Annotated in this window: 52 protein-coding genes and 3 pseudogenes; 36 read left to right on the top strand and 19 right to left on the bottom strand. The window is 72.2% G+C overall.

Annotation, left to right across the window (positions count from 1 at the left end; all coding sequences use genetic code 11):
* Positions 1-303 precede the first annotated feature (303 nt).
* Together ACFWTE_RS08345 and ACFWTE_RS08340 are read left to right on the top strand one after the other, a co-directional pair.
* Positions 304-1,533: a sensor histidine kinase gene (locus ACFWTE_RS08345; protein ID WP_378778640.1), complete on the top strand. Its 1,230-nt coding sequence runs from the start codon at positions 304-306 to the stop codon at positions 1,531-1,533.
* Positions 1,521-2,165 (top strand): response regulator, encoded by a 645-nt coding sequence (locus ACFWTE_RS08340; protein WP_378778639.1) that lies wholly within the window; start codon positions 1,521-1,523, stop codon positions 2,163-2,165. The genes ACFWTE_RS08345 and ACFWTE_RS08340 overlap by 13 nt, the downstream gene beginning before the upstream one ends.
* Positions 2,166-2,248: 83 nt before the next feature.
* On the opposite strand, the gene ACFWTE_RS08335 is transcribed toward ACFWTE_RS08340, so the two are convergent.
* Positions 2,249-3,046, bottom strand: a complete 798-nt coding sequence (locus ACFWTE_RS08335) for a siderophore-interacting protein (protein ID WP_378778638.1) — start codon at positions 3,044-3,046, stop codon at positions 2,249-2,251.
* A gap of 1,627 nt (positions 3,047-4,673) precedes the next feature.
* Between ACFWTE_RS08335 and ACFWTE_RS08330 the strand changes: the two genes are divergently transcribed.
* From ACFWTE_RS08330 to ACFWTE_RS08320, 3 genes are all read left to right on the top strand, one after another.
* Positions 4,674-5,687: a phosphotransferase family protein gene (locus ACFWTE_RS08330; RefSeq protein ID WP_378778637.1), complete on the top strand. Its 1,014-nt coding sequence runs from the start codon at positions 4,674-4,676 to the stop codon at positions 5,685-5,687.
* The gene (locus ACFWTE_RS08325) at positions 5,684-6,124 is read left to right on the top strand and encodes a hypothetical protein (RefSeq protein ID WP_378778636.1); all 441 of its coding nucleotides are present in this window, start codon (positions 5,684-5,686) and stop codon (positions 6,122-6,124) included. Before ACFWTE_RS08330 ends, ACFWTE_RS08325 begins: the two co-directional genes overlap by 4 nt.
* 99 nt (positions 6,125-6,223) lie before the next feature.
* Positions 6,224-6,403: a hypothetical protein gene (locus ACFWTE_RS08320; protein ID WP_378778635.1), complete on the top strand. Its 180-nt coding sequence runs from the start codon at positions 6,224-6,226 to the stop codon at positions 6,401-6,403.
* 368 nt (positions 6,404-6,771) lie between these two features.
* On the opposite strand, the gene ACFWTE_RS08315 is transcribed toward ACFWTE_RS08320, so the two are convergent.
* From ACFWTE_RS08315 to ACFWTE_RS08290, 6 genes and pseudogenes are all read right to left on the bottom strand, one after another.
* The gene (locus ACFWTE_RS08315; protein ID WP_378778634.1) at positions 6,772-8,748 is read right to left on the bottom strand and encodes a hypothetical protein; all 1,977 of its coding nucleotides are present in this window, start codon (positions 8,746-8,748) and stop codon (positions 6,772-6,774) included.
* A 162-nt stretch (positions 8,749-8,910) separates the two neighbouring features.
* Complete coding sequence (locus tag ACFWTE_RS08310) at positions 8,911-9,576, bottom strand: hypothetical protein (RefSeq protein WP_378778633.1); 666 nt, start codon at positions 9,574-9,576, stop codon at positions 8,911-8,913.
* 9 nt (positions 9,577-9,585) lie between these two features.
* Positions 9,586-9,939, bottom strand: a pseudogene (locus ACFWTE_RS08305) (inositol monophosphatase family protein); the annotation flags it as partial.
* A gap of 15 nt (positions 9,940-9,954) precedes the next feature.
* A complete protein-coding gene (locus ACFWTE_RS08300) occupies positions 9,955-10,140 on the bottom strand; it encodes a hypothetical protein (RefSeq protein WP_378778632.1) in 186 nt (61 codons plus the stop codon).
* A complete protein-coding gene (locus ACFWTE_RS08295; RefSeq protein ID WP_378778631.1) occupies positions 10,137-10,298 on the bottom strand; it encodes a helix-turn-helix domain-containing protein in 162 nt (53 codons plus the stop codon). Before ACFWTE_RS08295 ends, ACFWTE_RS08300 begins: the two co-directional genes overlap by 4 nt.
* A gap of 195 nt (positions 10,299-10,493) precedes the next feature.
* On the bottom strand, positions 10,494-11,057 hold the full coding sequence (locus ACFWTE_RS08290) for a TetR/AcrR family transcriptional regulator (protein WP_378778630.1): 564 nt from the start codon (positions 11,055-11,057) through the stop codon (positions 10,494-10,496).
* 105 nt (positions 11,058-11,162) lie between these two features.
* On the opposite strand from ACFWTE_RS08290, the gene ACFWTE_RS08285 reads away from it, so the two are divergent.
* From ACFWTE_RS08285 to ACFWTE_RS08275, 3 genes are all read left to right on the top strand, one after another.
* Positions 11,163-12,086 (top strand): NmrA/HSCARG family protein, encoded by a 924-nt coding sequence (locus ACFWTE_RS08285; protein WP_378778629.1) that lies wholly within the window; start codon positions 11,163-11,165, stop codon positions 12,084-12,086.
* Positions 12,087-12,754: 668 nt separating this feature from the next.
* Positions 12,755-13,468, top strand: a complete 714-nt coding sequence (locus ACFWTE_RS08280) for a DUF6518 family protein (RefSeq protein WP_378778628.1) — start codon at positions 12,755-12,757, stop codon at positions 13,466-13,468.
* A gap of 312 nt (positions 13,469-13,780) precedes the next feature.
* Entirely contained in the window at positions 13,781-14,086 is a 306-nt protein-coding gene (locus ACFWTE_RS08275) for a hypothetical protein (protein WP_378778627.1), read from the top strand.
* Positions 14,087-14,144: 58 nt separating this feature from the next.
* On the opposite strand, the gene ACFWTE_RS08270 is transcribed toward ACFWTE_RS08275, so the two are convergent.
* Positions 14,145-14,504 (bottom strand): MerR family transcriptional regulator, encoded by a 360-nt coding sequence (locus tag ACFWTE_RS08270; protein WP_378778626.1) that lies wholly within the window; start codon positions 14,502-14,504, stop codon positions 14,145-14,147.
* A 177-nt stretch (positions 14,505-14,681) separates the two neighbouring features.
* On the opposite strand from ACFWTE_RS08270, the gene ACFWTE_RS08265 reads away from it, so the two are divergent.
* Positions 14,682-15,482: an NADPH-dependent F420 reductase gene (locus ACFWTE_RS08265; RefSeq protein WP_378778625.1), complete on the top strand. Its 801-nt coding sequence runs from the start codon at positions 14,682-14,684 to the stop codon at positions 15,480-15,482.
* A 222-nt stretch (positions 15,483-15,704) separates the two neighbouring features.
* Here the strand turns inward: ACFWTE_RS08265 and ACFWTE_RS08260 are convergent.
* Both ACFWTE_RS08260 and ACFWTE_RS08255 read right to left on the bottom strand, forming a co-directional pair.
* A pseudogene (locus tag ACFWTE_RS08260) lies at positions 15,705-16,451 on the bottom strand (NADPH-dependent F420 reductase); the annotation flags it as partial.
* 163 nt (positions 16,452-16,614) lie between these two features.
* A complete protein-coding gene (locus ACFWTE_RS08255; protein ID WP_378778624.1) occupies positions 16,615-17,064 on the bottom strand; it encodes a winged helix-turn-helix transcriptional regulator in 450 nt (149 codons plus the stop codon).
* A 121-nt stretch (positions 17,065-17,185) separates the two neighbouring features.
* Here ACFWTE_RS08255 and ACFWTE_RS08250 point away from each other — a divergent pair, with 121 nt between their 5' ends.
* The 4 genes and pseudogenes from ACFWTE_RS08250 to ACFWTE_RS08235 form a co-directional block, all read left to right on the top strand.
* Positions 17,186-18,103 (top strand): alcohol dehydrogenase catalytic domain-containing protein, encoded by a 918-nt coding sequence (locus ACFWTE_RS08250; RefSeq protein ID WP_378778623.1) that lies wholly within the window; start codon positions 17,186-17,188, stop codon positions 18,101-18,103.
* Positions 18,104-18,546: 443 nt separating this feature from the next.
* Positions 18,547-19,143, top strand: a complete 597-nt coding sequence (locus tag ACFWTE_RS08245; RefSeq protein ID WP_378778622.1) for a TetR/AcrR family transcriptional regulator — start codon at positions 18,547-18,549, stop codon at positions 19,141-19,143.
* 331 nt (positions 19,144-19,474) lie between these two features.
* Positions 19,475-20,209: an SDR family NAD(P)-dependent oxidoreductase gene (locus tag ACFWTE_RS08240; RefSeq protein WP_378778621.1), complete on the top strand. Its 735-nt coding sequence runs from the start codon at positions 19,475-19,477 to the stop codon at positions 20,207-20,209.
* A 215-nt stretch (positions 20,210-20,424) separates the two neighbouring features.
* Positions 20,425-20,559, top strand: a pseudogene (locus ACFWTE_RS08235) (hypothetical protein); the annotation flags it as partial.
* Position 20,560: 1 nt separating this feature from the next.
* Here the strand turns inward: ACFWTE_RS08235 and ACFWTE_RS08230 are convergent.
* The 4 genes from ACFWTE_RS08230 to ACFWTE_RS08215 form a co-directional block, all read right to left on the bottom strand.
* The gene (locus tag ACFWTE_RS08230; protein WP_378778620.1) at positions 20,561-22,153 is read right to left on the bottom strand and encodes a glycoside hydrolase family 10 protein; all 1,593 of its coding nucleotides are present in this window, start codon (positions 22,151-22,153) and stop codon (positions 20,561-20,563) included.
* 366 nt (positions 22,154-22,519) lie between these two features.
* Positions 22,520-22,993, bottom strand: coding sequence for a carboxymuconolactone decarboxylase family protein (locus tag ACFWTE_RS08225; RefSeq protein WP_378778619.1), 474 nt, complete (start codon positions 22,991-22,993; stop codon positions 22,520-22,522).
* A 132-nt stretch (positions 22,994-23,125) separates the two neighbouring features.
* Positions 23,126-23,797, bottom strand: a complete 672-nt coding sequence (locus tag ACFWTE_RS08220) for an SDR family oxidoreductase (protein WP_378778618.1) — start codon at positions 23,795-23,797, stop codon at positions 23,126-23,128.
* A 60-nt stretch (positions 23,798-23,857) separates the two neighbouring features.
* Positions 23,858-24,289, bottom strand: coding sequence for a VOC family protein (locus ACFWTE_RS08215; RefSeq protein ID WP_378778617.1), 432 nt, complete (start codon positions 24,287-24,289; stop codon positions 23,858-23,860).
* Between the two features lie 92 nt (positions 24,290-24,381).
* On the opposite strand from ACFWTE_RS08215, the gene ACFWTE_RS08210 reads away from it, so the two are divergent.
* From ACFWTE_RS08210 to ACFWTE_RS08160, 11 genes are all read left to right on the top strand, one after another.
* Entirely contained in the window at positions 24,382-25,083 is a 702-nt protein-coding gene (locus ACFWTE_RS08210) for a GntR family transcriptional regulator (RefSeq protein WP_378778616.1), read from the top strand.
* A gap of 629 nt (positions 25,084-25,712) precedes the next feature.
* Positions 25,713-27,035, top strand: coding sequence for an ABC transporter substrate-binding protein (locus ACFWTE_RS08205; protein WP_378778615.1), 1,323 nt, complete (start codon positions 25,713-25,715; stop codon positions 27,033-27,035).
* Positions 27,036-27,287: 252 nt separating this feature from the next.
* Positions 27,288-28,769, top strand: coding sequence for an ABC transporter substrate-binding protein (locus tag ACFWTE_RS08200; RefSeq protein ID WP_378778614.1), 1,482 nt, complete (start codon positions 27,288-27,290; stop codon positions 28,767-28,769).
* Complete coding sequence (locus ACFWTE_RS08195) at positions 28,769-30,616, top strand: ABC transporter permease subunit (RefSeq protein ID WP_378778613.1); 1,848 nt, start codon at positions 28,769-28,771, stop codon at positions 30,614-30,616. The genes ACFWTE_RS08200 and ACFWTE_RS08195 overlap by 1 nt, the downstream gene beginning before the upstream one ends.
* Positions 30,613-31,668, top strand: coding sequence for an ABC transporter ATP-binding protein (locus tag ACFWTE_RS08190; RefSeq protein ID WP_378778612.1), 1,056 nt, complete (start codon positions 30,613-30,615; stop codon positions 31,666-31,668). The genes ACFWTE_RS08195 and ACFWTE_RS08190 overlap by 4 nt, the downstream gene beginning before the upstream one ends.
* A gap of 64 nt (positions 31,669-31,732) precedes the next feature.
* Entirely contained in the window at positions 31,733-32,557 is an 825-nt protein-coding gene (locus ACFWTE_RS08185) for an ATP-binding cassette domain-containing protein (protein WP_378778611.1), read from the top strand.
* Positions 32,554-33,858 (top strand): MFS transporter, encoded by a 1,305-nt coding sequence (locus ACFWTE_RS08180; RefSeq protein ID WP_378778610.1) that lies wholly within the window; start codon positions 32,554-32,556, stop codon positions 33,856-33,858. The genes ACFWTE_RS08185 and ACFWTE_RS08180 overlap by 4 nt, the downstream gene beginning before the upstream one ends.
* Before the next feature lie 854 nt (positions 33,859-34,712).
* Positions 34,713-35,747, top strand: a complete 1,035-nt coding sequence (locus ACFWTE_RS08175) for an iron-siderophore ABC transporter substrate-binding protein (RefSeq protein WP_378778609.1) — start codon at positions 34,713-34,715, stop codon at positions 35,745-35,747.
* A 2-nt stretch (positions 35,748-35,749) separates the two neighbouring features.
* On the top strand, positions 35,750-36,787 hold the full coding sequence (locus ACFWTE_RS08170) for a FecCD family ABC transporter permease (RefSeq protein ID WP_378778608.1): 1,038 nt from the start codon (positions 35,750-35,752) through the stop codon (positions 36,785-36,787).
* Positions 36,784-37,836, top strand: coding sequence for a FecCD family ABC transporter permease (locus ACFWTE_RS08165; RefSeq protein ID WP_378778607.1), 1,053 nt, complete (start codon positions 36,784-36,786; stop codon positions 37,834-37,836). The genes ACFWTE_RS08170 and ACFWTE_RS08165 overlap by 4 nt, the downstream gene beginning before the upstream one ends.
* Positions 37,833-38,660 carry an ABC transporter ATP-binding protein gene (locus ACFWTE_RS08160; protein WP_378778606.1) on the top strand — a complete coding sequence of 276 codons (828 nt, stop codon included), beginning with the start codon at positions 37,833-37,835 and terminating at the stop codon, positions 38,658-38,660. The genes ACFWTE_RS08165 and ACFWTE_RS08160 overlap by 4 nt, the downstream gene beginning before the upstream one ends.
* 139 nt (positions 38,661-38,799) lie before the next feature.
* Here ACFWTE_RS08160 and ACFWTE_RS08155 read toward each other — a convergent pair whose 3' ends face one another.
* Positions 38,800-39,999 carry an AI-2E family transporter gene (locus ACFWTE_RS08155; RefSeq protein ID WP_378778665.1) on the bottom strand — a complete coding sequence of 400 codons (1,200 nt, stop codon included), beginning with the start codon at positions 39,997-39,999 and terminating at the stop codon, positions 38,800-38,802.
* Between the two features lie 271 nt (positions 40,000-40,270).
* Positions 40,271-41,023 carry a helix-turn-helix domain-containing protein gene (locus ACFWTE_RS08150; protein ID WP_378778605.1) on the bottom strand — a complete coding sequence of 251 codons (753 nt, stop codon included), beginning with the start codon at positions 41,021-41,023 and terminating at the stop codon, positions 40,271-40,273.
* A gap of 240 nt (positions 41,024-41,263) precedes the next feature.
* On the opposite strand from ACFWTE_RS08150, the gene ACFWTE_RS08145 reads away from it, so the two are divergent.
* Entirely contained in the window at positions 41,264-41,932 is a 669-nt protein-coding gene (locus tag ACFWTE_RS08145) for a DUF4097 family beta strand repeat-containing protein (protein ID WP_378778604.1), read from the top strand.
* A gap of 205 nt (positions 41,933-42,137) precedes the next feature.
* Here the strand turns inward: ACFWTE_RS08145 and ACFWTE_RS08140 are convergent, their stop codons facing one another.
* Positions 42,138-42,800 (bottom strand): pentapeptide repeat-containing protein, encoded by a 663-nt coding sequence (locus ACFWTE_RS08140; protein ID WP_378778603.1) that lies wholly within the window; start codon positions 42,798-42,800, stop codon positions 42,138-42,140.
* Between the two features lie 922 nt (positions 42,801-43,722).
* On the opposite strand from ACFWTE_RS08140, the gene ACFWTE_RS08135 reads away from it, so the two are divergent.
* From ACFWTE_RS08135 to ACFWTE_RS08115, 5 genes are all read left to right on the top strand, one after another.
* A complete protein-coding gene (locus ACFWTE_RS08135) occupies positions 43,723-44,973 on the top strand; it encodes an MFS transporter (RefSeq protein WP_378778602.1) in 1,251 nt (416 codons plus the stop codon).
* Positions 44,974-45,051: 78 nt separating this feature from the next.
* A complete protein-coding gene (locus ACFWTE_RS08130) occupies positions 45,052-46,116 on the top strand; it encodes an NAD-dependent epimerase/dehydratase family protein (protein WP_378778601.1) in 1,065 nt (354 codons plus the stop codon).
* Between the two features lie 70 nt (positions 46,117-46,186).
* Positions 46,187-46,963 (top strand): glycosyltransferase family 2 protein, encoded by a 777-nt coding sequence (locus ACFWTE_RS08125; RefSeq protein WP_378778600.1) that lies wholly within the window; start codon positions 46,187-46,189, stop codon positions 46,961-46,963.
* Positions 46,960-47,631, top strand: a complete 672-nt coding sequence (locus ACFWTE_RS08120; RefSeq protein WP_378778599.1) for a DUF2064 domain-containing protein — start codon at positions 46,960-46,962, stop codon at positions 47,629-47,631. Before ACFWTE_RS08125 ends, ACFWTE_RS08120 begins: the two co-directional genes overlap by 4 nt.
* Positions 47,628-48,299 carry a class I SAM-dependent methyltransferase gene (locus ACFWTE_RS08115; protein WP_378778598.1) on the top strand — a complete coding sequence of 224 codons (672 nt, stop codon included), beginning with the start codon at positions 47,628-47,630 and terminating at the stop codon, positions 48,297-48,299. Before ACFWTE_RS08120 ends, ACFWTE_RS08115 begins: the two co-directional genes overlap by 4 nt.
* Positions 48,300-48,340: 41 nt before the next feature.
* Here the strand turns inward: ACFWTE_RS08115 and ACFWTE_RS08110 are convergent, their stop codons facing one another.
* Together ACFWTE_RS08110 and ACFWTE_RS08105 are read right to left on the bottom strand one after the other, a co-directional pair.
* Positions 48,341-48,841, bottom strand: coding sequence for a hypothetical protein (locus tag ACFWTE_RS08110; RefSeq protein WP_378778597.1), 501 nt, complete (start codon positions 48,839-48,841; stop codon positions 48,341-48,343).
* Positions 48,838-50,178 (bottom strand): molybdopterin-dependent oxidoreductase, encoded by a 1,341-nt coding sequence (locus ACFWTE_RS08105; protein ID WP_378778596.1) that lies wholly within the window; start codon positions 50,176-50,178, stop codon positions 48,838-48,840. The genes ACFWTE_RS08110 and ACFWTE_RS08105 overlap by 4 nt, the downstream gene beginning before the upstream one ends.
* Before the next feature lie 187 nt (positions 50,179-50,365).
* Here ACFWTE_RS08105 and ACFWTE_RS08100 point away from each other — a divergent pair, with 187 nt between their 5' ends.
* The 6 genes from ACFWTE_RS08100 (at position 50,366) to ACFWTE_RS08075 (ending at position 55,908) form a co-directional block, all read left to right on the top strand.
* Positions 50,366-51,760, top strand: coding sequence for a hypothetical protein (locus ACFWTE_RS08100; protein WP_378778595.1), 1,395 nt, complete (start codon positions 50,366-50,368; stop codon positions 51,758-51,760).
* 50 nt (positions 51,761-51,810) lie between these two features.
* Positions 51,811-52,386 carry a hypothetical protein gene (locus ACFWTE_RS08095; RefSeq protein WP_378778594.1) on the top strand — a complete coding sequence of 192 codons (576 nt, stop codon included), beginning with the start codon at positions 51,811-51,813 and terminating at the stop codon, positions 52,384-52,386.
* Between the two features lie 257 nt (positions 52,387-52,643).
* Positions 52,644-53,252 carry an RNA polymerase sigma factor gene (locus ACFWTE_RS08090; protein WP_378778593.1) on the top strand — a complete coding sequence of 203 codons (609 nt, stop codon included), beginning with the start codon at positions 52,644-52,646 and terminating at the stop codon, positions 53,250-53,252.
* Between the two features lie 98 nt (positions 53,253-53,350).
* Positions 53,351-53,974, top strand: coding sequence for an SCO family protein (locus tag ACFWTE_RS08085; RefSeq protein WP_378778592.1), 624 nt, complete (start codon positions 53,351-53,353; stop codon positions 53,972-53,974).
* The gene (locus ACFWTE_RS08080; RefSeq protein WP_378778591.1) at positions 53,971-55,236 is read left to right on the top strand and encodes a Dyp-type peroxidase; all 1,266 of its coding nucleotides are present in this window, start codon (positions 53,971-53,973) and stop codon (positions 55,234-55,236) included. Before ACFWTE_RS08085 ends, ACFWTE_RS08080 begins: the two co-directional genes overlap by 4 nt.
* A gap of 51 nt (positions 55,237-55,287) precedes the next feature.
* Positions 55,288-55,908 carry a copper chaperone PCu(A)C gene (locus tag ACFWTE_RS08075; RefSeq protein ID WP_378778590.1) on the top strand — a complete coding sequence of 207 codons (621 nt, stop codon included), beginning with the start codon at positions 55,288-55,290 and terminating at the stop codon, positions 55,906-55,908.
* Positions 55,909-55,939: the final 31 nt, after the last annotated feature.

Here is a 55,939-nt window from a genome sequence, read left to right as displayed (position 1 = left end):
GCCGTCATGGCGGAAGGGGGGCGCGGCCGACGGCTGTGGCCGGGCGCGTACGGGTCGCAGAAGAACCCCGGGCACCGGCCGGCAGAACGCCGCCGACGCAGAACAACGCCAGGTTGACCGGTAGTTCACCACCGCTCCCGGGGTTCCCGACGCCCCGGATTCCGGGGGAGCGGAACCCGGCCCCCGGACGCCTCGTGGTGCGGGACGGGAGAGGTAGAGGAACCTCGACATCCAGGGTGGGGCGGGCACCCCTCTTCTCCACCGGACCCCCTCTTCCCGGAAGGGGGCGCATAGGATTTTCCGGTGCGAGAGAACGACGCTGAAACGGCTCTGTGGCCGGCACTCGTACGCCGCCCGGTCGCAGTCCTCCTCACCCCCTGGCCGTGGCGCGCGCTGCTCTACCTGGCGACGTCGGCCCCGGTCGCCGTGGCATGGTCCGTCCTGTGCTGGCCGCTGCTCACCCTGGCGGGCGTGCCTCTGGGGGCGGTCGAGCGGCGCAGGCTCGCCCTGGTGGGCGGCGCTCCCGCGCCCTCCCCGCACACGCCCCCGCCGCCGGGAACGGGACCCTCGGGGTGGGCCCGGTGGCGCTCCCGCGAGGCGGCCACCTGGCTGGAACTCGCCCACGGCCTGCTGCTGGTACTGCTGTGCGTGGTCGAACTGGTCCTGGTCGTGCTCCTGGCGGGAGTACCGGCGGCCCTGCTGGCCTCGCCGCTGCTGCGCGCCGCCCAGGGCGCCGACAATACGGTCACCGCCGTCCCCGACATACTCCTCGGCCTGGCAGTGCTGCCGCCGGCCGCCTACCTGACCATGGTCCTGGCGGCGGGCCGGGCCCGGCTGGCACGGGCGCTGCTGACCGCGCCACAGGGGGAGGAGCTGGCCGAACTCGGCGAGCGACTCGTCCTGGTGTCCCGCTCCCGGACGCGAATCGTGGACGGGTTCACCGCCGAGCGGCGGCGCATCGAGCGCGACCTGCACGACGGCGCCCAGCAGCGGCTCACCGCGCTGGTCATGCGCCTGGGCATGGCCGCCGACCGGTTCGACGAGGACCCCGACCAGGCCAGGGCCCTGGTCGGCCAGGCCCACGCCGACGCCCGTGCCGCCCTCGCCGAGCTGCGCGAGCTGGTGCACGGCATCCACCCGGCGGCCCTGACCGAGCGCGGGCTGGTCGCGGCGCTGGAAGAGCTCGCGGACACCCAGCAGGTGGAGGTCGCCGTCGCGGCGGGTGGCGTGGGGCGGCTGCCCGACGCGGTCGAGTCCACCGCGTACTTCTGCGCGGCGGAGGCCGTGGCCAACGCCGCCCGCCACTCCGGCGCCGAGACCGTCCGGGTGGGCCTGCGGGTGGGCGGGGCCGCCCGGCGGAGGGCCCTGCTGCTCACGGTCACCGACGACGGCCGCGGCGGTGCGGACCCGGGCCGGGGGAGCGGGCTGACCGGTCTCGCCGACCGGGCGGCGGCACTGGGCGGGCGGGTGTCCCTGACCAGCCCCGGGGGAGGGCCCACGACGGTGGAGGTGAGGATTCCGTGCGGGTCGTGATCGCCGAGGACTCGGTGCTGCTGCGCGCGGGCCTGGAACAGCTCGTCGCCATGGTCGGGCACGAGGTGGCGGCCTCGGTCGGCGACGCCACCGCGCTCCTGTCCGCGGTGGCCGTGCACCGGCCCGACGTCGTGATCACCGACGTGCGCATGCCGCCGGACCACAACGACGACGGCTTGCGCGCCGCGATCGCGCTCACCCGCACGCACCCCGGGACGGGCGTCCTCGTCCTTTCCCAGTACGTGTTGGGAGCGGCTGCCGCCGAACTCCTGGAGAGCCGCACCGAGGGGGTCGGCTACCTGCTCAAGGACCGGGTCGGGGACGTAAACGAGTTCCTGGGCACCCTGGAGCGGGTGGCCTCCGGGGGTACGGTCGTCGACCCGGAGGTGGTGCGGCGTCTGCTGGGCCGCCGCCGCAACCGGTCGGTCCTGGAGCGGCTGACCCCGCGCGAGCGCGAGGTGCTGGAGCTGATGGCACGGGGCCGCACCAACGCCGCCGCTGCGGAGGCGCTGGTGGTCACCGAGGCGGCGGTCGCCAAGCACGTGAGCGGGATCTTCGCCAAACTCGACCTGCCGGTGAGCCCGACCGACAACCGGCGGGTCCTGGCGGTCCTCGCCTACCTCGCGGGATGAGGGACGTGCCGGGCCCCAGCTCCTCCCGGAGCCTGCTCCGGGAGGAGGGTGAACGGCGCAGGACGTACCGGGGTTGTGCCCGGTCAGTCCATGGCCGAGGTGCCGTGGCGCCAGTAGCCGACGAACGCGATGTCGGACTTGGGCACGCCGCGCTCGCGGACCAGCACCCGCCGCAGGCCCGTGGGCAGGGCGTTCTCCCCGGCGACGAAGCAGAAGGGGCGGCCCTGGGGGAAGACGGCGGCGCGAACGGTCTCCAGGGCGAGCTTGCCTGGGAGGGCGTGCGGGTCGGTGCGGGGCAGCCAGTGCACGTCAACGCCGGGCAGGTCCGGCAGCGGCCGGACGTCGTCGTGGGAGGGCACCTCCAGGTAGACCTGGGCTCTCAGGTCGCCTGGGGCCTGCTCCAGGATCGAGACCAGGGCGGGCACGGCACTCTCGTCGCCCACGAGGAGCTGCCAGTCGGTCCCCTCGGAGGGCACGTAGTACACGCCGTCGGCGAGCAGGCCCGCCTCATCGCCGGGGGCCGCTGCGGTGGCCCAGGCGGAGGCCGGTCCGGCGTCGCCGTGGTCCACGAACTCCAGGTCGAGTTCGAGCGCCTCCGGGTCGAAGCGGCGGACGGAGTAGCTGCGCACGTGCGGTTTGCGTTCGTCCGACATGGCGTACAACTGCTCCACCCAGCGCTTGTCCGCGTCGGCGGGCATGTGCAGCCGTTCCTGCCCCTCCCGGGGGAGGAAGAGGCGCACGAACTGGTCGCGTCCGAGGAAGTCGAACCCCTCCAGTTCGGCGCCGCCGAGGGTCACCGTGACGAAGTGCTTGCTGACCCGCGTGGTGCGCACCACCCGGGTGCGGATCATCGCGCGGTGGCGAGGGTGTTCGATGCGCACGGTGTCTCTTCCTCCTCAGCGAGCGGTACATAAGGGCGAGAAACCCCGACGTTAGGTTAGCCTCACCAACTGCCCGGCGTCGAAGCGGTGCCCGGAAGGGCGGGCTTCCGTGGTCGGGGCGCTCCTGTCGCGGGAGCCGGCCGCGCCGTCCGCGGGGGGGTTGTTGCTCCCTCGTCTGCCGGGCTGACGTCATACCTGAGTGATCTACGTCGTAAAGGTGCGCGTCCGGTAGTTTTCCGCACCGCCAACGCCATGTACCAATGCTTCCTTGTCCGCCCCCTGGCGCAAAAACACGACGATCTCCTCTGAACTCCACCCGAGTTTCTCTCGTAGTGGTGCGACGGGACGGCCGTCGGCATCAGCAAGGGAGCCCGTACTCCTTTTCCATCCTCCTCCAGCAGGGTGAGCGCTTGAGAGGCCTGGATAGCTTCGATCCCCTCAGGGGTAAGCAGTACGAGCTGGCGCCTGGGCCATCTTGGTGTGACTGGCATGGGATTTTCAATGTCTTCAATTGGGTGATGCATGAGTGCTACAAATATGACTACCACCTTCCGGGAGGCAAAGGAAACGTGCTGGTTTCCGGGTGTCAAATTTCTGATTCTGCATTTTTAATGCAGTCGTGCATTTAAGAGCGCTGGAGGTTCTAACACCGCCCTGGTCTCTCCCACAAGTCTTTATTTATCCGCTGGTTGGCTGCGGGGGTTGGACGCCTCATCCAATACTCAAACGGGAGGGTGGTTGATCTGCTCATTTGCTGGTTACCGATCGACGCCGAGGTGGCCGGATGTGGTCAGGAGTCCCTGGCGCTACACAAAGTTCGCCACAGTAGTCAACAAAACGGGCATATCGCCCCGATGGCGTTTTCCGGTCTATGGCACACTCCGACGTGGTTCAACCACCCGAGCGAAGAAACTCTCTCCAGGTTTTGCTTCCCAGGCAATGAAGGAGCGCTGTGGGGTCGGAAGAGGCGGACGTCGGCGGGAATCGGGCCCAGGTGCGGCCGGGCGTGTCCACGAAGATGATCGTGGTCAACTCCGCGCAGTCGCCGGGGCTGCGCCGTCCACCGTCACGAGTTCGGGTGGGTGATTCGGAGACGACCCGCTGGAACAGCTTCCATGGTTCATTCGCCACCAGGCGGTCAAAATCGACACGTCAGGCCACCGAGAACCGGTCTGGCTCCGATGGCTCCTGCCCCTTCTCCAACACCCTCTGCCTGTTCGAGGAGACGGGCTTCGGTGGTGAACGCTTCAACGTCGCTCCTTCGACACCCGGGCAGGGGATCTGTGTCGACCTGGTGGAGCACGGGTGGGGCGGTCGCGCCCAGTCCTACCTGTCCGCCCTCGTCCAGCCCGGCGCGCTGTTCGCCGCGAACTCCCGACTGCAGAGTTCCGACAGCGTGTCCAAACTGGCCGGCCCCGCCGTGGCCGGAGCGGTCATCGACTTCGTCGGACGGGCGACGTCGGTGGCCGTCAACGCGGTTCCGTCACCAGTTCGACGCTGTGAGGGAACTCCTCATGACGGGCCACGACGTGGCCGGACGCGGACTCGCCGCCGCCGCGCGGCGGGTCGAGACGATGACGCAGATCCAGCGGGACGCCGTACGCGAGAGCGGGGCGAAGGAGGCCAGATGACATCGGAAGACCGGGTCGGTGTGGACCGCGAGGGGGTGCGGGCCGTGCTCGCCGCGGCCGGGATCGACCCCGGGCGACTGAATGCCTACGAAGAGCTGGCCGAGGGAACTTTCAACAGCGTCTACCGGGTACGCATGGCCGGTGGGACCGACCTGGTCCTGAAGGTCGCACCGGACCTGTCGACGCCGAGAATGACCTATGAATACGGGATCACGCGCACCGAGGAGCTGTTCTACCGCACCGTCCCCGACCGTCTGCCCGTCCCCGAGGTGGTGCATGCCGACTTCGGCCACGAGGTGGTCGGCAGCGACCTCCTACTCATGACCCGCCTTCCGGGCCAGACCCTGTACTCACGCCGCCGCCGCACCGGCAAGACCGAGTGGGACGGGCTGCGCGCCGAGCTGGGCGGCCTGGTCGCGGACCTGCACCAGATCACCGGAGACGCCTTCGGCTACCCCCAGGCGGGACTGGCCCCAAACTGGCGGACCGCCTTCCTGTCCATGGTCGACGCGGTACTGGCGGACGCCCGCCGTTTCGCCGCGCCCCTGCCGGCGCCCGTGGACCGCGTCAGCGACCTGGTACGCGCCCAGGCGCACCTCCTCGACGACGTCCACACCCCGGTCCTGGTCCACTTCGACTTGTGGGCGGGCAACATCCTCACCGACGACACCCGGCACGGGCCGGTGATCACCGGCCTGGTGGACGGTGAGCGCGCCTTCTGGGGGGACCCGTTGGCCGAGATGGTGTCGCTGGCCCTGTTCGGCGACATCGCCGACGACCCGGCCTTCCTGGAGGGCTACCGGGCAGCGGGCGGCGTGATGGACCTGGACACCCGGACCCGGCGGCGCCTGGCGCTCTACAGGTGCTACCTGTACCTGGTCATGTTGGTCGAGGCGGTGCCTCGCGGCGCGTCCGGCCCGGAGCACGAGTACGTGGCCGGCCTCGTGCGGCAGGAGCTGCTCGCGAGCCTGGGTGCCCTCGCCGGCGAGGCGGGCGGGGGCGCTCGATGATCGAGATCCTCACCTTCGGTGTCGCGCTCGGAGTGCACGTGCCCGGCCTACTGCTCGCCCGCCGTGTGCGGGAGCGGGGCGGCGACGTCCGTGTCACCGTGCTGGAACGGCTGCTCCCCGAGGACGAGCGCGCCACCACCGAGAAGATGAAGTGGGCCTTCCACCGGGACTTCCGTGTCGCGTTGGCGGGCCAGGGCATCGCGAGGGACCCGTCGGAGGCCGTTACGGAGGAGGCGGTTGAGGAGCTCTTCCGATCATGGCGCGGACGAGGGGTCGACACGTTCGTCGTCCTCTCCGGTTTCTGGCTCCCGATCGTGGCGCGGTACGCGGCACGATCGGGAGCCACCGCCCCGGGTGCACGTCTGCCACGTCGACTCGGTACCGTCACCGTCGCTCCGTCGATCGGACACCTCCGGCCTCGAAGCGACCCGCGGTAGGGAACCCGCCCTGGCCTGGGCCGAACGCGGACAGCGGCTCCTGGTCCACGGCGGCGGCTGGGGCATGCGCGCGACACCAGCAGCCCGATCAGCCACGTCGTGGCCCCTCACTCCCACAGCGCCGAGTGCTGGGGGCGCTACCAGGAGATCACCTATCTCGGCTACACCAGCAATGTGTGGGTCCGCCTGCGCCTGCACTCCGGAGGTATCGGCTGGGTCACCGCGATCGCCCTGGGCGGCGACTACAAGGCCAACCTGCCCGTGGGTGCGCGATGCTGAGCGTCTGAGAGCTGCTCGGGACGGCTCCGCGTCGCTCGCGGCGCGGGGTTATCCGTGCTCGGTCAGGTCGCCACACCCCACAGGTGCCGTTGAGGTAACACCGGATCCGGTTCCGCTGCTTCCTGAGCCCCCGGCGCCCGTCCGACGAGGGCGCAATCTTCCTAAACGTCACCTCTGATGGGTGAACCTTGCCGGCGGTCAGGCAACCGGGGTTGGCGACTGCGGGCACACGACAACCCCCGGACAACGGTGCGTTGCGCGGGGGCTGTCATGATCTCGCCGTGACTTTCAGGAGCGGGAAGCGCCAGATCCTGGAGCGGTTCTCCTCGACCCCGGTACTCCTTCCCGCCCCCAGGCGCCGCCAGCGGTCAGCCTTGGGCGTAGGCGAGGTAGAGGCCGTTCTTGTACTCGGCGACGGAGGGAGCCGTCAGAGCCACGCCGGCGGCAGGGACGGACAAGCTGTGCCAGGTGCTGCCGTCGAGGTAGTAGAGGTAGACCCTGTCGTCGGTGCCGGTGACCGCGCAGTGCAGCTTGCCGCCGGCGTAGCCCAGGCGGGGGGTGTCGCGGGTGCTGCCGGACAGCTGGGTGGGAGCGGGCCAGTTCTGCTCCTGGTTGTGGCGGGTGTGGAACAGCTGCCCGTTCAGGCCCGTATGGGCCACCTCCCGGTAGATGCCGGTCGCGGCCAGTGCCGGGGAGGACGGCGTCTGGTAACCGGACACGTACAGACGAGAGGACCACGTGGTGACGTCGGGGGAGGAGGAGACGAGGCAGATGCGCCCGGTGTCGGTTTCGGTGACCGCGTAGTTCAGGCGGGCCTGGTGCACGGCCAGGGCGGGCCCTCGGAAGGTGAGGGGCAGGTTCGGTACGGCCCGGGTGCCGCCCCAGTTGAGGCCGTTGGTGGAGCTGGTCAGATAGGACAGGCCGTCCTGTCCGGTGTGGGCCAGGTACAGGGTGCCTGCCATGGCAGCCAGGGCCGGGGCGCCGAGGGTTCGATGGCCCAGCACCCAGCTCCACGGGCTCCAGCTAATGCCGTCGAACCGGCTGATGTACACCCTGCCGTCCACCTCGCCGCGCGCCACGTACAGGTGGTCGCCGAAGGCCGCCAACGCGGGTGTGACGCCACTGGTCCCCTCGGGGAGAGGGATGGGCGTGCCCCAGGTGTTCCCGTGCCGGGAGATGACCTTGACCTGGCCGCCTGTCCGATGGACCTTGTGCCGCATGAAGAGGTCGAACGATCCCTCACTGGAACGGGAGTAGTTCCAACCAACCTCGTGCCCCGTTCCTCCGGGAAGGGCGGCGATGGCTTCCAGGGCGGCCCGGTCGACGGCAAGCGTGCGCTCTTGCACGAAGTCGTCCTCCAACCACCCCAGGATCATGCTGATGAGGTCGGCGACCGCGGCGGCCAACTCGACGAAGGCGGTCGCCACCTCCCACTTCTTGCCCAGCGGCAGCAGTTTCATCACACTGGCGGTCAGCTCCAGGGTCTGGCTGATGTCGTTGACGGTCTTCGCCAGTTCGGGGTCGACACCCTCGTCTTCTTCCCAGCACTGGATAGTGAAGATCAGACCCCGGTCGACCAGCCCCTCGAACACCACGGTGTCGGCATCGAGGTGATGGGTCTCGCCCCGGTCGACGTCCCCGTAGGCGCGGGTGATCCCCGAGCGCTTGACCCCCCTGTCGGAGCCGGCGCTCAACGCCCAGTAGACCTCGTCCGACCCGCTGATCTCGGTGGATTCCCGCCCGCAGTAGAACCGCGTCAGCTCCAGCCGGTCCTGCATCAGGCCGGCCCCGACCGGGGTGGACCTCTCCCCGAGGGCGGTCACCAGTGTCACCCCGTACCCGTGGTCCTGGGCCCCCTTGATGAACTCCTCGGAGTCCACGACGGCGCCACCCTGGGCTTGCTCCTCGGTGAGGGTGTCGAGGTCGATCACGGACACGTTCGGCTGGGCCAGGATCTCCTCGCGCAGCACCGGCAGGTCCGCGACGAGGTCCTCCATCGCATATCCCCGCTCCAGGGGACGCCCTGCCACGCTGTCCGGGAACACCTTCGCCGCGTGCGCCAGGGAGGCGTCCTCCTGGAACAGTCGGCCGAAGTCGTTGATCTCCTCCTTGGAGAGCACCCGCCCGATCGTCTCCACCAGGCGCGATTCCAGGTCGGTGAGCTCCAGTCCCGCCTCGCGGCGGGCCGCACCGTGCAGCAGCACCCCGAGGAAGATCCGCGCTCCCCGCGACGGGGCCTCCCTTTGCCGCACGCCCTTGGGTGCGGGGCCGCCCTGTAGCTGCGCGCGCAGCCGCTCCAGGCGTTCGGTGCGGGAGACCTTGAACTCGACCATCTGTGATCCCATCGAGGGAAGGAACGCGGCGCGATCGCGCGGCGCGACCAATCCTTCACGAAGTCACGGTGGGAGACGGTGCCTTTGCGGAGAGTACCTATCGGCTGGGGCTCCTTCTTGCGAACTGCTGACCAGTGCGGAAGCGGAACCGCGGCGCCCTCGGGTTCGGGCAGATCAGTACAGCTGGGCGGCGGAGGTGGTGCGGGCCTGCTGCCGGTCGGGGGTGGTGTAGGCGAGGTTGAGGACCGCTCGGCGCAGCCCGGGCCCGTTCAGGGGGGTGACCCGGTGGGCGGTGGTATCGGCTCGCAGGAGGTAGCCCTGGCCCGGCAGGTGGTGGGCGCGGCGTGCGGCGGCGGACTCCAGGCCGCTCAGGGCAGCGTGGTGGGGGGTGTACTCCAGTAGGCCGCCGTCGGCGGCCTGGGCGGGTGCTTCGACGAACAGGACGAGGGCGATGGGGTAGTCGTCGGTGTGCGCGCCGTGGGTGTCGCCCTGCTGGTGGAGGATGTTGATGACGTGCCTCTCCAGCAGGTCCTGGACCTCCACTGCTTCGATGCCCGCGACCGCGCCGATCCACGACAGGAGGTCCTCGCGGCGGTACAGGTCGCAGATGAGGCGGGAGTGCCGGGCGATGGCGTGGCCGCCGAGGGTGGTCATGTGGCGCGGGGAGGAGTCGGTGGAGGCCATGGCGAAGTCGCGCCGCACCGCCAGTTCCTCCAAGCGCCCCACCTCGTGTGCCAGCACGGGCAGCGCCCCGGTCGGGATCAGCGAGGGCAGGGGGAGGTATCCGTGGGCCGCGAACCGGTCTCGCAAAGCGGGGGTGTACTCGGGAAGGGACAGCACTCCCGTGTGCTACCCGGCGGGAACTGGACTATGTCCTGATCGCCGGGCCTTCGGAAGAAGCGGGCCGCCTTGCGCCCCCGTAGGGAGGCGGACAAGATAAGACCGAAAGGGGCACTGGGCCGCTTCCCGGCCTCCGCCAGAACCGCCCCCTGGTGGACCGATGGTCCAGGCCCCGTGACCCGAAATGGCCCACCAGCGCCGTTGTAGGGCCGGAGCGCAGACCAGGCCGAGACCGGCGCTGCCGTCGTGGGTGAGTCCGATCAACGTTCCCCACTCCGGTGTGCCGGCCAGGTAGCTGCGCGTACCGTCGATCGCGTCGACGAACCATCGCCGCGGACCGCCGCCCGAGGTACCGAACTCCTCGCCCGTGAACGCGTCCTACGGGCGCATCCGGTCGATGAGGGCGCGCAACTCCTGCTCGATGCGATGGTCGGCCGAGGTGACAGGGCTGCCGTCCTGCTTGTTCTGGGGACGGAGATCACCAAGGTTCAGATACCGCAGGGAGATCTCTGCGGCGGGGTCGGCCATGTGGTGCGCAAGGCGTAGATCTTCGTCGCTGTTCACGTGGTCCCCTGGAGTTGAGTGCGGCGGCCGCCGGACAGCTCCGGCACGTGCTTGTACAGGGTCGAGCGGGACACCCCGAGCAGGCGGGCGATGGAGGCCACCGAGTTGTCGGGGCGGCTCAGCAGGTCGCGGGCGTGGCGGACCTGCTCCGGCGTCATCGCCGGGGGCCGTCCCAAGCGTTTGCCCGCGGCGCGGGCGGCGTCGAGCCCTTCGTGGGTGCCCTCGACGATCGTTTGACGACAGGTGGTCCGCAGTCACAAGCCGGCCCCCGCTGTCGGACCCGGTCCGGGGACCAGCTTCGTGGGCAGGTTGACGCACTGAGCCAGGGCTGTGATGGTGCCGCGCACGAGTGCTCAGGTGCCGTTGGCCCCGAACCCTGCGACCGTGAGCCGGAAGGCGCGGTCCGCCTGCATCGCCGGGTCGGTGTAATTCTCGGTGGCCAAGGCGATTCCGACGATCACTGTGAGTAGATCGTCGATGGTGATGTCCGCCCGGACAGCCTGGTCGTCAATGGCCCTGCGTAGCAGCAAGGCGCCGGCCGCACCGATGGCTGCCGCACAGGAGTCCTGGGTGGCCTCGTCCTGGAGTGGCTGGTAGGAGAGGACGTCTGCCAGACCGCGTGCGGCGAGTGAGTAGGCGAGCAGCTCGCGCAGCCATTCCACCAGCGCGGAGCGGCTGTCGTGCTCGCCGCAGAGCGTATGAGCGCGATCGCACAGAGCATGGACGCGCTTCTTGAAGACGGCTTCGAGCAGGGCTTTGCGGGTGGGGAAGTGGCGCCGCACGGTGGCTGATCCGACGCCTGCGACGCGGGCGATCTGCTCCAGGGATGCCTGGGCTCCTTGGGCAGCCACCTCGGCCTCGGCCACGGCGAGGATGTGCGTGTAGTTGCGGCGGGCGTCCGAGCGCTGACCGGGCATGGTCTCTCCAATATTGCTAAGTGGCGGGCCCCGCCGTATTGTAGCGAACATGAAACGGCGTACCCCGCCGTTTGTGGTGTGCGTGACCACTGAGGAGATGTACACATGACCACTGCCGCAACACCGGTTCTCGTCGCCGGTGCCACTGGCCGCCAAGGCGGCGCCACCGCCCGCGCCCTGCTCGCGCAGGGAACACCGGTGCGCGCCCTGGTACGCGACCCGAGCACGCCGCGTGCACGGGCCGTCGAAGAACTCGGCGCCAGCCTGTTCGCGGGCGATCTCACCGAACCCGTGACCCTTGAGGCGGCCATGGACGGCGTGCGGGCGGTCTTCTCCGTGCAGATGCCCGCATACACCGAGCAGGGGTTTGACTTCGCCGGTGAGGTCAGCCAGGCGGAAAACCTCATGACGACTGCGCGGGCCGCCGGTGTGGAGCAGTTCGTCCAGTCCTCCACCAGCGGCGTGGGACAGCACGTCGAGGCTCCGGGCTGGGCCGAAGGACAGTGGGCGGTGATGGAAGCCCCGCTCGGCACGAAGGCTGCGATCCAGGACCGGCTGCGCGAACTCGACTTTCCCTACTGGACGTTGCTCAAGCCGTCGTTCTTCATGGAGAACTTCGAGCCCTCCATGCGGTTCTACTTCCCCCGCGGCGTCGAAGGGGGTCTGGTCACCGTCGTCAAACCGAGCACGCACCTGGCACTCGTAGCAGCCAAAGACGTGGGCCGAGCCGTGGTGGCTGCCCTGTCCGCCCCTGCCGAGTTCCACCAAGTGGAACTGGAGCTCGCCAGCGATTACCTGACCATGACCGAAATCGCCGAGACCCTCTCCCGCGCCCTGGGCGTCCCACTGACGGCCCCGGACATGACCGAGGAACAGGCGCGCGCCGCCGGCATGGGAGACATGGGTGCCACGCACGAGTTCATGGAGGTGGTGGGCCAGCCGGCCCGGCCGCAGTTCGCTCGTGCGCTGGGCATCGACCTGACCAGCTTCGAAGAGTGGGCGCACGAACACCTGCGGACCTCCGCCTGAGCAAGCAGGGAGGTATGACGTCAGCCTGTCGCCGCGATCCTGGCCCCAGTGCGCGGCTCGGAAACCGCTGTCGGCTTGGAGGGCGGCGAGTTCCCGGGCCCGCGGGCCGAGCCCGAGACTGTGCGGTTGTTCTACTCCGGGCTACGCGTGAGCGAGCCCGTCACCCTGGACGTCGAGGACGTGCCGCTGTCGGCCCGCAAGGGCAGGGTGATCGTGCGCGAGGGCAAGCACAGCGATCACCGCGAGGTTCCGCTCACCGACGCCTCGGCCAGACCGCCACCGGGCAAGGCCGGGCAAGCGCGGCGTGCGCCGCGCTCATCGAGAGCTCCGCCACCGTTCTGGGCGCCACGGACATGTTCGCCGGCGTCACCCATGGCAACCACTCCAGTGTCGCCCTGTTGTGCCGACTCGAATTCGCCCCGGTCGCGGAGTTTTCCAACGACACCCGGTTCCATTTGGCGCTGACACCCCGAGCCGACAGGGATCGCAAGTCCGATACCCCTGACAACGTGCCTCCACTCCGGCGATCGTGACGCACGGTGACTAAAACAGTAGGAGCCACGGAGAATACAGATCACTCGATCAACGGCTCCTGCCAGATTCGCCTCCTTCTCCAGGCCACAGGCCATCGTCGAACCGGTGCAGACTCCGGGGGCGTTGACACGGGTATGAACCACACCGCAACGTCCCCGGCTGCGACGGCATCCCCGCTCCCAGCCCTGGGGATCGCCCTCGCGGGCGCCCTCCTCATCGGTTTTTTGACCTCCTTCGCTCAAGGGTGGCTGCCCGCCCCCATCAGCTCGCTGGCCAACGCCAGCGGGTCCTGGAGCCTGGCGGCGTTCCTGCTGGCCCTGCTCGGCCGCCGCATGTGGGTCAGCGTGGGGATCGGCGTCCTGGCGCTGGTGGCCATGGTGCTCGGCTATGACCTGGCCTCCATACTGCGCGGATTCGGGGTCTCACCCTTCTACACCCTGTTCTGGGGTGCGGCCGCGGTCACGGTCGGCCCCCTGCTGGGGTGGAGCGCCCACACGCTGCGCCACCGGAACCGGTGGGCGCCGGTCGGCGTCGGCTTCATGGCCGGGATCCTGGTGGGGGACGGCGCCAACGGCCTGCTGACCGTGCTGGAGACCACCTCGCCCGTGTACTGGACCCTGTCGATCCTCGCTGGGCTGGCACTGCTGGTCTGGGCGTGCGCACGCCGCTTCCCCCGGGCACGACCGGTCCTGACGGCGGTGGCGACAACGGTCCTGATCGCGGGCCTGATCTGCGGGGTCTACGCGACGGCCCACCACCTCCTGAGCGGGGGCGAGCCACCGGCCCCAACCGAGAGCAGTACCGGACCGGTCACCGTCCCCGGCTTCCAGCACCACACCTTCGCCTGAGATCACGACAGCCCCCGCGCAGCGTCGCGTTGCGTGGGGGCTTCCTTGCGCCCGAAGTCGTCAGCCAGGATTGACTCACCGCCGATAAGGCCGCCGCCCTGGACGCGCTCACCACCGACCGGTGAGGGAGCGGCCACGGTGATGTTCCTCGTTCGCGGCCTGTGACACGTGCGTCAACGGCACCCCTGCATAGACGCACCGGTTCCGGATAGGCGGAAGGCGGGATCGGAAACATCGGAACGGAACTGGCGTTCCCTATCTCCGGCGTCCACGGATGGGGCACGATCGCCAGATCACCATCGAAAGGAAGTCATGACGGTCATCTACCTCGCCGGGAAGGTCGCCGCCAACGACTGGCGCCACGACACCGTGGAGGGCCTGCGTGGCGCTTGGCCCACCAACACCGTCAGCGGCCCCGACGTCATCACCGGCAACATCGCCCACGGCCTCGAACAGATCCTGATTCTGAGGGATCCGGACCCCAACCGCCGGGTGGGGTTGGCCAGGGACGTTCTGTCCCCGCCGGGGTTCGACCACATCAACTTCCTGGGCTCCCACACCTTCCCCACCGACCCGACGGTGGAAGGCCTGCGGCCCCTGCGCGACCCGCGCGGGTGATCTGCCGGGGCGGCACCAAGGCACGATGGTCAACGGGCAGCCGTGGCTCAGGCGGTGTTCACTCGCCGCGCATGGCTTCCTGGGTGGCCTTGACCATGCCGTCCAGGGTCTGGCGTGCGCGGGCCAGTTCCTCCGCTTGGGTGTCGATGCGGTCGAGTTCGGAGACGAGTTGGCGCAGGACCTGCGGCGGGCAGCGCTCCCCGTTGTTCCTGATGTGTGGCAAGAGCGCGGCGATGGTCTTGCTGTTCATCCCCACAGCGAAGAACTGCCGGATCAACACCACACGGCTCACGGCGTCCTCGCCGTAGTGGCGCTGTCCGCTGGCGCTGCGTTCGCTGGTGAGCATGCCCTGCTGCTCGTAGTAGCGCAGGGAACGCACGCTGGCCCCGGTCTGCTCTGCCAGTTCCCCGATCCGCACGAACGGCCTCCGTCCCGATTTGCCCCTGACACCGATGTCAGGTCCTAGTGTAGCGACGCGGCCATCGCGAACCCCTTGGTTCGGCGTTGCGTGGTGTGCGCATGAGCTGCCCCCGCCTGAGAGGAACCGTTGTGCCCGAACGCCCCTCCACCGTCCCTGCGTCGGCGTAAGAACAGCGTGGGGCCGCTCACTTCCGCTTCGCCGCACACATCACTACGAAGGAGATCCACTGTGAAGATCGGCATTGTGGGAGTCGGGCACATCGGCAAGACCCTGACCCAGCGGTTGAGCGCTGCCGGACACGACGTGAAGGTGGCCAACTCGCGCGGCCCGCACACCATTGAGGCCGACGTGCTGGCCTCGGGAGGGCGCGCGGTCCCAGCGGCCGAAGCCGTGGTGGATGTGGACGTCGTCGTCCTGTCGATTCCCATGAACCGTCTTGCGCAGATCGCGCCGCTGATAGCCGGGGTGCCTGCTGAGACGGTCGTCATCGACACGTCGAACTACTATCCGATGCGCGACGACAAGATCACGGCCATCGAGGCAGGCCAGGTCGAAAGCCTGTGGGTGGCCGAACAACTGGGCCGACCCGTGGTCAAGGCATGGAACGCGATCGGTTCCGACTCCTTGGCCAGGAAGGACAAGCCCGCGGGAAGCCCGGAGCGCATCGCCATCCCGGTTGCGGCCGACAGCGATGGGGAGCGCAGCGTGGGGATGGCTCTCGTCGAGGACACCGGGTTCGACGCATTCGATGCCGGAACGCTCGCGCAGTCCTGGCGGCAGCAGCCGGGTGCGCCCTGCTACTGCACCGATCTCACCCGCCGCGAGATGCGGGCCGCGCTGGAGGCCGCCGATGCGGCGCGCCTGCCGAAACGGCGGGACCTGGCGGTCGCAGCGATCCAGGAAAGGGTCGGGGACGCCGCGACCAACCCCGACGCGGAATACGGTGTCCGCCTGAGCCGGGCCCTGTACATGTGAACCCCACAGGTGTGACCGGGGGCTTGGGGTGAGGGCCGTTGCAGGACCGAGCGAAAACCACATCCGCTCATCGGTCGATGGTGAGCCCCTCCGGGCGGTGAAGGTGGCGCCGGGAGAATCGAGCTTTCCCGCACGGCCGCCACCGGCGTCCTTGCCGGAGCGGCCTGGGACCACATGAAGGCCTCCGCCGGTTCTGCGGCGGAGGCCTTCCGTCATGCGTGGTCAGAAGGTGCGCTCGGCCACCTTCACCCGTCGGCTCCCCTCCAGGGCGGCGCGCAGCCTGTGGGCCGGCACGGGGGCGGCGGGGGCCTGCGTCATCTGCTCGGGCGGCACGTCGGGGTCGGCGAGGTAGATCTGGGTGTAGGCGCCGGACTCGGGTTCGAAGCGCCAGCTTTGGGCCGGGGTTCCGGCGTCGACGGTGTCGAAGCCCAGCCGGTCGATCAGGGCTGCGGCCCGCTCCTTGGCGCCGGGGTCCTCACCGGCGATGGGCAGGGCGCTGCGGTCGTCGGCCCCGGTGGGGCGGGCGAGCTGGGGGATGTGGTGGGCCATGATGTTGTTGAAGGCCTTGACCAGCAGGGCGCCGGGCAGGAGCCGCTGGGCGAGCTCGGTCGTGGTCACCTCCTCGGAGTCGAGTTCGGCGATGCGGCCGTCACGGGCCGGGTAGTAGTTGCCGGTGTCCAGCACGGTGCGCCCGCGCAGCAGCCCCCCGGGCAGGGAGTCGTAGGCGGTCAGCGGGATGCTGAGCACGGTGGCCTCCCCTGCGCGGGCGGCCTGTTCCACGGTGGCGGCGCCGGCGCGCGGCCCCAGCTCTTTGACCAGGCCGCTCAGTGTCTGCGGGCCGCGCGAGTTGGCGATCACCACGTCGATGTCCGCCGCGACCGCCAGCCGCGCGACCGCCGTTCCGATGTTCCCGCTTCCGATGATTCCCAGAGTCGACATCGCCGTTCCCTCTTCCCCGTCGTGGTCCGACCGAGCCCCCCACCCCTGGCGCGGGGCTCACCCGACCACGCTAGGACCTACCACTGGTGTGAATACAGATCACCCGATCACCGACTCCTGCCAGTCTCGACCCCCGTGGAGCGGGCGACGCAGAACGCCCCAGTTCGTCTGACCGAAGGTTCGACCAGCAAGCTCAGTGTTCGGCTGCCGTGCGGTGGTGTTCCTCGCGGTGGGCAAGGACGTCGGTCATGTGCGTTTCGGCCCAGTCCTTGAGGCCGACCATGACGTGGTTCAGGGACAAACCGAGGTCGGTCAGTTCGTAGGTGACGGTGACGGGCACGGTGGGCGTGATGGTACGGGTGACCAGGCCGTCGACTTCCAGGGAGCGCAGGGTCTGGGTGAGCATCTTCTGGCTGGCGCCCGCGAGCCGGCGGGACAGTTCGGAGTAGCGCATCGACCGGGGGCCGTCGCCGTGGTCGACTCCGGGACGGTGCGGGCCGTCGCTACCGAGCGCCGCGAGCACCAGCGCGACCCACTTGTCGGAGATACGGTCGAGCAACTGGCGGCTGGGGCAGCCGTCCATGAACGCGTTGTAGCTCGCTTTCGCCTCGGCCCGCTGCTGAGCCGCCTTCTGCGTCGACATCGATGGTCCCTTCCGTACCTGGAGGTGGCTTACGCACTTTGCAGTGCCCTCTTCCGCCCCGGAATCCATAAAACGAGTATGGAACACGGAAACGATCACCCCACCGCAGAGGAACAAAGCCATGGCCACTCCTACCTTCCGCACCGCCGTCGTCCGCATCCCGAACGGGCCCGATTCGATCGAGGTCATCGAGGTGCCCGTCGTCGCTCCCGGCCCCGGCCAGATCCGCGTCGCCATCTCCGCTGCGACGGTCAACCCCACCGATCTCGGCGTCGCGGCGGGCTTCTTCCACTCGATAGGGCTGGTCGATCAGCCCGAGCACACGGGTCTGGGCTGGGAGTTCGCCGGCGTCGTGGACGCGGCCGGGCCGGGCGTCGACCTGGCCGTCGGCACCCGGGTGGCCGGTCTGGTGGTTGGCTTCGACCGCGACTACGGCACCTACGCCGAGCAGATCGTGGTCGCAGCGGCCGACGTCGCCCCGGTCCCCGACGAGCTGGACCTGCTGGCCGCGACCACGGTCCCCCTCAACGGTCTGGCCGCTGCGCAGGGCGTCGACCTGCTCGGCGACGCGCCCGCCGGGGCCGCCCGGTTGCTGGTGACCGGCGCCGCGGGGGCGGTCGGAGCGAACGTCGCCGTCCTCGCCCGGGAACGCGGCTGGCAGGTGACCGGGCTCGCCCGCACCGGCGACGAGGAGTTCGTCCGCGGCCTCGGCGCCGACTTCACCACGCACGCCGAGCCGGAATGGGACGCGGTCGTTGACCCCGCCCAGTTGAATGAAGAAGCGCTCAAGCTGATCCGTGACGGCGGAGCCTACGTCGGGCTGCGGCCAGGCCTCGAACCGCCCACCGAGCGCGGGATCTCGATCGCCTCCGTGGTCACCGCTCTCGACAGCGCGCGACTGGCCGACCTCCTCACCCGCACCGCCTCAGGCGCACTTTCGGCCCGCGTCTACGAGGCCGTCTCTCTGGACCAGGCCGCCGAAGCCCACCGGGCCACCGCCAAGGGCGGCTTCCGCGGCCGCTACGTCATCTGCCCCTGACTGGGGTGCCTCGAAGCTTTCGGGCAGCGTCCCCGAACCCTTCGCAGACCTGCTGCTCCAGGCCAGGGACCAGCGGACCAACATGAACACGAACGACCGGGACGCGACCTGGCTGTTCCCCAACCCCGGAGCCGGACGCCCCCTGCATCCGCACAGCCCCGCCGAACTGATACGCGACATCGGCGGTCGCGAGGTCGGCCTTCTGGCACAGCGACGGGACGGGCGCCCTGGCGGGCCCTCATCGCCAAGAGGAGGCCGACGTGCTGGCCGGTCTTGCGGTTCAGCGTCTTCGGCCACTGCGGCCGAGGGTCCTGTCATGCCCCAGTCGCGACGCGATCCACGCGGTGGATGTCGTCTGCGCTGTGCACGCCGGGCACAAGCCGCCGGACGACGCGGAGCCCCTCGTTGTGGCCCGCATAGTCCAAAACCGGTAGGCTGGGCGGATGGCGCGACCCCGTGAGTTCGACGAAAACCGCGTGCTTCTTGCTGTCCGCGACGAGTTCTGGGACAAGGGATACGCGGCCACGTCGATGGACGACCTGCTGCGCGTGAGCGGGCTGGGCAAGGGCAGCCTCTACGGGGCGTTCGGGGATAAGAGGAGTTTGTTTCTTCGGGTGCTGCGGGCGTACGACGACGCGAACCTGCTGGCACTGCGCGAGCGTCTGGCTTCTGCGGCGAAGGGGGTCGACGTGGTGCGCGAGTTCGTTCTCGGCCTGGCCGGTGACCCGACCGGGGCGGCTGCGCGCCGGGGCTGCCTGCTGGCCAACAGCAACGCCGAGCTTGCCGCTAGCACCCCGGACGTCGCTGCCGAGGCCCGCCGCAGCTACGACGCGATCACCTCCGTCCTCACCGCGGCGCTGGAGCGCGCCCGGAGCGAAGGCGACCTCGACCCCGGTGCCGATCCTTCCGAGACCGCCCGTGCGGTCCTTGTCGCGCAGCTCGGTCTCATCGCCCTTGGGCGCACCGGCATGGATATCGGCGCGTTGACCACGATCGCTCACTCCACCCTGGCCCGACTGCTGCCCACCCCAGTGCGGTAGCAGCGCCCCACCGACCGGCCCGTACCGCCGCAGCCCGCGGCCGGCCTGGCACCCTGCGGCGCGCCCTCAAGCTGCGCGCCGCTGCCCCCAGGGGGAATACGGTCCGCCTTCAGGCCCTCTGCGTGCTGCCGGTTGCCGGTCGGCCCGATCCGCGACCGGCGGCTTCGGCCGCACCGGGTGGCCGATCCGCCCCTGCGATGCCGCCGCCGGAGCAGGGGTGAGCCCGAGGCGCGGGACCCGGATGCTTCGATACGAGCCAAATCTTGACCGAGCGGTCCACAACGCAGGTATGATTCTTGACGTATCAGTCCATAATTAAGAGGAGGGCGGCATGGCCGTCTTGGAAGGTAAGGTCGCGGTCGTCACCGGGGCGGGCACCGGCATCGGGTTCGCGACCGCTCGCGCATTCCGCGACGCGGGCGCCACGGTGTTCATCACCGGTCGCCGCAAGCACGTGCTCGACGCCGCGGTCGCCGAGCTCGGCAACCGCGTGACGGGCATCGTCTGCGACGTCTCGGTGCCCTCCGAGCTCGACGCGTTCTACAGCACCGTGCGGGACCGGGCCGGACGCATCGACGCGCTGGTCGTCAACGCCGGCATCGGCATCGCGGCTCCGTTCGGCGAGGTGACGGAGGAGCTGATCGACTCGGTGTTCGCCACCAACGTCAAGGGAACGATCTTCACGCTCCAGCAGGCGCTACCGCTGCTCAGCAAGGACGCTTCGGTGATCCTGACGGGTTCGACCGCCTCGACCCGGCCCAGCCAGGGACTTGAGGTCTACGCGGCCTCAAAGGCCGCGGTTCGCACCCTCGCTCGCGGTTGGGCCCTCAGCGCGCGCGCACATGGCTTCCGTGTCAACGTCGTATCCCCCGGCGGTACACGCACCGCGGGTCTGCTGGAGCTTGTCACACCCGAGGTGCTCAAGCAGGCCGAAGCCACCGTTCCCCTCGGCCGGCTCGCCGAGCCCGAGGAGATCGCCGCCCTGACGACGTTCCTCGCCTCGGACGCGTCGAGCTACATCAACGGCGCCGAGTTCCACGCCGACGGTGGATACGCCCAGGTGTAAGTGGCCGCACGTGCGGGCCAGGGCCTCAGCCCTGGCCCGCACGTCCCCGGCGCCCTGGGCAAGGCGGCGGGAGGACTTGGCGCAGTTGTCGCACACCAGGTGCACGTCCAGGTCGGCGGGCACCTGCTTGTCGATCGTGCCCTTGTATGGATGACCTGCTGTTCAACCGGTACGCCCCTGAGCACACGCAAATGCAGCTGAGCGCGGAGGCCTGTGAGCGGCTGCCCGCGGCCCTGGTCCAGGGCCGGCGCGACTACTTCGGGGCGCACACCTACCGCCGCGCGGACCGCGAGGGGGTGTTCCACACCCTCTGGTCGGGCGACCGGTCCGAGGAGCGCGCGGACGCGTGAGTCAGCCGCGCGGGTCGGTGACGGCTCCGGGCGGCCCCTCGATCCGGTAGTCGTCCAGGGCGGTGACCGCGTACGCGGACCCCTCCGGGGATTCGTCCCCGGAGGGGGCGTCCTCCAGTGAGGTCCGGCCGGTCACCCCCACGAGGTTGTCGGCGGACAGGGCCGCGCAGTGGTCCTCCGCGCCCCCCGAGGCGACCAGGTCCGCCTCGGTGGGGTCGAGCCGGTAGACGGCGTAGAAACGCGCGCCCTCGGTCCCGTCCCACTCCAGCCGTGTGCGGTCGCCGTCGGCCGTGGCGGTCAGTCCGGTCACTGCTCCGGTGAGCGGCTCGCCCTCCCGGGAGGGGTCGGCCACGGGCGGGAGGGCGGGGTCCGCGTAGTGCTCCTCGGCCAGGTGGTCGAAGGCCTCCGCGGCCGGGCCGGTGAGGGAGGTGAAGGAGAAGTAGACGTCGCCTCCGACCTCGGGGAAGCCGTCGGCGTAGTCGAGCTGGGTGCTGAGCGCGTCGTCCTCGCGCCAGCCGCTCTCGCCGACCCGGTAGGCGGCCTGGCCGATGTAGAGGTCCACGCCGGTGCCCTCGACCTCGGCCGCCCACCACGGGACGAGCTCCTCGTAGTCGGCGGCGCCGAACCCGCGCTCCCAGTACAGCTGGGGGACGACGTAGTCGACCGTCCCCTCCCTGATCCAGGTCCGGGTGTCGGCGTGCTGGGCGGCGTAGGACTCCAGCCCCGAGGTCGCCGACCCGGTGGGGTCACTGCCGTCGTTGCGCCAGATCCCGAACGGGGAGATCCCGAAGCGGACCCAGGCCTTGGTCTCCTGGATCCGGTCGTGCACACCCTCCACGAGCCGGTTGACGTTGTCGCGCCGCCAGTCCTCGCGGTCGTCGAAGCCGCTCCCGTACTCCTCCCAGGTGGCGTCGTCGTCGAACTCCTCGCCGTCCTGGGGATAGGGGTAGAAGAAGTCGTCGAAGTGGACGCCGTCGATGTCGTAGCGCTCGACCACGTCCATGATCACGCCGGTGACCCACGCGCGGACCTCCGGTTCGCCCGGGTCGAGGAAGCCCTCGCCGCCGTAGTCGACCAGCCAGTCCGGGTTCTCCCTGACCGGGTGGTCGTCGGCCATCTCCTCGATGTCGGAGTTCAGGCCGACGCGGTAGGGGTTGAACCAGGCGTGCATCTCCAGGCCGCGCAGGTGCGCCTGCTCGACGGCGTACTCCAGGGGGTCGTAGCCGGGGTCGCCGCCCTGCTCTCCGGTGAGGTAGCGGGACCAGGGCTCCAGGTCGGACTCGTAGACGGCGTCGGCGGTGGGGCGCACGTGCAGGAAGACGGTGTTCAGGCCGAGCCGGTCGGCCTCGTCGAGGCGCTCGTCCATCTCCGCCCGCTGCTCGTCGGCGCTCAGCCCCGGTTCGGAGGGCCAGTCGATGTTGCCGACGGTGGTGAGCCAGGCGCCGCGCATCTCCCGCTTGTCATGGGCGGCCTGGCAACGGGCCGCCCCCGGGCCCGGCCCCGGGTCGGTGGCGGACACGAGCACGTACGCGGACAGCATGAGCGCCGAGGCGGCGCCCGCGGCCAGCCACCGGTTGCGCCATCGCGGCGCCATCCCCGCCCGTCTCCCTGGAGCCACGGGTCCTCCCCCTGCACCGTGGTGGCGTCGGGGCGACGCCACACCGGGACTCAGAGTAGGTCACAAGGTAACGTTTTGGACAATGATGGCGAAATCGGTGGTTTGAATCTCATTCGATCGGAAAACGGGCTTGTTTCGATCGGCGTATCCGGGTGCCGCGGAGCGCGGAAGGCCACTTCTCCGGTCGACCGGGCCGCGTCGCGGACGTGAAGGCACGACCGGCTGTTCGACCTCGTAGCGCCCCTCGACCGTGGCCTCCACGTCGAAGACGTCCACCCGGGTCCCCGCAGGGCCGGCGCCGTCCGGGCGGACCGGGGCCCTGCGGGGCCGTGACCGGTCGGGTCAGCCGAACTGGCCGGGCTGGTAGTCGCCCGCGGGGTTACGGACGATGAGGTTCATCCGGTTGACGGTGTTCATGAAGGAGATGAGGCACACCAGTGCCGCCAGCTCGTCCTCGTCGTAGTGCTTCGCGGCGTTCTCCCAGGCCTCGTCCGTGACCCCGCCGGCGGCGTCGGCCACGCGGGTCCCCTGCTCCGCCAGCTCCAGTGCGGCCCGCTCGGCCGCGGTGAAGACCGTGGCCTCCCGCCAGGCCGCGACCAGGTGGAGCCGCACGGGGGTCTCCCCGGCGAGGGCCGCGTCCTTGGTGTGCATGTCGGTGCAGAAACCGCAGCCGTTGATCTGGCTGACGCGGATCCCCACCAGCTCCTGGGTGGCGCTCGGCAGCGTCGTCTCCCGCAGGGCCCTGCCGGTCGAGGCGACGTGCTTCATGATCCGGGTCGCGACAGTGTTGCCGAAGAGGTTGAGTCGGGCTTCCATGCTGATCTCCTGGCCGTGTTGACGATGACACAGCACAGACGGAGCGGGCGGGCCGGATGTGACATCCCCCAGGGCGGAGGGGTCCGACGCGCGCCCCGTCCCGGGCCGCCGCCCGGCGGTCCGGGACGGGGTTCAGCGCTGTCGCGCGTCGGCGAGTGCGGCGACGGCCTCGGCGACGGGGGTGGGGCCGGAGGTGAGCTCCACGACGCAGCGGCTCAGACCCGGCTCGTGCAGCGCGGCGTCGATGAAGGCCGCCACGTCGTCGCGGGGCACGTCCCCGTACTCCAGGGCGGCGGCCGCGCTGACCCGACCGGTCCCGGGCTCGTCGAGCAGGGTCCCGGGGCGTACGATCAGCCAGTCCAGGTCGCTGGCCGCCAGGTAGGCGTCGGCGGCCTTCTTGACCTTCGCGTAGTGCTCGAAACCCTCCGAGGCGCCGCCTCCGCGCAGTGCCTCGGGAAAGACCGACACCAGCACCAGGCGCCGCACCCCGGCCTGCCGGGCAGCCCGCACGGTCTTCGCCAGCCCCTCGCCGTCGATGGCGGTGGTCATGTCCGCGCCGGCGCCGTGGGCCCCGGCGGAGAACACCACGGCGTCGTGCCCGCCGAGCTTGCGCGTCAGCTCGTCCACGGAGTCGTCGAGGAGGTTCCCGGCGACCGGGACCCCGCCGGAGGACCGCACCGTCTCCGCCTGCGCGGGAGCGCGGTGCATGCCGGTGACCTCGTCACCACGGGCGGCGAGCAGTGCGGTGAGGCGGCGTCCCACGCCACCGGCCGCGCCGATCTGGAACACCTTCATCGTCGTCATGGCTCCTTCCTCTCACGGCGGGCTGCGATCCGTGCGCAACCGCGCCGTGCGGGCCCGGGCTCAGACGGCGAAGACCTGCGAGTCGTCCGCGAACGCCTTGAACTCCAGGGCGTTCCCGGCCGGGTCGAGCAGGAACATCGTCCACTGCTCGCCGGGCTGCCCCTCGAAGCGCACGTAGGGCTCGATGACGAACTCCGTCCCTGCCTCGCGCAGCCGTCCGGCGAGTTCGTGGAACACGGGGGTCGGGAGGATCAGGCCGAAGTGCGGAACCGGGACGTCGTGGCCGTCGACCGGGTTGTGCACGCGCTCGGGCCGGCCCGGCGCCAGGTGCGTCACGAACTGGTGGCCGTGCAGGTTCCAGTCCACCCAGGTGTCGCAGCTGCGGCCCTGTTCCAGGCCGAGTACCTTGCCGTAGAACCGGCGTGCGGCGGCGAGGTCGTCCACCGGCACGGCCAGGTGGAACCGCGGGATCGGCGAGTCGAGGACGGTCATGGTGTGGTCCGCCTTCCTTGAGGGACGGTCCCGGCATGTCACCGAGAGCGAATGTCGCAATGTTAACATTGCGACAAGCCAAGGAGGCAAGAGTGACGGAAGAACGGGGCACGGTGGGGCCCGCCCGCCGCAGGGGGCTGGCCGACGAGGTCGCCGACCGCGTGCGGGAGTCCATCTTCGGCGGGGCCTACGCACCTGGCGCCCAGCTGCGCGAGCTGGAGCTGTCCAGGGCGCTGGAGGTCAGTCGCGGTCCGGTGCGCGAGGCCCTGCTCCGACTGGAGCGCGAGGGGCTGGTCCGCAGTGAGTGGCACCGCGGCGCCACGGTCACGACCCTGTCCCCCCGCGACGTCGCCGAACTCGACAGCCTCCGGGGCGCACTGGAGGAGCTGGCCGTCCGGCAGGTGGTCGCCCACGCCTCGGCGGAGGACCTCGACGCGGTCGCGGACCTCGCGGCGCGGATGGACCGGGCCGAGGACGAACACGCCCTGGTGCGCTGCGACATCGCCTTCCACGACGCCGTCTACGACGCCTCCCGGCACCAGCGCCTACGGGAGGCCTGGCAGGCGATCCGGTCCCAGGTCCACCTGTTCCTGCTCACCAGGATCCGCGTCAGCGCGGCGGACTACCTCACCCGCGTCCCGGGGGAGCACCGCGAACTCGCCGAGGCCCTGCGCGCCCGCGACGCCGGGGCCGCCCTCGACCTCTTCGCCGCCCACCGGCGCCACGCCTTCGAGGTGCTGTCCGGCCCGGGCGTAGCCGAGGGGCCCGAAGGGGCGCGGGACGACGCCTCCTGAGGGTCTTCCCGCCCCGCCCTCCGTCACGCGGCAAGGAAGAGGTGAACACCCCGGCTCCCGGACGTCCCCTCGTGCAGGGGTCGGGTCGAAGCCGGGTCCAGCATGGTAAACGCTTTCCGGGCCTGGGGGCAAGACTGTCGGGAGGCTTGCTGCGATGCGCTCGGGCCGGGGCGGCCGGTACCAGCGGCTCCTGTCCCGGCGCCTCGTGGCCGGAAGGCGGTCGCTCGTCGTGGCGGTGCTGGTGGTGGCGTGTCCGGCGGGGTTCCGACAGGAGTCGTCCAGGTGTCCCCTCCGGAAACCGAGCGTTGACACCCGCGTGACGCGGTGCTAAAAAATGAACACTTGAGAACATGGATAGCGCTTACCAGCATGGTTGCCGCCGACTCGCCCCGTGCGTGAGGGCACGACCCGACGCCCTCGACAGGGAGTGCCCACCGGTCATCGCCCCCGGGCCACCCTTCCTGCCCGACCACGGTCCCGGTACCCCCGCCCCAGCCTCCGCCGCGCGCGGTGCTCCACCCGGCCGGCCGGTCCACCGGCCCGACCCCCCACTCCTCCCGACCGGACAGCAGTACCCCGTCAAGGGCACAGCCGCCCCCGGAACGCAGTAGCCGAAGGGAAACACCACCATGCGCGTACCCCCTGGCCGAGGACGGCCCCGAGCGGGCCGCCGCGGCACCGCCCTCACCGTCGCCTCCGCGGCGACGGCGCTGGTCATGGCCACCTCCGCGTGCGGAGGAACCGGAGGCGAGGGCGAGACGGTCGAACTCCGCTTCTCCTGGTGGGGCTCCGACGAGCGCCAGGCCGCCATGCTCCAGGTGATCGAGAACTTCGAGGCCGACAACCCCGACATCCGGATCGCGGGGGAGAGCACCGACTGGAGCTCCTACTGGGACCGGCTGGCCACCAACACCGCGGCCAACGACGCCCCCGACATCGCCATGCAGGAGGAGCGCTACCTGCGCGAGTACGCGGACCGGGGCGCGCTCATGGACCTCGACGAGGCCACCGGGCTGGACCTGTCCGGGCTGGACCCGCTCATCGCCGAGAGCGGCGACCTGGACGGCCGGACCTTCGGTGCCGCCACCGGCGTCAACGCCTACGCCATCCACGCCGACCCCGAGGCCTTCGAGGCCGCGGGCGTGGAGATGCCCGACGATCAGACGTGGACGTGGGACGACTACGTCGAGATCTCCGGACAGATCACCGAGGGCAGCGACGGCGAGTACGTCGGTACCCAGAGCATGAGCTACAACGAGACCGGTTTCCAGGTCTTCGCGCGCCAGCACGGCGAGAACCTCTACGCGGAGGACGGGTCGCTGGGCTTCTCCCAGGAGACCCTGACCGCCTGGTTCGAGATCACCCAGGAGCTCCAGGACAACGGCGGTCAGCCGAGCGCGGCCGAGGGTGTGGAGATCCAGGGCGGCGGCGTCGACCAGTCGGTCGTGTCCACCAACCAGGGGGCGATGGCGCACTTCTGGAGCAACCAGCTCGGCGGGGTGGCCGAGTCGTCGGGCCGGGACATCCAGCTGCTCCGCTACCCGGGGGAGACCGAGTTCGACCGGACCGGCGGGTTCTTCAAACCGGCCATGTTCTACACCCTCTCCGCGGGGACCGAGCACCCCGAGGAGGCGGCCCGCTTCGTCGACCACATGCTCAACGACCCGGCGGCGGCCGAGCTGATCCTGGCCGACCTGGGACTCCCGGCCAACGTGGAGGTGCGCGAGGCCATCGTCGACGACCTGCCCGGGGCCGACGCGCAGATGGCCGAGTTCATGAGCGGCATCGAGGGCACGATCGTGGACGGCAACCCCCCGCCCCCGATCGGCGCGGGCCAGGTCGTGGAGATCACCCAGCGGGTCACCGACAGCCTCGCCTTCGGGGACATCACCCCGGAGGAGGCGGCCGAGCAGTTCATGACCGAGGTCGAGGCGGCCACCGGCGGCGCCTGAGCGATCCGGGGCACGGGCCCGGGGCGCGGGGGATCTCCCTTCGCGCCCCGGGCCCGCGTCGTCGGCGCACCAGGGGGTCGGCGCCCCGCCTGGAGCCCTGATAGTCCGCTTTCGGGGCCGGGCGGGTGGAGGTGTCACGGTTCGGGGTGGAGTGGTGGACAATAATGAAAACGGTTGTCATATGCTGTTTTGGCCGGTCGCGGTGTGCCCGCGCGGCGGCCGTGCCGTCCCTCGAACCCAGGAAGAACCCCCGTGCACCTCCACAAGACCCCGTCCGGCGCCTGTCTGGCCGTGGCCGCGTCCCTCATGGCCACCGGCTGCTTCCCCGCCGGAGACGACACCGCCGACGACGGACGGATCTCGGTGGCCATGATGCAGCCGCCCCGCTCGGCCCTGTCGCCCCTGACCGACGACGCCTTCAAGCTCTCCCGGTGGAGCACCGCCGAGACCCTCGTCACCCTCGACGAGGTCGGCGACCCGCAACCGGGCCTCGCCACCGAGTGGTCCCGCGTCGACCCGACCACCTGGTCGTTCACCATCCGCGACGGGGTGGACTTCCACGACGGCACGGAGCTGACCGCCGCCGTCGCCGCCCACGGGCTCGCGTACGCCGCGCAGGCCTCGCCCAAGCCGCGCATCCTCGACGGCGTGGAGATCGAGGTGGCCGCGGAGGGCGACACCCTCACCGTCACCACCGCCGAGGAGGACCCGCTCGTCCCGCAGCGGCTGTCCTCGCCGCAGCTGTCGATCCTCGCCGAGAGCGCCTACGAGGGCGGCTCGGTGGACCCCGTCGGCACCGGCTCCGGACCCTTCGAACTGGTCGAGGTCACCGGCACCACCTCCGCACGCCTGGACCGCTTCGAGGGCTACTGGGGCGAACCCGCCCTGGCCACCGGCATCGACGTGGACTTCGTGCCCGACGGGACCGCCCGCGCCGCCGCCCTGCGCACCGGCGAAGCCGACATCGTCGAGTCCGTGCCCACGTCCCAGGCCTCGCTCCTGGAGGAGGACACCCTCACCGAGGTGCCGATGCCGCGCACCAACACCCTCTACCTCAACACGCAGGACGGGCCGTTCACCGACCCCGGCCTGCGCGCCGCCGTCCGCGACGCCATCGACCGCGAGTCCCTGGTCCAGGGCGTCTACGAGGGCCGCGCCGACGTGGCCGAGGGGCTCCTCGGTCCCGCGCTGCCCTGGGCCTCCGAGCGGCCCGAACGCACCGGGGCCACCGGGGCGGGGGACCCGGACGGCGCCGACATCACCCTGGCCACCTTCACCGACCGCGCCGAACTGCCCGAGGTCGCCACCGTCCTCGAACAGCAGCTGGAGGATGCCGGGTTCGAGGTGGAGCAGGTGGTGCGCGAGTACGCCAACATCGAGGAGGACGCCCTCAGCGGCGAGTTCGACGCGTTCATCCTCTCCCGGGCGACCGTCCTCGACTCCGGGGACCCCGCCGCGTACATGACCAGCGACTTCTCCTGCGAGGGCTCCTTCAACATCGCCCAGCTGTGCGACGAGCAGGTGGACGCGGCGCTGGAGGAGGCCGAGCTCGCGCCGGCGGGCGAGGAGCGGCGCACCGCGATCCTGGAGGCCGAGGCCGCCGTCCTGGCCACCGACGCCGCCATCCCCATGCTGCACGAGCGCGTCATCCAGGGCGACGCGGCCGGTGTCGTGGACTCGGCCAAGGACCCGCGCGAGCGCCTGCTCGTCACCTCGCTCACCCGGCTGGACTGATGGGCGCCACACCCCGGGACCGGTCCGTTCCCCGGCGCCGCCGTCCGGCCCGCCCCGCCTCGGCCCTCGGCCTCCTGGCCTCCCGGCTGGCGGCCTTCGCCGTCATCACGGCCGTGGTCGGCCTGCTGCCCTGGCTGTCCGGCCGAGACCCGGCGCTGTCCCTGCTGCGGGCCCGCTCCGCCGAACAGGAGCCGACGGAGGAGGCGCTGGACGCCATCCGCGAGGACCTGGGGCTCTCCGACGGCCCGCTGGAGATGTTCGGCCGCTGGTTCGGCGGGGTGCTCCGCGGCGACCTCGGCACCTCCTGGGTCTCCGACGCCCCCGTCCTGCCCGCGGTCGTGTCGGCGACGGGCGTCTCCCTCATGGTCATGGCCGCCGCTCTCGCGGTGGCCATGGTGCTGGCGGCCGCCCTGTGCGCGCCCGCGCTGGTGCGCGGGGCGCGCGGCACCCTGCGCCCCGGGGGGTCGGGCAGCGGTGCGGTCGCCGCGATGTGCACGGCCCTGCCCGAGTTCCTGGTCGCCGTCCTGCTCATGGTGGTGCTGTCGGTGTGGCTGGGATGGCTGCCGCCCTACGGCTGGCAGGGGCCGGTGCACCTGGTCCTTCCGGCCCTGGCGCTGGGCGTTCCGGCGGGAGGGCTGCTGGGGCGGCTGGTCGACGACGCACTGCCCGCGGTGTTCGCCGAACGCTGGGTCGGGCTGTGGGCGGCCTCGGGGTGCTCCCCGGCCCTGATCGCCGCGGCCGCGCTGCGCCGTGCCACCCCCGCGCTCATCCCGCAGTTCGGCATGGTGGCGGTCGGCCTCACCGGCGGTGCGGTCGCCGTGGAGACAATCTTCGCCGTCCCCGGGATCGGCCGCACCGCCCTGGGCGCGGCCCAGGCCCAGGACCTGCCCATGCTCCAGGGCGCCGTCCTCGGGCTGGTGCTCCTGGGTACCGCCGCGGGACTCCTCGCCCAGGCCGCGCGCCTGCGGATGCTGGGCCCCGGCCTGCGCGACGCGGCCCTGTCCCTGTCGCCCCCGCCCACGGTCCCGGCCGGTGCGGTGCGCCGGGCGGTGCCCGCCGCGTGCGCCGCGCTGCTCCTGACGGTGTGCGTGTGGGGCCTGACCCGCGACGCGATGACCGTCGACGTGGCCGACCGCCTCGCCGACCCCTCGTGGGCGCACCCGCTGGGAACCGACGCCGTCGGCCGCGACGTGCTGGCCCGGCTCGGCCACGGCGCCGTGGCCACCGTGGGCACCGCGGCGCTCGTGTGCCTGGTCAGCCTGCTGGTGGCGTTGCTGGTCGGGTTCCGCCCCGTGCTGGCGGCGGGCGCCGCCGACATGGCCAACGCCCTGCCGCCGGTGATCGCCGGGATCCTGGTGGCCGCCGTCATGGGCCCCGGCCCCCTCGGGGCCTCGGTGGCCGTCGCCCTGGTGTCCTGGCCTCCGCTCGCCGCGCACGCGGCCTCGCTCGTCCAGGAGACGCGCGCCGCCGCCTACCTGAACGCCCAGAGGGCCCTGGGCGCCGGCCCCCGGTGGATCCTGGTGCGGCACGTCCTGCCCGCGGTCCTCGGCCCGGTGGGCAGGAACGCGGTGCTCAGGCTCCCGGGCATCGCCCTGGCCCTGGCCTCACTGGGGTTCCTCGGACTGGGCGCCCAGCCGCCGTCCGCCGAGTGGGGGCTGAGCCTGTCCGAGTCCCTGCCCTACGTGGAGCGCGCACCCCTGGCCGCGCTCGCCCCGGGCGCGATGCTCCTGCTGCTCGCGGCGTTCGCGGTCTCCCTGTCCACCCTGCCCCCGGCAAGGCGCACCTCCCGGCGGCGCCGGGCAGCCGCCCCCGCCGGGGCCCGAACCTGGGAAGGAACCGGAAGATGAACGACGGCGCCCCCCACGACGGCCCGCCCCGGGGCGCTCCCGACGGAGCGGCCCTGCTCAGCGTCCGTGACCTGCGGGTCACCCTGCGCGAGCGCGGCCGCGGTACCGTCCCCGCCGTCCGCGGCCTGTCCTTCGACGTGCACCCCGGTGAGGTGGTCGCCCTCGTCGGGGAGTCGGGCGCCGGGAAGTCCCTGACGGCCCGCGCCGTCCTGGGACTGGCGCCCTACGGCGCGGCCGTCACCGGCAGCGTCCTCCTGGGCGGGCGGGAACTGGTGGGCGCACCCCCCGCGGTCCTGCGCTCCCTGCGGGGACGGCGGATGTCCCTGGTCCCGCAGGACGCGCTCACCGTGCTCAGCCCCGTCCACACCGTGGGCGGGCAGCTCGTGCGCGCCCTGCGCTCCGGGCGGAGGATGAGCCGGGCCCGGGCGTGGCTGCGGGCGGTGGAGGCCCTGGACCGGGTCGGTATCCCCGACGCCGCACGGCGCGCGCACGCCTACCCGCACGAGTTCTCCGGCGGCATGCGACAGCGCGCGGTCATCGCCATGGCCACGGTCAACCGGCCCGACGTCGTGTTCGCCGACGAGCCGACCACCGCACTCGACCCCGTCATGCAGGCACGGGTCCTGGAGCTGCTGTGCGGGCTGCGCGAGGAGACCGGGACGGCGGTCGTCCTGGTCACCCACGACCTGGGGGTGGTCGGGGGCCACGCGGACCGGGTGGTGGTCGTCTACGCGGGACGGCACGTCGAGTCGGGCCCGGTGGACCGGGTCCTCACCGACCCCCGGGCCCCCTACACCGCAGGGCTGCTCGCCGCGCTCCCGCCCCGGGACGCGGCGGACCGCAGGCTCCCCGCCATCGCGGGGGCGCCCCCGTCCCCGGCGTCGCTGCCGGGAGGCTGTGCCTTCGCGCCCAGGTGCCCCCTCGCCCAGGAGCGCTGCCGCGCCGACGAGCCCGCGCCGGTCCTTGCGGGGGAACCGGGAAGACACGTCTCGTGCCACCGCTGGCAGGACCTCCCCGACCCCGCGAGCTCCCTGTTCACGGCCGCCCCGTGACGCCCCGGCACGGCGGGCGCCCGCGGGGCGCCCGCCTCCCGCACACCCGACGAGGAAGGACGACATGACCCACTCCGCCCCGCCGCTGCTGGCGGTCCGCGACCTGGTGGTGCGCTACCCGGGCCGCACACGACGCTCCGCGCCCGTGACGGCCGTCGACGGGGTGTCCTTCGACATCCGCGCCGGGGAGACGCTCGCCCTGGTCGGGGAGTCGGGGTGCGGCAAGTCCAGCACGGCCTCCGCCGTGATCGGCCTGCGCCGCCCCGACGCCGGGTCGGTGCGCTTCGAGGGAAGCGAGCTGACCACGATGGACGCGGCGCGTCTGCGCGTCCTGCGACCCGCGTTCCAACCGGTCTTCCAGGATCCCTACGGTTCGCTCAGCCCCCGACTGAGCGTGCGCGACGCCGTCGCCGAGCCCCTGCGCATCCACGGGCGCTGGGACCGCGCGACGGGCCCCGACCGCGTGGCGGCCCTGCTGGACACGGTGGGGCTGGACGCCTCCCACGGCGACAGGCTGCCGCACGAGCTGTCCGGCGGGCAGTGCCAGCGCGTCGGGATCGCCCGCGCGCTGGCCTGCGAGCCTCGGCTGCTGGTTCTGGACGAGCCGGTGTCGGCCCTGGACTCCTCGGTGCGCGCCGGTGTGCTCAACCTGCTCACCGGGCTCCAGGACGACCTGGGACTGGGATACCTCTTCATCTCCCACGACCTCGCACTCGTCGGGCACGTCGCCCACCGCGTCGCGGTCATGCGTGAGGGACGGGTCGTGGAGACCGGCCCCGCCCGCCAGGTCTGCTCGCGGCCGGCCGACCCGTACACGCGCGAGCTGGTGGCGGCGGTTCCGGCGGCCGTCGGCGCCTCCCGCGCACCCACGTCCCCGACCGCGTCATGACCTTCGCCGGTGACACCAGGGGGAGGACCGTCCGCCCCGACCGTCGGGAGCGCCCGGGGCCGCGGTCCGGGCTCACGGCGCAGGCCCTGCGCGACCTGCGGGGCCTCTCTCCCCTGACGCTGCTGCTGATCGGCTCGCAGTTCGCGTTCAACGTCGGGTTCTTCGCGGTCCTGCCCTACCTCGCCGACCACCTCGGCGGAGGGCTGGGCCTCGCCGGGTGGCTGGTCGGCCTCGTGCTGGGCCTGCGGACCTTCAGCCAACAGGGCCTGTTCGTCGTGGGCGGCACGCTCACCGACCGGTTCGGGGCCAGACCGGTCGTGCTGGTGGGCTGCGCGCTGCGCATCGCCGGGTTCTGCTGGCTCGGTTTCGCCGAGGGCACCGCCCCGGTGATCGTGTCGGTGCTGCTCATCGGGTTCGCCGCCGCGCTGTTCTCCCCTGCGGTCGAGACGGAGGTCGTGCGCCAGGCCGTGCGGCACGAACGGACGGCCGGTACGCACCGCACGCGCGTGCTCGCGCTGTTCTCCGTCGCGGGACAGGCGGGGACGCTCGTCGGCCCGCTCCTGGGCGCTCTGCTCCTGCTCGGCGGATTCCGGACCGCCTGCCTGGTCGGGGCGGCGGTCTTCGCGCTCGTGCTGGCCGGCCACCTGCGGCTCATGCCCCGGGCAGCGCCGGACTCCGCGCCCGGCGCGGATCCGGGCGGGGGGCACCCCCGGCTGCGCGAGGGGGTGCGGCTGCTGCTGGGCGACCGCCGGTTCCTGGGACTGTGCCTGGCCTACAGCGGCTACCTGCTGGCCTACAACCAGCTCTACCTGGCGCTGCCGGGGGAGGTGGAGCGGGCGACCGGCTCCCAGGCGGCGCTGGGCTGGCTGCTGGCGTGGGCGTCGGTGCTCTACATCGCCGTGCAGTTCCCCGTGCTGTCCTGGGCCGCGGCCCGGCTGACACGTCGCGCGACGCTGGTGTGGGGGCTGCTGCTGATCTCTCTGGGCTTCGCCTCCGCCGCCGCACTGACGCCGGTCGGCGCCCTGGGCGGGCTCCTGCCCTCCCTGGCGTTCGTCACCGCGCTCACCCTGGGGCAGGTCCTGATCGTGCCGACGGTCCGCGCCTGGCTCCCCGACCTCGTCGACGACGCCCGCCTGGGTCTGTTCACGGGCGCGCTGTCCTCGCTGTCCGGTCTGGTGGTGCTCCTGGGCAGCGTGCCCGCCGGGGCGGTCCTCGACGTCGGCGGGCCGGCTCCCTGGCTCCTCCTGGCGGCGGTGCCGCTCGCCGCGGCGGCCCTGGTCCCGCGCGGGGTCCGCCCCTGACCCCGCGGTGCGGCCCCGGGAGGCTGCCGGGCCCGACTCCCTGACCGAACGGTTGCGTGGGGCCAACGGCGTGGCGCTCGTCGGCCGCGACCGTGCCCTGCTCTCGGACGTGGCCACGACGATGCCCGACCTCGCCCCGAGTCGCGACGGCAGGCTCCGAGCCCACGGCGGGGGCTTCGCCGGGTCCTGGGAGGGGAGGCGGGTTGAACACGCCCGCCTGACCCAGGATCTGTCCGAGGCGCAGAACCGGCTCGTCAGCGGTTGGCGCCCGGGCAAAGGCCCTGGCAAGCACCAGCGGGCGACCCGGGCCCCAGGCCCGGTGCGTGCCGTCCACCGACGGCGCGAGGACCTGCGGGAGCACGCGGTCACCGTGCCCCCGCTCCCGCTGCGGTTTCGCGTGCCCGAGCTGCGCACGCGCCCCGGGACGACCCTGGTCGGCGCCGGGGGGTCCACCGTGGAGGGGTACCTGGAGCAACCGGTCACGGTCCTCGACGTGCTTGTTGCTGGACGAGCCGACGAACCACCTCTCGATCGCCCTCGTGGAGGAGCTCACCGAGGGGCTCGGCTCCACCGGTGCGGCTGTGGTGATCGCCACTCATGACAGGCAGCTCCGGCGGGACGCGGCCTCCTGGGAGCAGCTCGTGCCGGGTCCCGCCGCGTCCGCGCCCCGGGCGGTGCCCGGACGCCCGCGGAGGCGGTCTTCACGCCGAGCGGCACCTTCCCCCGGAAGCTTCTCTCGGAGCCCCGCGAGGCACGCAGAGGAGGTTTATATGCCTACCTCCGTTTTGGGATGATTTAGGGTCTGCTAATTTAGGCGAGCCTACCCTCATTCCTCCAAGAGTGGATGTATTCTGATGCGCTCCCACCGGTTCACGGCCCTGACGGCTGCCGCAGCCACGGTCCTCACCCTCGCCGCCTGCGGCGCTCAGCCGGAAGAAGAGGAAGCCGCCGCCGAAGGCGGATCCGGTGAGTACCCCATCGTGATCGAGCACGCGCTGGGCACCACGACCATCGAGTCGCAGCCGGAACGGGTCGCCGCGGTGAACTGGGCCAACCACGAGGTGCCGCTGGCGCTCGGCGTCGTGCCCGTCGGCATGGCAGAGGCCAACTTCGGCGACGACAACGACGACGGCATCCTGCCCTGGGTCGACGAGAAGCTCGACGAACTCGGCGGCGAGCCCCCGGTGCTGTTCGACGAGAACGACGGCATCGACTTCGAGGCCGTCGCCGACACGCAGCCCGACGTCATCCTCGCCTCCTACTCCGGGCTCACCCAGGAGGACTACGACACCCTGAGCGACATCGCCCCCGTCGTCGCCTACCCCGAGGGCCCGTGGGCCACGTCGTGGCGCGACATCATCCGGCTCAACAGCCAGGCCATCGGCCTGGCCGACGAGGGTGACGAGCTGATCGCCGAGCTCGAACAGGAGATCTCCGACGTCGTCGCCGAGTACCCGCAGCTCGAAGGCAAGTCGGCCATGTTCATGACGCACGTCGACCCGACCGACGTCAGCGAGGTCGGCTTCTACACCACCCACGACACCAGGACCCTCTTCTTCGAGGACCTGGGCCTGGAGACCCCCGGAAGCATCGCGGAACTCTCCGCCGACACCGACCAGTTCTCCCTCACCCAGAGCACCGAGCAGATCGACGCCTTCGACGACGTCGACATCATCACGGGCTACGGCGACGACACCGGCGAGCTCCTGGAGATCCTCCAGAGCGACCCGCTGCTCTCGAAGATGCCCGCCGTCGAGCGCGACTCGGTGTTCCTCCTGCCCGGCAGCTCACCCCTGGCCACCGCCGCGAACCCGACCCCGCTGTCGATCTCGTGGGTGCTCGACGACTACGTCGCCGCGCTCGCCGAGGCCGCCGACAAGGTCCAGTGACGATGGTCCACACCCGACCCGCACCGGAGGCCGACACCGCGCGGCGGCCGGTGCGGGCACGGTCGTTCTGGCTGCTCCTCTCCCTCCTGGTGCTCGTGGCGGCCATGCTGGCCTCCGTCGCCTGGGGCTCCCGCACCGTCGGGCTCGCGGACGTCCTCGCCGCACTGGGCGGTGCCGACCAGACGCTCGAACAGGCGGCCGTCACCAAGCGCGTCCCCCGCACCCTGCTCGCGGTGATCGTCGGCGCCGCCCTCGGGCTGGCGGGGGCGGTCATGCAGGGCGTGACCCGCAACCCGCTCGCCGACCCGGGGATCCTGGGTGTGAACACGGGCGCCTCGCTCGCCGTGGTCACGGGCATCGTCTTCTTCGGACTCGCCTCGCCGACCAGCTACATCTGGGTGGCGATCGCGGGGGCCGCGGCCTCGGCCGCGTTCGTGTACACCGTGGGTTCGCTCGGCAGGGGCGGGGCCACGCCCCTCAAGCTCGCTCTCGCGGGCGCCGCCACGTCGGCGGCCTTCTCCTCGCTCGTCACCGCCGTCATCATGCCGCGCAACGACATGGCCGGGGGGTTCCGGCAGTGGCAGATCGGGGGCGTCGGCGGTGCCTCCTTCGACAGCGTCACCCGCGTCCTGCCCTTCCTCGCCGTGGGACTCGTCCTGTGCCTGCTCTCGGCACGGTCCCTGAACTCCCTCGCCCTGGGCGACGACCTGGCGGCCGGGCTCGGCGAGCGCGTCGCCCTCGTGCGCGCGACCGCCGCACTCGGCGCGGTGCTGCTGTGCGGCGCGGCCACCGCGGTCGCCGGCCCCATCATGTTCGTCGGCCTGGTCGTACCCCACACGTGCCGTCTGCTGATCGGTGTGGACCACCGGTGGCTGCTGCCGTTCTCCGCCCTTCTCGGAGCGTCGCTGCTCACCGCCGCGGACGTCGTCGGCCGCGTCGTGGCGCGCCCCTCCGAGGTCGAGGTGGGCATCGTGACCGCGCTGATCGGCGCACCGGTCTTCATCTACATCGTCCGTCGGCAGAAGGTGCGTGCCCTGTGAGCGCGGAAACCGTCACCCGCCCCCTCGACGTGGAGGCCGTCACCCGCGGCCGGATCCGCCGGACGGCCAGGCGGGGCGTCGTCATCGCGGTGCTCGCGGTACTCATCATCGCCGTGTTCGCCACCAGCCTGATGGTGGGCAGGACCTTCTACCCGCCCGCCGACGTCATCGGCGTGATCCTCGGGGAGCAGGTTCCCGGCGCGTCGTTCACCGTCGGGACCCTGCGCCTGCCCAGGGCGGTGCTGGCGGTCGCGGTCGGTCTCTGCTTCGGTATCGGCGGTGTCACCTTCCAGACGATGCTGCGCAACCCCCTCGCGAGCCCCGACATCATCGGGATCAGCTCCGGGGCCGGCGCGGCGGCGGCCTTCGCGATCGTGATGCTCTCGCTGGGCAGGACCGGCGTGTCCGTCGTCGCGATCACCGCCGGGCTCGCCGTGGCCCTGCTCGTGTACGCCCTCGCGTTCAGGGGCGGGGTCGTCGGGACCCGCCTCATCCTCATCGGCATCGGTATCGCCGCGATGCTCGACAGCGTCACCGGCTATGTCCTCTCCCAGGCCGCCGAATGGGACCTCCAGGAGGCCATGCGGTGGCTGACCGGCAGCCTCAACGGCTCGACCTGGGCCGAGACCGTGCCGGTCCTCGTGGCCCTGGTCCTCCTGGCGCCCCTGCTCCTGAGCCAGTCACGCAACCTCTCGGTGATGCAGCTCGGCGACGACACCGCCTCGGCCCTCGGGGTGCGCGTCGAACCCACCCGCATCATCGTGATCGTCGCCGCTGTCGGCCTCATCGCCTTCGCCACCGCGGCGGCGGGACCGATCGCCTTCGTCGCGTTCCTCTCGGGGCCCATCGCCGCCCGTATCGTGGGGCCCGGTGGTTCGCTCCTGGTGCCGTCTGCGCTCGTCGGCGCCCTCCTGGTCCTGGTCGCCGACCTCTGCGGCCAGTTCGCCTTCGGGACGCGCTACCCGGTCGGCGTCGTCACCGGCGTGCTCGGCGCGCCCTACCTCATCTACCTGATCGTCCGCATCAACCGCGCCGGAGGCTCCCTGTGACCGCGACCCACTCACTGGAGGTCCAGGACCTCGCGCTCGGTTACGGAGACCGCCTGGTCATCGATTCCCTCGACCTCGTCGTGCCACCCGGAAGGATCACGGTGATCGTCGGCGCGAACGCCTGCGGGAAGTCGACCCTGTTGCGGTCGATGTCCCGGCTCCTCGCACCGAGGAAGGGCCGCGTGGTGCTCGACGGCAAGGAGGTGCACCGCATGCCGGCCAAGGAGCTGGCGCGCACGCTGGGCCTGCTGCCACAGGCGCCGATCGCCCCCGAGGGCATCACCGTCGCCGACCTCGTGGGGCGGGGACGCCATCCCCACCAGGGGATGTTCGCCCGCTGGAACAGGGAGGACGACACCGCGGTGGCGTCGGCCCTGGAGGCGACCCGGACCACCGACCTCGCCGACAGGTCGGTCGACGAGCTCTCCGGCGGGCAGCGTCAACGGGTGTGGATCGCCATGGCGCTCGCCCAGCAGACCGACCTGCTCCTGCTGGACGAACCGACGACGTTCCTCGACGTGAGCCACCAGGTCGAGGTGCTCGACCTGCTCACCGACCTCAACCGGGACCGCGGCACGACGATCGTCATGGTCCTGCACGACCTCAACCTCGCCGCCCGCTACGCGGACCAGCTGATCGCGCTCGCCGACGGGCGGCTGCACGCCGTGGGCGAGCCCGAGGAGGTGCTGACGGAGGACAGCGTGCGCGTGGTCTTCGGCCTGGAGAGCCGTGTCATCCCCGACCCGACCACGGGCAGGCCGCTCATGCTCCCGCTCGGACGCCACCACGTGAGGACGCCCTCGGGCGTTGCCGCCGAGCAGTGACGGGGCGCCGGGGCGCGCCCCCGCCCTCCGGCGGACCGGCGCCCTCACCGGGCTGTGGCTCGCCCCCGCCACCGACGGCTCACCCCGACCGGCCGGGAAGGACACCCCTTCGGACTCCACCGGGACCGGGTGCCCCCGGTCAGTCCGTGGGAGACGGGGCGGAACCGGGTGTGCCGTCGGCCCCCCGCGCGGCTCTGCCGCCCCCGTGGCCGGTTCCGGCGCCGTCGTCCGTCCGGGGTCCGTCGCCCTCCCCGTGGTCGGCGGCGGGCGCCGTATCGGCCTCGGCGGCAGCGGAGAGCAGGTGGTGTTCCTCCACCTCGTAGCGGCGGATGTAGGTGCTCAGGAACGCCTGGAGGCTCGCGCCCATCGGCAGTGCGAGCAGCGCGCCGGGCGCGCCCAGGATGGCGACGCCCGCCAGGACCGACCCGAAGGCCACCGCCGGGTGCATGTCCAGGGTCTTGGCGGTGATGCGCGGCTGGAGCAGGTAGTTCTCGAACTGCTGGTAGACGATCACGAACACGAGCACCCACACCGCGGGCCAGATACCCACCAGCAGTGCCACGAGCACGGGGACGGCACCGCCGATGTAGGTGCCGACCGTGGGGATGAACTGCGACAGCACTCCCACCCACAGCGCGAGCGCGAACGCGAAGGGGATGTCGAGCACGACCAGCACCGCGTAGTGCGCGCCCGAGCAGACCAGCGCCAGGAGCGCCCGCGAGTACAGGTAGCCGCCGGTCTTGTCGATCGCGATCTCCCAGGCCCGCAGCGTCTCGCGCTGCGTGCGCGGCGGCAGGACCGAGCAGATCACGCGGCGAAAGCGCGGCCCGTCGGCGCACAGGTAGAAGGTGAAGAGCGCGATCGCCAGGCCGTTGAAGAGCAGGGCCATGACGGTCGTCCCGGCGCCCCAGACGTTGTCCGCGATCGCGGAGGCGTACTGCTCGACGACCCCGCTGGCGCTGGAGATCTCGTTGAGCAGGGTCGTGGGCGAGTAGGAGGTGTCGAACGTCTGGTTGACCCAGTGCAGCGCGGCGCGGATCATCGCGGGCACCTCGGCGGCGAAGGCCAGGACCTGGCCGACCAGCATGGACCCGAGCAGGCTGAAGAACGCCACGGTCAGCGCCATCACCAGGAGCATCACCGCCCCGGTGGCGGGTCCGCGCGGCCAGCGGTACCGGTGGAGCCAGTTGACCGCGGGTTCCAGCGCGAGCGCGAGGAACAACGAGATCAGCAACAGCATGATGAGGTTCTGCAACCGCACGAAAAGCCACAGGACGATACCGAACGCCGTGACGATCCACATGGCCAGCATCATGGCCCGGGGGAGCCAGGGCGGCATGCCGCCACCGCGGTCGGGGCGCGGGGTCCTGGGAGGCATGGTGCTCGTGTGCAAGCCGCTCTTCCTTCTGTGTGCCGCGCTCGACGGAGTCCTCGCAGCGTTCTGGGGGTGTCTCCTCGGACGATAGCGGCCTTCGCGGGGTGTTCTGCCCCCTTGCCGCGGCCCGCGGGAGCCTACGCGGGGCCGCCGTCCCGGCCCCGCTTCCGGCGGGGGCGCCGTGGCCACGGTGTTGTCCCCCTCCGCCGGCAGCGACCGGCAGGCCGACCGTCCCTCAGCGGTCCGGACCCGGCTCGGAGCGGTCGGTCGAGTCCGTTTCGGCCGGCGTTCCGAGGATCTCGCGGGCCTGCTCCGCGGCGCGGACGATGCTCTCCCTGACGAAGTCGACGAAGCGGGCGATGTTCTCAAGGCGTGCGGCGGCCGGGGTGCCCGGGCCGAGGACGCCGACGCCCTGCTGCGCGACCTCGACGAGATACGTGTGCGCCTGGGCGGAGGCGATCATCGACTGGTACCAGACGTCGGCGTCGACGACGTAGCGCTCACGGCGGTGTTCGTCGCGTTCGCGGCGGATGAGGCCCTGGCTCTCCAGGAACGTGGTCGCCTTGGAGACCGAGGCGGGGCTGACCTGGAGGCGCTGGACGAGTTCGGACGCGGTGAGGCTGCCCGCGTCAGCGGTGTGGAGGCTGACCAGGACCCGGGCGCTCATCCTGGGCAGGCCCGTCTGGATGAAGACGGCGGCGAACGCCTCCTCGTACTCGCGCACCGCCTCGGCGTCGCGTCCGTGGGCCTGCGGGGGCGTCTGCGTCCTTCGCGGTGCGGGCTTCCTGCGGCGGTGGGCGCGCTGCTCGGCGGCGCGGTGGGCCAGGTCGGCACGGTAGGCCGTGGGGCCCCCGTTGCGCATCACCTCCCGCGTGATCGTCGAGGTCGGTCGGTCCAGGCCCCTGGCGATCTCCGCGTAGGCGAGGCCGTCGGCCACTCCCTGTGCGATCTGCCGGCGATCCTGCTGGGTGAGTCTGCCTCCCGGCATGGCGGTCCCCTTCGTGGTCCGTGGTGCCGTCACTCTAGCGTTCATTTCTCATCTATTGCAACGATGGGAGTGGGGTCGTTGCGTTAGATTTAAAGCCGATGCAACGATATTTCGCTCTCTGCCTGCGACTATGGCGGTTTTGCGTGAACAGGATGTTGCTTTAACTACGAATGCAACGTAGCTTTTCCAATATAAGAAACAGCGGGCCGAAGGGGCGCGCTGCAGAAGAAGGAGAGCGCGATGCAAAAGTTCGACACCCCCGCCCCGGTCTCGGCCGTCCTCGACATCCCGGCGGGACGCATCAGGTTCGTCGCCGCCGACCGCACCGACACCACGGTCGAGGTCCTGCCCGCGGACGCTGCGAAGGGCCGCGACGTCAAGACCGCGGAGCAGACCGGGGTCGAGTACGGCGACGGCGTCCTGCGTATCGTGACCTCGGCGAAGAACCAGCTCCTGGGCCCCACCGGAGCCGTCGAGGTCACCGTCCAGCTGCCCCTGGGCTCCCGCGTCGAGGCCAAGGCGGCCAGCGCCGAGTTCCGGGGAGTGGGCCGCCTGGGCGAGGTCGTCTTCGAGGGCGGCCAGGCCACGGTCGAACTCGACGAGACCGCGGAGGCCCGCCTGACCGTCCTGGCCGGCGACGTCTCGGTCGGCCGTCTGGGCGGCCCCGCGGACATCAGCGTCCAGAAGGGCGACATCGACATCTCCGAGGCCGTGCGCGGAGAGGTCGTGCTGCGCACCGAGTCCGGTGGGATCACGGTCGCGGTTGCCGCCGGGGTGTCGGCCTCCCTGGACGCCGGAACCCCCAGCGGCCGCATCCACAACGCGCTCAGGAACAGCGAGGGCGCCGACGTCGGCCTGAACATCCACGCGACCACCTCCTACGGCGACATCACCGCCCGCAGCCTCTAGAAGGAGTTCCGGGTGAGCCCCTGAACCCCGCCAACCCCCCCCACAGGCCTGAAGGAGCACACCGCCATGTCCCTCACCCCCGCCGGGCGGGCCGACGCGGCCGAGTCGGCCCGGTAGGCGGGGCTGGGCGTTCCGGACCAGTACACCCCGGGGCCGGGGAGGGGCGCTCCAGGACCCGGCGGTAGGCCGGTACCCGGCGGGGCGCCTACCCGTCCTGGACCGTGATCCCCGAGCTGGCGGCCAGCGCGGGGGCGAGCGTGATCAGCTGGGCCCGGCCGATGACCGCGCCGGCCAAGGACTCGAAACCCGAGGTCAGGTCGAGCTCGACCGCCCCGCGCAGGTCCACCTCGCGCAGCTTCGCCTTGGCCAGGTGCACGCCCCGGAGGCTGGAACCGGGGAAGGCGACCCGCGACAGAGCCGCCTCACCGAAGTCCACGTCGGTGAGGACGCAGTCCTCGAAGACCACGTCGGTCATACGCGAGGCCCGGAAGTTCACCCCGTTGAGCTTGCAGGAGGAGAACACCACGCGCTGCACCTCGGAGTTGAAGGACACGGTCCCGGCGAACATGCTGTCCACGATGTGGCTGTCGAGCCAGGTGCATTCGGCGGTGTCGGTGCCCGTCATGCGCACGGTGTGCAACCACACGTCGGTGAACCTGCATCTGCGCAGGCTCCCGCCGTTCCACTGGGTGGCGGTGAAGGCGCTCTCGATGAACCGGGCTCCGGTGAGGTGGACCCCCTCGAACCTGTCGCCGTCGAAGTGGACGGCCTCGTGGGGGTCCTGGTGGAGCTGCTCCATGCTGAAGGGGCGCAGGTCCTCGGCGTAGGGCAGGTCGGAGATGGCGGTGGGGATGGCGCGGTCGGTCATGGGGTCCTCTCCTGAAGCGGCCCTCGGCGGGCCGCGGGGTGGACACGGGCGCGAGGCGGGTTCGCTTCTGAGGGCACCACGGTCTCCCGGCCAGTGGAACCTACCACCGCGCCGCCCGGCGTTCCGGCCGGTCCGGGTGCTCCGAGGCCCCATCGCCCGGCGGCCCGGGCCGTGTGGGATGTGCCGCCGCACGATCTCCTCCGCGGTGCCGGGTCGTGCTTCCGCACCGGGTCGGCGGCGGTTCCGGAGCGGCGGTCGCCCGCACGCGGGGCGGTGCCGTGGCCGCTCCCGCCCGCCCATTGCGCATTCCGTGCCGGGCTCGCGGGCCGGGTCCGACCATTCCTTCGGTCCGACGTCGCCGAAGGCGCCCTCCCGGTGTACGCCTTCGCTCCAAGGGGGATGGGACGGACCGCACCTGGTGTTCCAGGTGGGCCTTCCGGTGCGGAGTGCTCCAGACCACACCCTCCGCTTCGGTGGTGTCGCACCCAGCGCGGGGAACCCCCGGATAACTTCGGACAGGGGAAATAAATATTCGCGACCCGCGATCAAATGTCCCCCTGTGCGTCGTATGCACCCTGCCGTAGAGGGTGACAAGTGGGACCTGTTGGTCATTGTCATTCTTTCCGATGTTCTCCTTTGTTGTCGAGAAAAAGAATATCTCGGATAATCTCCCCATGTGGTGCAACATTGTGAAAGATCTGAATTGAGCCATTTGTAGATCTGCAAAATAAACTCCGGGAATAACTGCTCTTCGGGTTGCGGCCCTTGTAATCTCGTGTTTTCGGCCGACCATGGGTCTGGCAGGGAGAGCGCGGACCGGCAGCTGTGTGTCCGCATGCACCCCTCGTCGCCACCGTCACCCATGTCCTGCTCCGTCGGAGACGATCGATTCCATCAGCCCCAGAGAACCTGGAGAGTGTCCGTGAAACCCGACACCGCCCATTCCAACCCTGAACGTGGTACAAGTGAAAAAAGGGCGCTTTATGCCCGATCCGCCCTGGCCGGGTACTTCTTCCTCACCGGGGCCGTGCTGCCCGTGTGGGCGTCGCGCATCCCCGCGGTCAAGGAGCAGAGCGGTGTCGGCGCCGACGAACTGGGCCTCGCGCTCCTGTGCATGGGCGTGGGGGCGATCATCACGGCGCGCGTGGGCGGGACACTGCTCGACAGGTGCGCGCCCCGGTTCGTCATCGCCCCGGCTGCGGTCGCCTCCTCGCTCTGCCTGGCCCTGCCAGGAGCGGCCACCGGGCCCCGCGAACTGGCCGTTGCCCTGTTCGTGCTCGGTTCCGCCCACTCCCTGCTCAACATCAGTGTCAACACCCACGCGGCCTTCCTCCAGCAGCCGCTCGGGCGCCCGCTGCTGTCCTCCTTCCACGCCTTCGTCTCGCTGGGGGCCTCCTTCGGCGCCCTCTGCGGAGTCGTCACCGCCCACGCCGACCTGGGGCCGCTCGCCACCTTCCAGACCATGGGCGTGCTCCTGGCGTTGGCGGCCCTGATCCCCGCGAGAGCGCTCGTGCGGTACACACCTCCGACCGCGGACGTTCCCGCCCGTGGCGGCCGATCTCCCCGCAGGCCCCTGCTCTCCCCGGTACTCCTGGCCCTGGGCGCGATGACCATGGCGGCCATGCTCTCCGAGAGCGCCGTCCAGGACTGGAGCGCCCTCTACGCCCAGGAGAGCGTGGGCGCGTCCGGGGCGATGGCGGCTGCCGTGTTCGCGTCGTTCACGGTGATGATGACCGTCGGCCGCATCCTGGGGGACCGGCTGGCCCTGCTGCTGGGCCGGGTGAACCTGCTCCGGTACGGTGCGATCACCGCGGCCTGCGGTTTCGCCCTCGCGCTCGGCCTCCCCGCGCCCGCCACGGTCCTGGCCGGGTTCGCCCTGATCGGCCTGGGCCTGTCGTGCGCGGTGCCCCAGCTCTTCAGTGCGGCGGCGGAGATCGACCCCCGGCACGTCGGAAGGAACCTGGGAACGGTCGCGGCGATCGGCTACGTGGGCCCCCTGGTGGGTGCGCCCGCGATCGGCCTGCTCTCCGAACAGGGCGGGGTCGGCACGGGCCTGCTCGTGCCCGTGCTCCTCACCGGAGCGCTCGCGCTGGGAGCCGGATCGGCCCGCCGGCGCGCCGGGATGGGGACAGCCGACACCGCCGGTCGGGGTGGGCGCATCGGTCCGGCCTGAGACGGTCGATCGCACGAGTCCCGCACCGCGCGTGGCGGAGCAGCCGGTGGTGCGGGGGCCGAACGTAGGTTGGAGGCCATGCGCGTACTTGTCACAGGTGGGGCCGGGTTCATCGGGTCACGGGTGGCGGAGGAACTCCGCCTGGCCGGGCACGAGGCGGTGACCCTCGACGCCTACCTGCCCCAGGCGCACCCCGGACCGGGACCAGGGGCCGTCGACGTCGTGGCCGACGTCCGCGACGGCGGTGCCGTCGAGCGGGCCCTGCGGGGGGTGGACGCGGTCTGCCACCAGGCGGCGATGGTCGGACTGGGCTCCGCCGACTTCCTGGACGCCCCCGACTACGTGGGCTGCAACGACCTGGGCACGGCGGTCCTGCTGGCCGCCATGGTCCGGGCCGGCGTCCGCGACATCGTCATGGCCGGTTCGATGGTCGTCTACGGCGAGGGGCGGTACACCTGTCCCGAGCACGGCGACGTGCGCCCCGGCCCGAGGTCGGAGGCGGATCTGCGGGCCGGGGTGTTCGACCCCCCGTGCCCCCGTTGCGGAGCCGCGCTCGCGCCCGGCCTGGTCGGGGAGGACGCGCCGACCGACCCCCGCAACGTCTACGCCACCACGAAGCTGACGCAGGAGTACCTGTGCGCGTCGTGGGCCAGGGCCGTCGGCGGGCGCGCGGTGTCGCTGCGCTACCACAACGTCTACGGGCCGGGGATGCCGCGCGACACCCCCTACGCGGGCGTCGCCTCCTTCTTCCGCTCGGCCCTGGCCCGGGGCGAGGCGCCCCGCGTGTTCGAGGACGGTCGCCAACGGCGCGACTTCGTGCACGTCGGCGACGTCGCCCGCGCCAACGTGGCGGCGCTGGAGGCGGTGCGGGGCCGGGCCCGGGGGGAGCTGTCCGCCTTCAACACCGCCAGCGGGACGCCGCACACCATCGCCGAGATGGCACGGGCACTCGCGGACGCGTACGGCGGCGCCGAGCCCCGGATCACCGGCGAGTACCGGCTGGGCGACGTCCGCCACATCACGGCGTCCTCCCGCCGGCTGACGGAGGAGCTGCCGTGGCGGCCGAGGGTCGGCTTCGCCGAGGGGATGGCCGAGTTCGCCCGTGCGGGACTGCGCGGATCGGTCGGTGCCGCCACGAGCTGACGCCGACACGTCCGCGTGTCGCGACCGCTCTTCGCGTTCGGTGAGCGCATCGATTCGTAACGTGATCACAATGATCGGTGAACCTCATGAACACGACCGCGCACACGACGAACCGGCGGGAAGGAACCCGCGCACGACGGGCCACGGCCCACCTCCGCCGGTCGACGTGGTGCTCCCCTGCCTGGACGAGGCATCGGCCCTGCCCTGGGTCCTGGAGCGGATACCACCGGGTTGGAGGGCGATCGTGGTGGACAACGGCTCGACCGACGGCTCCGCCTCCATCGCCGCTGACCTGGGAGCCCTCGTCGTCCCCGAACCGCGCCGGGGCTTCGGGGCGGCGTGCCACGCCGGGCTGACCGCCGCGACCGCCGAGTTCGTCTGCTTCTGCGACTGCGACGCCTCGCTGGACCCCGGACTGCTCCCGCCGATGGTGGAGCGGGTCCGGACCGGCGGGGCGGACCTCGTCCTGGGGCGGCGGCGCCCCGTCCGCCGTGGAACCTGGCCGGTGCACGCGAGGGCCGGCAACGCCGTCGTCGCGCGGATGCTGCGTGCCCGCAGCGGGGTGGAGGTCCGCGACATCGGCCCGATGAGAGCGGCCCGCCGGACCTCCCTCGTCGGACTGGGGATGACCGACCGGCGCTCGGGCTACCCGTTGGAGACGGTCGTGCGCGCCGCCGACGCCGGGTGGGGGATCGAGGAGGTGGACGTCCCCTACCTGCCCCGGTCGGGGGCGTCCAAGGTGACCGGTACCTGGCGCGGTACCTGGACCGCCGTGCGGGACATGACGGCGGTGCTGCGCGAACCCCCGGCCGGGCACCGCGTGCGCGCCGAGGAGGGGGCGCCGTGACCCGCCCCCGCGACGCCGGCCTCCCGCCCGGAGCCTGCACCCTGGTGGTGATCGCCAAGGAGCCCGTCCCCGGCCTGGTCAAGACGCGGATGACACCGGAGTACACGCCGGAGGAAGCCGCCGCGCTCGCCGAGGCGGCCCTGGCGGACACCCTGCACACGGTGTGCTCACTCCCGGCCCGCAGACGGCTCCTGGTGCTGGAGGGCGCGCCCGGGCCCTGGCTCCCGGACCCGGGCTTCGAGGTGGTGCCCCAGATCGGCGCGGGCCTGGACGAACGGCTCGCGCACGCGTTCGCCGCGTGCTCGGGGCCCACCCTGCTGATCGGGATGGACACCCCGCAGGTGAGCCGGGAGCTCCTGGCCCCCGCCCTGGCCCCGGACGCGTGGGACCGCGCCGACGCGTGGTTCGGCCCCAGCCGGGACGGCGGCTTCTGGGCGCTCGGTCTGGCCGACCCCGACCCCGACCTGCTGCGCGGCGTCCCGATGTCGACGGAGCACACCGGCCGCATCCAGTACGGGCGGCTGGTGCGCGCCGGTCTGCGCGTGGGCGACCTGGAGAGGATCACGGACGTCGACACCGCGCGCGACGCCGCCCTCGTGGCCTCACTGGTACCGGACAGCCGCTTCGCCAGGGCAGTCCGGCGCGCGGGTGCGGGGTGTCGGCGGTGAGCGCCACCGGGACCGGGATCGAGGCCGGGACGGCTCCGTGGCTGTGCGACGCCTACTCGCAGGCGCTCTCCAACGGCCGCGGACCCCTGTTCCTGCGCCGGTCGGACGGGTGGATGCTCCCCTTGGAGGTCGAACGCTGGTGCGGGGGGACCGACGCCGCGGACGAGAGCGTGCTGGACCGCTCCGAGGGCGGCACCCTGGACGTCGGTTGCGGTCCCGGGCGCATGGTCGCCACGCTCACCGCCCGCGGCCACCGGGTGCTGGGCGTGGACACGAACCCGGTGGCGGTGGCGCGAGCGGTCCGGGGAGGCGGCCGGGCGGTGTGCTCCTCGGTGTTCGACCCGCTGCCGGGGGAGGGCGGCTGGTGCACCGCGCTACTGCTCGACGGCAACATCGGCATCGGCGGGGCGCCCGGTGACCTGCTCACCCGGGTACGCGAACTCGTTCTGCCGGGAGGGCTGCTCATCGTCGAGGCCGCGGCCCAGGACGTCCACGAGCGCGTGTCGGTGCAGGTCACCGACGGCTGCGGGGATCCGGGAGCACCGTTTCCGTGGGCGCGGGTCGGGCTCCCCGCACTGCGTCGGTGCGCCGAAGGGGCCGGATGGGCGTGGACGGAGTCATGGCACGTGCACGGACGCCGTTTCGCCGCGCTGCGCGCACCGCGCTGAACGGCGGCCGGGCAGGGGAGCGGCGCCCCTGCGGCCGGGACTCAGCGCACGGCCGCCGACCGGGCGGCCCGCGCGTACCGGACCGCGCCCAGAGCAGCCGACCCGGCGAACAGGAACGCGCAGACCGCCAGCCACCGGTGTCCGAACGGCTCCCCTGCCAGGCCCGTCTTGGAGACGTAGGCCTCCGGGGGGCCCGCGACCAGGGGGAGGTACACCAGGAGCAGGAGGGCGGAGACGACCGCCGGGACGCGCACGTGGTCGAGGAGGAGCACGCGCGCCCGGCCGGGCTTCCTCCACGAGCCGTCCGCTCGCCTGCGGCGGCCCAGGCACACCAACAGGAGGAGGCGGTCCACCAGGCTGTAGGCGGGGACGAGGACGAGGTCGTGCAGCAGGGCCCCGCCCGCGAACCACACGGCGATGCCCCACGGGCTGCCCCCGGCGAGCAGGCGCACGCCCGCGTAGGCGACGAGGGCGAACACGCCCGCCATCAGCAGGAGGTGCCACGGCGAGGCGCCGTACCAGCGCCGCAGGAGGGCCGTCACACCTCTCCGAAACCGAGCCGGGTAACCCACTTCGTGTTGTGCACACCCGGGTTCGCGGGCACGATCACCCTCGCGGGGTAGCCGTGGTCGGGGGACAGGTCCTTCCCGTTGACCCGCAGCGCCAGGAGCGACCGCGGGTCCGCGACCTGGTTGTCGCGCAGGGCCGCGCTGCTGAAGGCGCCCGAGCGCTGGGCCGACTCCACGAGGACACCCGGGGGCCCCGCGGCCCCGACCAGGGCGGCGAGGTCGGCCAGGCGGACCCCCTCCCAGTCGAGGTCGGGCGTCGACCACCCCTCCACGCACGCGATCGGCAGCGCCGACCTGTGCTGGGGCAGGGCGAGCAGATCCTCCCTGGTGAGGACGGCCTCGCGGCCCCCGCCCCGGACCGTCAGCCGCCAGTCCGGGCCCGTGTCCGCGCCGGTGATCCCCGCGCGGGCGGCCGTGGTGTTCACCGGGAAGCCCTCGGCCCCGCCCGCGGGCAGCCTGCCGTGCGGTGCGAGGACCGCCGTCCGCCGGAGCGGTCCGCCCAGGCTCTGCCCGACCGTCGTCAGCAGGAGCGCGAGCGAGCCCAGTCCCACCGCTCCCAGCAGGGCGCGGCGCGAGGCCGTCTCCGGGGCGGGGTCCGGTGCGACCAGGCCGTCGTCGCCCCGGCCCCGGTGCGGTCGGTGTCCGCGCAGCGCACGCACCATGGCCGGCAGCTTCAGGGCGATGTGGGAGACGAGGGCGGCGACGAACACCCAGGAGCCGTAGAGGTGCAGGGGGTAGAAGGAGCCGGGGAAGACGTACTCCAACTGGATGTTGAGGATGCCGGTGGCGAAGACGAACAGAGCGCCGCCCACCAGGAACAGGAGGGAGAGCCGCTCCAGCGCGTGTGCGGGGGAGCGGACCGGGGGCCAGTGGAACAGGAGCGGCACGACCGACCAGAGCTTGGCCAGCACGACGGGGACCAGCATGACGCCGAGGGTGACGTGCACGCCCTGGGTCAGCCGGTAGAGCCACGGGGGGTCGGTCGGCCAGGGGAACAGGTAGAACCCGAGGATCCCCTTGTCGGGTGTCATGTCGTTGGAGCCCAGGTCGGGGTTGTAGGCGGCATAGGACAGCAGGCCGGTGAGGAAGAGCACCGGGAGACCGACGAGCAGGACCGCCCCCAGCAGGGACGTCAGCCGCGGTCCGCGCAGCGGACTGCGCCAGAACCCCGGACGGGTGGGGCCGAAGGGGGGACCGGCCCGGAGGAGCGCGCGGACCCTGCCGACCGGCCGGCGGGGGAGGGGGCCCGGTTCCCCGTCCGCTCCGTCCGAAGGACGTTCCCGGCGCGGACCACCGACCTGCTCGTCCACGTGGTCTCTCGCCTCCCGGCCCGATGGGTCGACCCACGGTCATGCTAGGCCGACCGGGAGCGGCGGGGACGGACCGTCCTTCCTGCGGTGTGTCCGCGCCGGACCGCTGCGACCAGCGTTTTTCCGGCCCCGGCGACACACCGCCGCGCACCCCGCCACGGGAGCGCGCGTGTCCTACGGTGACGGCGTGACGCAGCCAGAACTCCACCGCAACGACCGGAAGACACCCGGCGCCGCCAGGACAGGTCTTCGCGCCGACCTGTGCGCCGTCGCCCTGGCCGTGCTCCTCTTCGCCGCCGCAGCCGTCGTCGGGACCTGGATCGAGCGCACCCGCGGCGTCCTCCACGTGGACTGGCCGCCGCTGTACGCGTCCTGGCTCCCCCACGCGGGCCCCGGCACGGTCCCGGCCCTCGCCCTGGCGGCGGCGGTGGCGGCCTGCGGGCCCGCGGTCGCGCGCGCCCTGCCCTGGCCCGCCCTGGTGGGGGCCGCCTGGGCCGCGTCCACGCTCTGGACCGCGGCGCTCGCCCTGGTCGACGGCTGGCGGCGCGGGATGGCCGACCGCCTCCTGTCGCCCCACGAGTACCTGTCCTCGGTGGACCGCTTCGCGGACGCCGGTGCCGCCCTGAGCACGTTCACCGCCCACATCCTGGTCGGACAGCCGGACAACTGGCCCACACACGTGGCGGGGCACCCCCCGGGCGCGGTCCTGACGTTCGTCGCCCTGGACCGGGCCGGCCTGGGCGGAGGGGGGTGGGCCGGGCTCTGGTGCGTCCTCGCCGGCGGTTCGGCCACCGCAGCCGTTCTGGTCGCGATGCGCGCGCTCGGCGCCGAGGCGTCGGCGCGCAGGGTGGCCCCGTTCCTCGTGCTGCTGCCCGCCGCGGTGTGGGTGGGCGTGTCCGCGGACGGCTATTTCGCGGCGGTCACCGCGTGGGGCCTGGCCCTGCTCGCCGTGGGCGCGGCGCCCGGCGCCCGTGCGCCGCGCACCGCCGCCCTGGCGGCCGGCCTGCTCCTGGGGTGGGCGGTGTACCTGTCCTACGGTCTGGTCCTCGCCGCGATCCCCGCCGTGTCGGTGCTCCTGTGCGCGCGCAACGCGCGCCCCCTCCCCTACGCCCTGGCCGGAGCCCTGGCCGTCGCCGCCGCCTTCACCGCGTCCGGTTTCCTGTGGTGGGAGGGGTACCACCTGCTCGTGGAGCGCTACTACCAGGGGGTGGCGGCGGTCCGCCCCCACGCGTACTGGGTGTGGGCGAACCTGGCCGTCGCCTGCCTGGCGGTCGGACCCGCGACCGCGGCGGCCCTGCGCCGGATGCCGGCGCTCCTGCCCGGGGCCGCGGCCGGCCTGCGCCGGGAACCGGCCGGGGAGACAGCGACGACGGCCCTGCTCGTGGCCGCCGCGCTCGGCGCGATCACGGTGGCCACCCTCTCGGGGATGAGCAAGGGCGAGACCGAGCGCATCTGGCTGCCGTTCGTGCTGTGGCTCGTCCCCGCCGTCGCGCTCCTGCCGGACCGCCACCACAGGGGATGGCTGGCCGCCCAGGGGGCCACGGCCCTCCTGGCCAACCACCTGCTGCTCACCGGCTGGTGACCCCGACCCGCTGTCATCGCCCCCCGCGGTGGTGGGACGATGGCGGGGAGATGTCCGAGAGCGAGTCGTGCCGCCCGTTGCGCGCCGGGGTGTTCACCCTGGTGTGCGCGAGCCTGTCCGCGCACGGGCACGCGCTCAGTTCCGGCCACGACGTCCCGTTCGCCGGCCTCCTGGCGGGGGCCGCCCTCGTGTTCGCCATGGCGTGGGCGGCCACGAACCGGCGCCAGGGATGGGCCACCCTCACCGGGTGGATGCTCTGGGGGCAGTTCGCCCTGCACGTGGCGTTCAGCTATGTCGGTTCGCTCGCAGACCCGCACCCCGCCTCGCACGGCGGTGACGTGGTGGTCCAGGCGGCCGTGCCCGCGTGGACGATGATCGCGATGCACGTGGTCTCCGCGCTCGCCAGCGCCTGGTGGCTGCGCCGCGGGGAGACGGCGCTGTTCGCCTTCCTGCGCTTCATGGCCCTCGCCCTCTTCCCCCTGGTGGTGCTGCTGGGCGGACTTCCCGCGCCCCGCGGCCCCGTCGTCGCACCCCTGCGCGCCGCGGACGCACCCGTCCGCATCCGCCTGCCGTATCTGCGGCACACCCGCATCCTGCGCGGCCCTCCGCTCCTGTCGCCCGCCTGAGACCCGCGTTCGCCACGCCTTCCGCAGGGTGAGGTCACGGCCGCACGTGCCCCGACCCGCCCCGGTCGCGCCGTTGCGGCACCGCCCCGCCGTGCCGGTGGACGGCCGAGCGCGCCCTCCGGGCCGCCCCCAGCCCCTCCGGGGCGCCTCGCCCGAGCGAGCGCCCCCTCCCACGAGTACCGCGCGGTCCTTGGGCGACCCCTGTCCTGGCGACCCCTGTCCCGGTGACCGCGCGTGCGGCGACAGAAAGAACAGACATGCTTCCTCTCTGTGAGGCCACTTCCTCCGTGCCCTGCGACAGGCCGCCGGAACCGGACCGGCCCCGCCTCCCCGGCGGCGAACACGGCGAACTGACGGCACTGGCGATGCGCGCGAAGGAGGGCGCGCGGGACGCACTGGACGCCCTCTTCACGCGGACCCGTGACGACGTGGTGCGCTTCATCGCCCGCCGGGTGGACCCGTCCTGGGTGGACGACCTGACCCAGGAGACCTTCTCGCGTGCCCTGCGCGGCCTCGACCACTACGCGGGACGTGCACCGGTGCGCGCCTGGCTCTTCTCCGTGGCGCGCCACACCGTGGCCGACCGCTACCGGGCCCGGAGCCGCACCCCCCGCCACGACGCCGTCGGGGAGTGGGCCGAGGAGGACATGTCCGCCCACCAGGGGCGCTTCGACGAGTACCTCGCCCTGCTGTACCTGCTGGAGGAGCTTTCCGAGGACCGCAGGACGGCCTTCGTGCTCACCCAGATCCACGGCATGCCCTACGCGGAGGCGGCCCGGGCCATCGGAACCCCCGTCGGCACGGTGCGCTCCCGTGTGGCACGCGGCCGACGCGACCTGGTGCGCATGCTGCGCCAGGCGGCCTGATCCGGTTCCGGGGCGGTGCGGCGTCCCCGTACCGCCCCGCCCCCCTCACACACCCCCGGCCGACCGGCGGCCGGGCCACGACCACGAGAACGAGAACCATGCCTTCCCGACCCCGCCCGAGCACCCCCGCCGGCGTCGCGCTCTGCGCCGCCGCCCTCGCCCTCGCCACCGCCTGCTCCGTCGCGGACCCCGTCACGGAGGCCGACTACTACATGGACCTGTCCGACGACCCCATGGCCGCCTCGGCGATCGAGCTGGCGACCCTCGACGGCGAACCCTGGGGTTTCACCGACGTCGCCGGCGACCGGCTGACCCTGCTCTTCTTCGGCTACACCAGTTGCCCCGACGTGTGCCCGATGACGATGGCTGAGGTCGACCTGGCCCTCGACCGGGCCGCAGACGCGGCCGACGCCTACGACGTCGTGATGGTGAGCACCGACCCGGCCCGCGACACCGGCGAGCAGCTGCGGTCCTGGCTCGACCGGTTCGACCCCTCCTTCCACGGGATCCGGGGGGACGTCGACGCGACGGTCGAGGCAGCTCGGGACTACGGCATCGCCATCGACCCCCCGGAGGAGACCGAGGGCCAGTACCTGGTCACCCACGGCGGCCGCGTCGTCGTCCTCCTGCCCGGGGGCGAGGCGGCCGGCATGTTCGACGAGGGCGCCGAGGCCGACCAGATCGCCGCCCTGCTCCCGGTGCTCGCGGAGACCCTCCTGTGAGACGCCGGACCGACCAGCCCCACGGCCCCTCCCGCCGGAACCTGCTGACAGCCACCGGCGCGGCCGGGCTCGCCGGGCTCGCCGCCGGAGCGGGCGCCGGTCACGCCGTCGCCGAGCACCGGCTCGGACAGGAACACGGGCACGCCCTCGCCCCCGCCCGTTCCCGGGCGGGGGACCGCGACGGCATGCCCCCCGCGCTCCTGTCACCCACGCCCTCCCAGGTCCAGATGGTCGCCGTGGACCTGCGGGCGGAGGCGGGAGGGCGAACGCGCGAGGCCGCGCGCCGGGTGCTCCGGACATGGAGCCGGGAGATCGGAGCCCTCCACGAGCACGGCCTCCACACCCGGGTCGAGGGGGCTCCCACCCAGGGGCTGTTCCCGGCCTCGCTGGGCATCACCCTCGGGCTGGGAGCCCCACTCCTGGACAGGGCCGGGGCCGGGGACCGGATCCCCCCGCACATGGAGGAGATCCCCGCCTTCGCGACCGACCGCCTGGAACCCGGCTGGTGCGGCGGGGACCTGCTGCTCCACGTCGGGGCGGAGGACCCGGTCGTCGTCTCCTCCGCCGTCGGACACCTGGTCGGCGCCGTCGCGGGCGACGTGCGGCCCCGCTGGTCCCTGTCCGGGTTCCAGCGCTCCGCCGCGGCCGCGGACGACCCGGCCGCCACACCGCGCAACCTGATGGGGCAGATCGACGGCACCGTCAACCCGCACGCCTCCGATCCGCTGTTCGGCCCGCAGGTCCTGGCCGCGCACCCCGAACCCTCCCTGGCGTGGATGGACGGCGGCACCTACCTCGTCGTGCGCCGCATCCGCATGCTCCTCGACGACTGGTACTCCCTCGACCCCGCGGACCGGGAGGCCGTCATCGGCCGCCGTCTCTCCTCCGGTGCGCCGCTGGGCGGTGTTGCCGAGGACGACCGCCCCGACCTGGCCGCCACGGGGGAGGACGGCGCCCCCGTGATCCCCCGCGACGCCCACATCCGGCTCGCCGCCCCCGGCAACACCCTCGGCGCACGGATGCTGCGCAGGGGCTTCAACTACGACCTGGGCTGGGACACCGCAGGACGCCGCCAGGCGGGCCTGGTCTTCACCGCCTGGCAGGCCGATCCCAGAACCGGCTTCACCCCGGTGCAGCGGGCCCTGGACGAGGGCGGCGACGCCCTCCACCCGTTCGTCCGCCACGAGGGGAGCGCCCTGTTCGCGGTGCCCCCGGTGCGCGACGGCGACCCCTGGGCCGCGCACGACCTCTTTCCGGGGTGAGAACGCGCCTCCCGGGAACCCGGGAGGGCCCCCGGACGACCCCGAGGAGGGGTGCGCACCCCACCCGCACGACCGCACGAACACCACCACGAGGAAGCCGCGAACACCATGCCGCTCCAACGCCTCGGGGCCGCGGCCCTGTCACGGGCCGCCGCTCCCGCCGCACTGACCGCACTGCTCCTCGTCACGGCCTGCGGAACGGGGGACGCACCCCCGGACGGGACCGCGGACGCCGCCACCGCGGGGCCCCGGGGCCGGGCCGCGGACGGTGACCTGGAGATCACCGGCGCGTGGGTGCCCGAACCCGCCAACCCCGAGATCGCCGTCCTCTACCTGGAGGTCCACAACGCCGCCGACGAGGACACCGCCATCACCGGCGTCTCGACCGGGGCCTCGCCCGGCGCCGACCTGTGCGGTACCGAGGCCACCGGCTCCGGCGCCTCCCGTATGCGCGTCGTGGACGAGATCCCGGTGGCGGCGGGAGGCTCCACCGCTTTGGTCGACGGCGGCTACCACATCATGGTCAACGACCTGCCCGAACCCCTGGAGGCGGGGGACGAGGTCGCCGTCGCGCTCACCTTCGCCGGTGGGCGCGGACTCGACGTCACCGCACCCGTGCAGCCAAGGACGGCCGACAGCGGCCCCGTCACCGACCACGGAGGACACCACTGAACCCGCGTGGCCGTCCCCTCCCGGACGGGGA

The organism is Nocardiopsis sp. NPDC058631 (genome assembly GCF_042716955.1).
GTDB lineage: Bacteria > Actinomycetota > Actinomycetes > Streptosporangiales > Streptosporangiaceae > Nocardiopsis.
This window is presented reverse-complemented; position numbering and strand designations above follow the sequence as displayed.

Excerpts from the sequence above, each read along its gene's own strand:
- ACFWTE_RS08330 (WP_378778637.1), top strand. The coding sequence starts at position 4,674 with ATGACATCGGAAGACCGGGTCGGTGTGGACCGCGAGGGGGTGCGGGCC.
- ACFWTE_RS08315 (WP_378778634.1), bottom strand. The coding sequence starts at position 8,748 with ATGGGATCACAGATGGTCGAGTTCAAGGTCTCCCGCACCGAACGCCTG.
- ACFWTE_RS08275 (WP_378778627.1), top strand. The coding sequence starts at position 13,781 with ATGACGGTCATCTACCTCGCCGGGAAGGTCGCCGCCAACGACTGGCGC.
- ACFWTE_RS08155 (WP_378778665.1), bottom strand. The coding sequence starts at position 39,999 with ATGCCGCCCTGGCTCCCCCGGGCCATGATGCTGGCCATGTGGATCGTC.
- ACFWTE_RS08245 (WP_378778622.1), top strand. The coding sequence starts at position 18,547 with ATGGCGCGACCCCGTGAGTTCGACGAAAACCGCGTGCTTCTTGCTGTC.
- ACFWTE_RS08090 (WP_378778593.1), top strand. The coding sequence starts at position 52,644 with ATGCTTCCTCTCTGTGAGGCCACTTCCTCCGTGCCCTGCGACAGGCCG.
- ACFWTE_RS08180 (WP_378778610.1), top strand. The coding sequence starts at position 32,554 with ATGACCTTCGCCGGTGACACCAGGGGGAGGACCGTCCGCCCCGACCGT.
- ACFWTE_RS08170 (WP_378778608.1), top strand. The coding sequence starts at position 35,750 with ATGGTCCACACCCGACCCGCACCGGAGGCCGACACCGCGCGGCGGCCG.
- ACFWTE_RS08240 (WP_378778621.1), top strand. The coding sequence starts at position 19,475 with ATGGCCGTCTTGGAAGGTAAGGTCGCGGTCGTCACCGGGGCGGGCACC.
- ACFWTE_RS08140 (WP_378778603.1), bottom strand. The coding sequence starts at position 42,800 with ATGACCGACCGCGCCATCCCCACCGCCATCTCCGACCTGCCCTACGCC.
- ACFWTE_RS08130 (WP_378778601.1), top strand. The coding sequence starts at position 45,052 with ATGCGCGTACTTGTCACAGGTGGGGCCGGGTTCATCGGGTCACGGGTG.
- ACFWTE_RS08145 (WP_378778604.1), top strand. The coding sequence starts at position 41,264 with ATGCAAAAGTTCGACACCCCCGCCCCGGTCTCGGCCGTCCTCGACATC.
- ACFWTE_RS08290 (WP_378778630.1), bottom strand. The coding sequence starts at position 11,057 with ATGCCCGGTCAGCGCTCGGACGCCCGCCGCAACTACACGCACATCCTC.
- ACFWTE_RS08295 (WP_378778631.1), bottom strand. The coding sequence starts at position 10,298 with ATGACGCCGGAGCAGGTCCGCCACGCCCGCGACCTGCTGAGCCGCCCC.
- ACFWTE_RS08255 (WP_378778624.1), bottom strand. The coding sequence starts at position 17,064 with ATGTCGACGCAGAAGGCGGCTCAGCAGCGGGCCGAGGCGAAAGCGAGC.
- ACFWTE_RS08230 (WP_378778620.1), bottom strand. The coding sequence starts at position 22,153 with ATGGCGCCGCGATGGCGCAACCGGTGGCTGGCCGCGGGCGCCGCCTCG.
- ACFWTE_RS08175 (WP_378778609.1), top strand. The coding sequence starts at position 34,713 with ATGCGCTCCCACCGGTTCACGGCCCTGACGGCTGCCGCAGCCACGGTC.
- ACFWTE_RS08150 (WP_378778605.1), bottom strand. The coding sequence starts at position 41,023 with ATGCCGGGAGGCAGACTCACCCAGCAGGATCGCCGGCAGATCGCACAG.
- ACFWTE_RS08195 (WP_378778613.1), top strand. The coding sequence starts at position 28,769 with ATGGGCGCCACACCCCGGGACCGGTCCGTTCCCCGGCGCCGCCGTCCG.
- ACFWTE_RS08095 (WP_378778594.1), top strand. The coding sequence starts at position 51,811 with ATGTCCGAGAGCGAGTCGTGCCGCCCGTTGCGCGCCGGGGTGTTCACC.
- ACFWTE_RS08285 (WP_378778629.1), top strand. The coding sequence starts at position 11,163 with ATGACCACTGCCGCAACACCGGTTCTCGTCGCCGGTGCCACTGGCCGC.
- ACFWTE_RS08085 (WP_378778592.1), top strand. The coding sequence starts at position 53,351 with ATGCCTTCCCGACCCCGCCCGAGCACCCCCGCCGGCGTCGCGCTCTGC.
- ACFWTE_RS08250 (WP_378778623.1), top strand. The coding sequence starts at position 17,186 with ATGGCCACTCCTACCTTCCGCACCGCCGTCGTCCGCATCCCGAACGGG.
- ACFWTE_RS08205 (WP_378778615.1), top strand. The coding sequence starts at position 25,713 with ATGCGCGTACCCCCTGGCCGAGGACGGCCCCGAGCGGGCCGCCGCGGC.
- ACFWTE_RS08325 (WP_378778636.1), top strand. The coding sequence starts at position 5,684 with ATGATCGAGATCCTCACCTTCGGTGTCGCGCTCGGAGTGCACGTGCCC.
- ACFWTE_RS08185 (WP_378778611.1), top strand. The coding sequence starts at position 31,733 with ATGACCCACTCCGCCCCGCCGCTGCTGGCGGTCCGCGACCTGGTGGTG.
- ACFWTE_RS08280 (WP_378778628.1), top strand. The coding sequence starts at position 12,755 with ATGAACCACACCGCAACGTCCCCGGCTGCGACGGCATCCCCGCTCCCA.
- ACFWTE_RS08220 (WP_378778618.1), bottom strand. The coding sequence starts at position 23,797 with ATGACGACGATGAAGGTGTTCCAGATCGGCGCGGCCGGTGGCGTGGGA.
- ACFWTE_RS08190 (WP_378778612.1), top strand. The coding sequence starts at position 30,613 with ATGAACGACGGCGCCCCCCACGACGGCCCGCCCCGGGGCGCTCCCGAC.
- ACFWTE_RS08125 (WP_378778600.1), top strand. The coding sequence starts at position 46,187 with ATGATCGGTGAACCTCATGAACACGACCGCGCACACGACGAACCGGCG.
- ACFWTE_RS08215 (WP_378778617.1), bottom strand. The coding sequence starts at position 24,289 with ATGACCGTCCTCGACTCGCCGATCCCGCGGTTCCACCTGGCCGTGCCG.
- ACFWTE_RS08225 (WP_378778619.1), bottom strand. The coding sequence starts at position 22,993 with ATGGAAGCCCGACTCAACCTCTTCGGCAACACTGTCGCGACCCGGATC.